This is a genomic window from Pseudomonas sp. 05N433 (genome assembly GCF_056396925.1).
On the sequence record NZ_JBFTML010000023.1, the window covers coordinates 1 to 56,359 of the forward strand.

The 56,359-nt window shown below is 60.9% G+C and carries 54 protein-coding genes (1 of these 54 cut by a window edge); 30 read left to right on the forward strand and 24 right to left on the reverse strand.

What is annotated here, in order from left to right:
• The first annotated feature begins 211 nt into the window (after window positions 1–211).
• The 13 genes from AC1DIS_RS14165 to AC1DIS_RS14225 all read left to right on the forward strand — a co-directional run bounded on the left by AC1DIS_RS14165 (window position 212) and on the right by AC1DIS_RS14225 (window position 12,790).
• On the forward strand, window positions 212–1,483 hold the full coding sequence (locus AC1DIS_RS14165; protein WP_064620611.1) for a glutamate-5-semialdehyde dehydrogenase: 1,272 nt from the start codon (window positions 212–214) through the stop codon (window positions 1,481–1,483).
• 1 nt (window position 1,484) lies between these two features.
• Window positions 1,485–2,174, forward strand: coding sequence for a nicotinate-nucleotide adenylyltransferase (gene nadD, locus AC1DIS_RS14170; protein ID WP_018925751.1), 690 nt, complete (start codon window positions 1,485–1,487; stop codon window positions 2,172–2,174).
• A gap of 72 nt (window positions 2,175–2,246) precedes the next feature.
• Window positions 2,247–2,741, forward strand: coding sequence for a ribosome silencing factor (gene rsfS, locus AC1DIS_RS14175; RefSeq protein ID WP_019581345.1), 495 nt, complete (start codon window positions 2,247–2,249; stop codon window positions 2,739–2,741).
• Window positions 2,742–2,750: 9 nt separating this feature from the next.
• A complete protein-coding gene (rlmH, locus tag AC1DIS_RS14180) occupies window positions 2,751–3,218 on the forward strand; it encodes a 23S rRNA (pseudouridine(1915)-N(3))-methyltransferase RlmH (protein WP_007937439.1) in 468 nt (155 codons plus the stop codon).
• A 10-nt stretch (window positions 3,219–3,228) separates the two neighbouring features.
• Entirely contained in the window at window positions 3,229–5,124 is a 1,896-nt protein-coding gene (mrdA, locus tag AC1DIS_RS14185; protein ID WP_111454207.1) for a penicillin-binding protein 2, read from the forward strand.
• Window positions 5,125–5,155: 31 nt separating this feature from the next.
• Complete coding sequence (gene rodA / locus AC1DIS_RS14190) at window positions 5,156–6,259, forward strand: rod shape-determining protein RodA (protein ID WP_019650887.1); 1,104 nt, start codon at window positions 5,156–5,158, stop codon at window positions 6,257–6,259.
• Between the two features lie 17 nt (window positions 6,260–6,276).
• On the forward strand, window positions 6,277–7,287 hold the full coding sequence (gene mltB / locus AC1DIS_RS14195) for a lytic murein transglycosylase B (RefSeq protein ID WP_086945938.1): 1,011 nt from the start codon (window positions 6,277–6,279) through the stop codon (window positions 7,285–7,287).
• Entirely contained in the window at window positions 7,287–8,297 is a 1,011-nt protein-coding gene (locus tag AC1DIS_RS14200; protein ID WP_064620605.1) for a septal ring lytic transglycosylase RlpA family protein, read from the forward strand. Before mltB ends, AC1DIS_RS14200 begins: the two co-directional genes overlap by 1 nt.
• Before the next feature lie 183 nt (window positions 8,298–8,480).
• The gene (locus tag AC1DIS_RS14205; RefSeq protein WP_018925757.1) at window positions 8,481–9,638 is read left to right on the forward strand and encodes a D-alanyl-D-alanine carboxypeptidase family protein; all 1,158 of its coding nucleotides are present in this window, start codon (window positions 8,481–8,483) and stop codon (window positions 9,636–9,638) included.
• An 83-nt stretch (window positions 9,639–9,721) separates the two neighbouring features.
• On the forward strand, window positions 9,722–9,997 hold the full coding sequence (locus AC1DIS_RS14210; RefSeq protein ID WP_003215438.1) for a DUF493 domain-containing protein: 276 nt from the start codon (window positions 9,722–9,724) through the stop codon (window positions 9,995–9,997).
• Window positions 9,997–10,644, forward strand: a complete 648-nt coding sequence (gene lipB / locus AC1DIS_RS14215) for a lipoyl(octanoyl) transferase LipB (protein WP_007937425.1) — start codon at window positions 9,997–9,999, stop codon at window positions 10,642–10,644. The genes AC1DIS_RS14210 and lipB overlap by 1 nt, the downstream gene beginning before the upstream one ends.
• A 1-nt stretch (window position 10,645) precedes the next feature.
• Window positions 10,646–11,668: a lipoyl synthase gene (gene lipA, locus AC1DIS_RS14220; protein WP_007946663.1), complete on the forward strand. Its 1,023-nt coding sequence runs from the start codon at window positions 10,646–10,648 to the stop codon at window positions 11,666–11,668.
• 174 nt (window positions 11,669–11,842) lie between these two features.
• Window positions 11,843–12,790 carry a S66 peptidase family protein gene (locus AC1DIS_RS14225; RefSeq protein WP_477743846.1) on the forward strand — a complete coding sequence of 316 codons (948 nt, stop codon included), beginning with the start codon at window positions 11,843–11,845 and terminating at the stop codon, window positions 12,788–12,790.
• A 93-nt stretch (window positions 12,791–12,883) separates the two neighbouring features.
• Here AC1DIS_RS14225 and AC1DIS_RS14230 read toward each other — a convergent pair whose 3' ends face one another.
• From AC1DIS_RS14230 to leuS, 5 genes are all read right to left on the reverse strand, one after another.
• Window positions 12,884–14,206 (reverse strand): lytic murein transglycosylase, encoded by a 1,323-nt coding sequence (locus AC1DIS_RS14230; RefSeq protein ID WP_019650890.1) that lies wholly within the window; start codon window positions 14,204–14,206, stop codon window positions 12,884–12,886.
• Between the two features lie 62 nt (window positions 14,207–14,268).
• The gene (gene arfA / locus AC1DIS_RS14235) at window positions 14,269–14,433 is read right to left on the reverse strand and encodes an alternative ribosome rescue factor ArfA (RefSeq protein WP_003176285.1); all 165 of its coding nucleotides are present in this window, start codon (window positions 14,431–14,433) and stop codon (window positions 14,269–14,271) included.
• A gap of 218 nt (window positions 14,434–14,651) precedes the next feature.
• Window positions 14,652–15,689: a DNA polymerase III subunit delta gene (gene holA, locus AC1DIS_RS14240; protein ID WP_477743847.1), complete on the reverse strand. Its 1,038-nt coding sequence runs from the start codon at window positions 15,687–15,689 to the stop codon at window positions 14,652–14,654.
• A 39-nt stretch (window positions 15,690–15,728) separates the two neighbouring features.
• On the reverse strand, window positions 15,729–16,334 hold the full coding sequence (locus tag AC1DIS_RS14245; protein ID WP_064620598.1) for an LPS-assembly lipoprotein LptE: 606 nt from the start codon (window positions 16,332–16,334) through the stop codon (window positions 15,729–15,731).
• Between the two features lie 90 nt (window positions 16,335–16,424).
• Window positions 16,425–19,031 carry a leucine--tRNA ligase gene (gene leuS, locus AC1DIS_RS14250; RefSeq protein WP_019581340.1) on the reverse strand — a complete coding sequence of 869 codons (2,607 nt, stop codon included), beginning with the start codon at window positions 19,029–19,031 and terminating at the stop codon, window positions 16,425–16,427.
• Window positions 19,032–19,311: 280 nt separating this feature from the next.
• On the opposite strand from leuS, the gene AC1DIS_RS14255 reads away from it, so the two are divergent.
• Together AC1DIS_RS14255 and AC1DIS_RS14260 are read left to right on the forward strand one after the other, a co-directional pair.
• On the forward strand, window positions 19,312–19,632 hold the full coding sequence (locus tag AC1DIS_RS14255; RefSeq protein WP_019650894.1) for a hypothetical protein: 321 nt from the start codon (window positions 19,312–19,314) through the stop codon (window positions 19,630–19,632).
• Between the two features lie 106 nt (window positions 19,633–19,738).
• Window positions 19,739–20,518, forward strand: coding sequence for a YdcF family protein (locus AC1DIS_RS14260; RefSeq protein ID WP_019581338.1), 780 nt, complete (start codon window positions 19,739–19,741; stop codon window positions 20,516–20,518).
• 38 nt (window positions 20,519–20,556) lie between these two features.
• Here the strand turns inward: AC1DIS_RS14260 and lnt are convergent, their stop codons facing one another.
• The 5 genes from lnt to miaB form a co-directional block, all read right to left on the reverse strand.
• On the reverse strand, window positions 20,557–22,080 hold the full coding sequence (gene lnt / locus AC1DIS_RS14265; RefSeq protein WP_477743848.1) for an apolipoprotein N-acyltransferase: 1,524 nt from the start codon (window positions 22,078–22,080) through the stop codon (window positions 20,557–20,559).
• Between the two features lie 14 nt (window positions 22,081–22,094).
• A complete protein-coding gene (locus AC1DIS_RS14270; RefSeq protein ID WP_477780934.1) occupies window positions 22,095–22,934 on the reverse strand; it encodes an HlyC/CorC family transporter in 840 nt (279 codons plus the stop codon).
• 5 nt (window positions 22,935–22,939) lie between these two features.
• Window positions 22,940–23,434 (reverse strand): rRNA maturation RNase YbeY, encoded by a 495-nt coding sequence (ybeY, locus tag AC1DIS_RS14275; RefSeq protein WP_018925765.1) that lies wholly within the window; start codon window positions 23,432–23,434, stop codon window positions 22,940–22,942.
• Window positions 23,427–24,431 carry a PhoH family protein gene (locus AC1DIS_RS14280; RefSeq protein WP_019020889.1) on the reverse strand — a complete coding sequence of 335 codons (1,005 nt, stop codon included), beginning with the start codon at window positions 24,429–24,431 and terminating at the stop codon, window positions 23,427–23,429. Before AC1DIS_RS14280 ends, ybeY begins: the two co-directional genes overlap by 8 nt.
• Before the next feature lie 244 nt (window positions 24,432–24,675).
• Window positions 24,676–26,004: a tRNA (N6-isopentenyl adenosine(37)-C2)-methylthiotransferase MiaB gene (gene miaB, locus AC1DIS_RS14285; protein ID WP_018925767.1), complete on the reverse strand. Its 1,329-nt coding sequence runs from the start codon at window positions 26,002–26,004 to the stop codon at window positions 24,676–24,678.
• A gap of 134 nt (window positions 26,005–26,138) precedes the next feature.
• On the opposite strand from miaB, the gene AC1DIS_RS14290 reads away from it, so the two are divergent.
• Window positions 26,139–26,468 (forward strand): DUF1820 family protein, encoded by a 330-nt coding sequence (locus tag AC1DIS_RS14290; protein WP_003185742.1) that lies wholly within the window; start codon window positions 26,139–26,141, stop codon window positions 26,466–26,468.
• Between the two features lie 183 nt (window positions 26,469–26,651).
• Here the strand turns inward: AC1DIS_RS14290 and AC1DIS_RS14295 are convergent, their stop codons facing one another.
• The 4 genes from AC1DIS_RS14295 to AC1DIS_RS14310 form a co-directional block, all read right to left on the reverse strand.
• Window positions 26,652–27,206 (reverse strand): tetratricopeptide repeat protein, encoded by a 555-nt coding sequence (locus tag AC1DIS_RS14295; protein ID WP_018925768.1) that lies wholly within the window; start codon window positions 27,204–27,206, stop codon window positions 26,652–26,654.
• Window positions 27,207–27,430: 224 nt separating this feature from the next.
• Window positions 27,431–28,714 (reverse strand): glutamate-1-semialdehyde 2,1-aminomutase, encoded by a 1,284-nt coding sequence (gene hemL / locus AC1DIS_RS14300; protein WP_018925769.1) that lies wholly within the window; start codon window positions 28,712–28,714, stop codon window positions 27,431–27,433.
• A 16-nt stretch (window positions 28,715–28,730) separates the two neighbouring features.
• Window positions 28,731–29,354: a thiamine phosphate synthase gene (gene thiE, locus AC1DIS_RS14305; protein ID WP_018925770.1), complete on the reverse strand. Its 624-nt coding sequence runs from the start codon at window positions 29,352–29,354 to the stop codon at window positions 28,731–28,733.
• A gap of 32 nt (window positions 29,355–29,386) precedes the next feature.
• A complete protein-coding gene (locus AC1DIS_RS14310; RefSeq protein WP_019581334.1) occupies window positions 29,387–30,184 on the reverse strand; it encodes a hydroxymethylpyrimidine/phosphomethylpyrimidine kinase in 798 nt (265 codons plus the stop codon).
• Window positions 30,185–30,612: 428 nt separating this feature from the next.
• Here AC1DIS_RS14310 and AC1DIS_RS14315 point away from each other — a divergent pair, with 428 nt between their 5' ends.
• From AC1DIS_RS14315 to AC1DIS_RS14330, 4 genes are all read left to right on the forward strand, one after another.
• Window positions 30,613–32,994 carry a hybrid sensor histidine kinase/response regulator gene (locus AC1DIS_RS14315; RefSeq protein ID WP_477743850.1) on the forward strand — a complete coding sequence of 794 codons (2,382 nt, stop codon included), beginning with the start codon at window positions 30,613–30,615 and terminating at the stop codon, window positions 32,992–32,994.
• 73 nt (window positions 32,995–33,067) lie between these two features.
• Window positions 33,068–34,717, forward strand: coding sequence for an acyl-CoA dehydrogenase family protein (locus AC1DIS_RS14320; protein WP_477780935.1), 1,650 nt, complete (start codon window positions 33,068–33,070; stop codon window positions 34,715–34,717).
• A gap of 118 nt (window positions 34,718–34,835) precedes the next feature.
• The gene (gene amn, locus AC1DIS_RS14325) at window positions 34,836–36,335 is read left to right on the forward strand and encodes an AMP nucleosidase (RefSeq protein WP_018925774.1); all 1,500 of its coding nucleotides are present in this window, start codon (window positions 34,836–34,838) and stop codon (window positions 36,333–36,335) included.
• A 146-nt stretch (window positions 36,336–36,481) separates the two neighbouring features.
• Window positions 36,482–37,048 carry a pseudouridine synthase gene (locus AC1DIS_RS14330; RefSeq protein WP_477743889.1) on the forward strand — a complete coding sequence of 189 codons (567 nt, stop codon included), beginning with the start codon at window positions 36,482–36,484 and terminating at the stop codon, window positions 37,046–37,048.
• Here the strand turns inward: AC1DIS_RS14330 and AC1DIS_RS14335 are convergent.
• Window positions 37,043–37,252 carry a DUF2788 domain-containing protein gene (locus AC1DIS_RS14335; protein ID WP_007937369.1) on the reverse strand — a complete coding sequence of 70 codons (210 nt, stop codon included), beginning with the start codon at window positions 37,250–37,252 and terminating at the stop codon, window positions 37,043–37,045. The genes AC1DIS_RS14330 and AC1DIS_RS14335 overlap by 6 nt on opposite strands.
• Before the next feature lie 226 nt (window positions 37,253–37,478).
• Complete coding sequence (locus AC1DIS_RS14340; RefSeq protein ID WP_007937367.1) at window positions 37,479–37,958, reverse strand: Lrp/AsnC family transcriptional regulator; 480 nt, start codon at window positions 37,956–37,958, stop codon at window positions 37,479–37,481.
• A 448-nt stretch (window positions 37,959–38,406) separates the two neighbouring features.
• Between AC1DIS_RS14340 and AC1DIS_RS14345 the strand changes: the two genes are divergently transcribed.
• Entirely contained in the window at window positions 38,407–39,504 is a 1,098-nt protein-coding gene (locus AC1DIS_RS14345; RefSeq protein ID WP_064620580.1) for a DUF6515 family protein, read from the forward strand.
• On the opposite strand, the gene AC1DIS_RS14350 is transcribed toward AC1DIS_RS14345, so the two are convergent.
• Together AC1DIS_RS14350 and AC1DIS_RS14355 are read right to left on the reverse strand one after the other, a co-directional pair.
• Window positions 39,498–40,394: a cation diffusion facilitator family transporter gene (locus AC1DIS_RS14350; protein WP_064620576.1), complete on the reverse strand. Its 897-nt coding sequence runs from the start codon at window positions 40,392–40,394 to the stop codon at window positions 39,498–39,500. The two genes, AC1DIS_RS14345 and AC1DIS_RS14350, sit on opposite strands and share 7 nt — an antisense overlap.
• Before the next feature lie 29 nt (window positions 40,395–40,423).
• Window positions 40,424–40,843, reverse strand: coding sequence for a hypothetical protein (locus AC1DIS_RS14355; RefSeq protein WP_018925778.1), 420 nt, complete (start codon window positions 40,841–40,843; stop codon window positions 40,424–40,426).
• Window positions 40,844–40,940: 97 nt separating this feature from the next.
• Here AC1DIS_RS14355 and hrpB point away from each other — a divergent pair, with 97 nt between their 5' ends.
• Window positions 40,941–43,457 (forward strand): ATP-dependent helicase HrpB, encoded by a 2,517-nt coding sequence (hrpB, locus tag AC1DIS_RS14360; RefSeq protein WP_477780936.1) that lies wholly within the window; start codon window positions 40,941–40,943, stop codon window positions 43,455–43,457.
• Between the two features lie 149 nt (window positions 43,458–43,606).
• On the opposite strand, the gene AC1DIS_RS14365 is transcribed toward hrpB, so the two are convergent.
• A complete protein-coding gene (locus AC1DIS_RS14365; RefSeq protein WP_477743852.1) occupies window positions 43,607–44,686 on the reverse strand; it encodes an endonuclease/exonuclease/phosphatase family protein in 1,080 nt (359 codons plus the stop codon).
• 74 nt (window positions 44,687–44,760) lie between these two features.
• Window positions 44,761–45,435 carry a YciC family protein gene (locus tag AC1DIS_RS14370; protein WP_019581325.1) on the reverse strand — a complete coding sequence of 225 codons (675 nt, stop codon included), beginning with the start codon at window positions 45,433–45,435 and terminating at the stop codon, window positions 44,761–44,763.
• A gap of 177 nt (window positions 45,436–45,612) precedes the next feature.
• On the opposite strand from AC1DIS_RS14370, the gene AC1DIS_RS14375 reads away from it, so the two are divergent.
• From AC1DIS_RS14375 to AC1DIS_RS14385, 3 genes are all read left to right on the forward strand, one after another.
• Window positions 45,613–46,386, forward strand: a complete 774-nt coding sequence (locus tag AC1DIS_RS14375; RefSeq protein ID WP_028938848.1) for a DUF2076 domain-containing protein — start codon at window positions 45,613–45,615, stop codon at window positions 46,384–46,386.
• Window positions 46,387–46,638: 252 nt separating this feature from the next.
• On the forward strand, window positions 46,639–47,118 hold the full coding sequence (locus AC1DIS_RS14380) for a LabA-like NYN domain-containing protein (protein ID WP_018925783.1): 480 nt from the start codon (window positions 46,639–46,641) through the stop codon (window positions 47,116–47,118).
• A 22-nt stretch (window positions 47,119–47,140) separates the two neighbouring features.
• Window positions 47,141–47,752 (forward strand): 3'-5' exonuclease, encoded by a 612-nt coding sequence (locus AC1DIS_RS14385; RefSeq protein WP_018925784.1) that lies wholly within the window; start codon window positions 47,141–47,143, stop codon window positions 47,750–47,752.
• A gap of 131 nt (window positions 47,753–47,883) precedes the next feature.
• Here AC1DIS_RS14385 and AC1DIS_RS14390 read toward each other — a convergent pair whose 3' ends face one another.
• Window positions 47,884–48,330: an Lrp/AsnC family transcriptional regulator gene (locus AC1DIS_RS14390; protein WP_018925785.1), complete on the reverse strand. Its 447-nt coding sequence runs from the start codon at window positions 48,328–48,330 to the stop codon at window positions 47,884–47,886.
• A gap of 164 nt (window positions 48,331–48,494) precedes the next feature.
• On the opposite strand from AC1DIS_RS14390, the gene yedA reads away from it, so the two are divergent.
• Together yedA and AC1DIS_RS14400 are read left to right on the forward strand one after the other, a co-directional pair.
• The gene (yedA, locus tag AC1DIS_RS14395) at window positions 48,495–49,427 is read left to right on the forward strand and encodes a drug/metabolite exporter YedA (RefSeq protein ID WP_086945928.1); all 933 of its coding nucleotides are present in this window, start codon (window positions 48,495–48,497) and stop codon (window positions 49,425–49,427) included.
• 65 nt (window positions 49,428–49,492) lie between these two features.
• Window positions 49,493–50,827 (forward strand): RNA helicase RhlE1, encoded by a 1,335-nt coding sequence (locus AC1DIS_RS14400; RefSeq protein WP_086945927.1) that lies wholly within the window; start codon window positions 49,493–49,495, stop codon window positions 50,825–50,827.
• 36 nt (window positions 50,828–50,863) lie between these two features.
• On the opposite strand, the gene AC1DIS_RS14405 is transcribed toward AC1DIS_RS14400, so the two are convergent.
• Window positions 50,864–52,105: a TIGR03862 family flavoprotein gene (locus AC1DIS_RS14405; RefSeq protein WP_477780937.1), complete on the reverse strand. Its 1,242-nt coding sequence runs from the start codon at window positions 52,103–52,105 to the stop codon at window positions 50,864–50,866.
• A gap of 185 nt (window positions 52,106–52,290) precedes the next feature.
• Complete coding sequence (locus AC1DIS_RS14410; protein WP_018925789.1) at window positions 52,291–53,211, reverse strand: histone deacetylase family protein; 921 nt, start codon at window positions 53,209–53,211, stop codon at window positions 52,291–52,293.
• Window positions 53,212–53,301: 90 nt separating this feature from the next.
• On the opposite strand from AC1DIS_RS14410, the gene AC1DIS_RS14415 reads away from it, so the two are divergent.
• From AC1DIS_RS14415 to AC1DIS_RS14425, 3 genes are all read left to right on the forward strand, one after another.
• On the forward strand, window positions 53,302–53,871 hold the full coding sequence (locus tag AC1DIS_RS14415) for a GNAT family N-acetyltransferase (protein WP_019581317.1): 570 nt from the start codon (window positions 53,302–53,304) through the stop codon (window positions 53,869–53,871).
• A gap of 109 nt (window positions 53,872–53,980) precedes the next feature.
• Entirely contained in the window at window positions 53,981–54,850 is an 870-nt protein-coding gene (gene tesB, locus AC1DIS_RS14420) for an acyl-CoA thioesterase II (protein ID WP_019650913.1), read from the forward strand.
• Window positions 54,847–55,440 carry an HAD family hydrolase gene (locus AC1DIS_RS14425; protein WP_028938856.1) on the forward strand — a complete coding sequence of 198 codons (594 nt, stop codon included), beginning with the start codon at window positions 54,847–54,849 and terminating at the stop codon, window positions 55,438–55,440. Before tesB ends, AC1DIS_RS14425 begins: the two co-directional genes overlap by 4 nt.
• Window positions 55,441–55,472: 32 nt before the next feature.
• Here AC1DIS_RS14425 and AC1DIS_RS14430 read toward each other — a convergent pair whose 3' ends face one another.
• On the reverse strand, window positions 55,473–56,359 hold the 3' portion of the coding sequence (locus AC1DIS_RS14430; RefSeq protein ID WP_086945923.1) for an alpha/beta fold hydrolase. It continues 76 nt past the right edge of the window; the window shows 887 of its 963 coding nt (coding positions 77–963); the start codon falls outside the window, past its right edge; it ends in the stop codon at window positions 55,473–55,475.

The window sequence follows — 56,359 nt, forward strand, 5'->3', positions numbered from 1 at the left end:
CGCACGAACAGTCAGGTTAGTCATGATGAACAGCGATTATCAGGGCTGATTGAGTCGTGATGATAACAATATGCAACTTAATCACGGCTGAACGTCGGCAAATTGCCCTCCATTTCGACCATCCGCCCGTCACCGCTGTTAGTCGGGGGGCGCGACAGCTATAATCTGCCGCTTTATTCTTTACCAAGCCTAGCAAAGACCATTACAGACCATGACTGAGTCCGTTCTTGACTACATGACCCGTTTGGGTCGCGCCGCCCGCGAAGCTTCCCGCGTGATCGGCCGTGCCAGCACCGCGCAGAAAAACCGCGCCTTGCAGGCGGCCGCCAATGCGCTGGATGCTGCGCGCGCCGAGCTGACCGCAGCCAATGAACTGGATTTGGCCGCTGGCCGCACCAATGGTCTTGAGCCGGCCCTGCTGGAACGCCTGGCGCTGACCCCGGCGCGCATCGACGGCATGATCGTCGGTTTGCGTCAGGTCGCGGCCTTGCCGGACCCGGTCGGCGCGATCCGCGACATGAGTTACCGGCCGTCGGGCATTCAGGTCGGCAAGATGCGCGTGCCGTTGGGCGTGATCGGGATCATCTACGAATCCCGGCCTAACGTGACCATCGATGCTGCCAGCCTGTGCCTGAAGTCCGGCAACGCGACCATCCTGCGTGGCGGCTCCGAAGCGATTCACTCCAACCGCGCCATTGCCGCCTGCATCCAGCGCGGCCTGGCCGAGGCCGATCTGCCGGCCGCGGTGGTGCAAGTGGTCGAAACCACCGACCGTGCCGCCGTCGGCGCGCTGATCACCATGCCCGAATACGTCGACGTCATCGTGCCCCGCGGCGGCCGTGGCCTGATCGAACGGGTCAGCCGCGATGCCCGCGTGCCCGTCATCAAGCACCTGGACGGCATCTGTCACGTCTACGTCAGTGCCCACGCCGATCTGCCGAAAGCCCAGCGCATCGCATTCAACGCCAAGACTTACCGTTACGGCATCTGCGGCGCGATGGAAACCCTGTTGGTCGATCAGGCCGTCGCCAAAGAGTTTCTGCCGGCGATGGCTGCCCAGTTCCGCGAAAAAGGCGTCGAGCTGCGCGGTTGTGAGCGCACCCGGGCGATCATCGAGGCCGTCGCGGCCACTGAAGAAGACTGGACTACCGAATACCTGGCGCCGATCCTCTCGATCCGCGTGGTCGACGGGCTGGACCAGGCCATCGAGCACATCAACCAGTACGGCTCCCATCACACCGACTCGATCGTCAGCGAAAACCTGGCTGACACCCGGCGTTTCGTGGCTGAAGTCGATTCGTCCTCGGTGATGATCAACACCCCGACCTGCTTCGCCGATGGCTTCGAATACGGATTGGGTGCCGAGATTGGCATTTCTACTGATAAGCTGCACGCCCGCGGCCCGGTGGGCCTCGAAGGTCTGACCTGCGAGAAGTACATCGTGGTCGGTGACGGTCAGCTGCGCGGCCAGGAGTCGCTCTGACTTGGGCGACCTCGACCCGTCAGCCCCAGTGACCGCCAGCGAGCCCCGGCCTCGACGCATTGGCGTACTGGGCGGGACCTTCGACCCGGTGCACATCGGCCATTTGCGCGGTGCGCTGGAAGTCGCCGAATCGCTGGCTCTCGATGAGTTGCGTCTGACACCCAGTGCCAGGCCGCCCCATCGGGACAAGCCGCAGGTATCGGCGAAGGACCGTCTGGCGATGGTCAAGTGCGCGGTGGCCGGTGTGGCACCGTTGGTGGTGGATGCCCGCGAATTGCAGCGGGACAAGCCGTCCTACACCATCGACACCCTGGAACTGATGCGCGCCGAACTTGCCGCTTCAGACCAGGTTTTTCTACTTTTGGGCTGGGACGCATTTTGCGGCCTGCCCACTTGGCACCGCTGGGAAGAGTTGCTCCAGCATTGCCACATCCTGGTGCTGCAACGCCCGGATGCCGACAGCGAACCGCCGGATGCCTTGCGCAACCTGCTGGCAGCACGTTCGGTGAGCGACCCGCTGGCCCTCAAAGGGCCGAGCGGACAGATTGCATTCGTCTGGCAGACACCGCTCGCGGTATCCGCCACCCAGATCCGTCAACTGCTGGCCAGCGGTAAGTCGGTACGTTTCCTGGTGCCCGACGCGGTCCTGGCCTACATCGATGCGCACGGACTTTACCGTGCGTCGAACTGAAAAAGGGCGCGCTTCAAGGCACGTGAATGCGTGTATCGAAGCGCCCGAACATACGAGCAAAACGAGTTTTATATGACTGACAAAGACGTAAACAAAGTAAAGCGCAAGGGCACATTCAAGAGCGCACCGCTGCCAGTAGAAGCACCAACTGGCGCGCCACTGGCCGGCGAAGAGCTGGTCAAGGTTGCCGTAGCGGCCCTGGAAGACGTCAAGGCCCAGGACATCCAGGTGATCGACGTTCGTGAAAAGCAGAGCATCACTGACTACATGATCATCGCCACCGGTACGTCCAACCGCCAGATCGGCGCGATGCTGGACAAGGTCCGCGAAGCCGTCAAAGCCCAAGGCGTCAAGCCGCTGGGTGAAGAAGGCAAGGGCGACAGCGACTGGGTGCTGCTGGATATGGACGACGTCATCGTGCACATGATGACTGCCTCGGCGCGCCAGTTCTATGACCTGGAACGCCTGTGGGCCGGTGCCGAGCAAAGCCGTTCTGCCAGCGCTGCACACCACAGCCCTGAGAACACCCATGAGCATTTCACCAAGCTCAACAAAGACCAGCAATAAGGGAACGCTGTGCGACTGCGACTGATCGCCGTCGGTTCACGCATGCCCAAGTGGGTGGAAGAAGGCTGGCATGAATATGCCAAGCGTCTTCCTTCCGAGCTGGCGCTGGAACTGGTGGAAATTCCGCTCAACACCCGCGGCAAGAACGCCGACGTGGCGCGCTTTATCCGTCAGGAAGGCGAAGCCATGCTGGCCAAGGTCGGGCCGAACGAGCGCGTTGTCACCCTCGAAGTCCACGGCAAGCCCTGGAGCACCGAGCAACTGGCGGTCGAACTCGATCGCTGGCGGCTGGACTCGCGCACGGTGAATTTCATGGTCGGCGGCCCCGAGGGGCTGGCGCCGGAAGTCTGTGCCCGGGCGGATCAACGCTGGTCGTTGTCGCCGTTGACGTTGCCGCACCCGTTGGTGCGGATTCTGATCGGTGAACAGCTGTATCGTGCCTGGACAGTGCTGTCCGGCCACCCTTACCACAAGTAGTTCTGCCCTCATGTCCCAGCCGATCCGCATCAAGGACCACGAAAAAGACGCCCGTCTGGTGCGTGGCCGCGTCGTGTTCGGGGCTATTACGGTGGTGACGCTGATCGGCGTGCTGATCGCGCGGCTGTATTTCCTTCAGGTGATCCAGTACGAGTACCACTCGACCCTGTCGGAAAACAACCGCGTCCATGTGCAGCCGATTCCGCCGACTCGCGGGCTGATCTACGACCGCAATGGCGTGGTGGTGGCCGACAACCGGCCCAGCTTCAGCCTGAGCATGACCCGTGAACGCTCCGGCGACTGGCAGCAAGTGCTCGACGTGATCGTCGAAGTGCTGGAGCTGACGCCCGAGGACCGGGTGATCTTCGAGAAGCGTATGCGTCAGGGGCGTCGGCCGTTCGAGCCGGTGCCGATCCTGTTCGAGTTGACCGAAGAGCAGATCGCCCGCATCGCGGTGAACCAGTTCCGTCTACCCGGTGTGGAAGTGGTCGCGCAGCTGGTTCGTCACTATCCGCAGGGCGCGCACTTTGCGCACTCGGTGGGATATATGGGGCGGATCAACGAGAAAGAGCTCAAGTCTCTGGACCCGGTGAGTTACAGCGGTACCCATCAAATTGGCAAAACCGGCATCGAGCGCTTCTACGAGCCCGAATTGCACGGTCAGGTCGGTTACGAAGAAGTCGAGACCAACGCCCGTGGCCGTGTGCTGCGGGTACTCAAACGTACCGAGCCGATTTCCGGCAAGGACATCGTCCTGAGCCTGGACATCAAATTGCAGGAAGCTGCCGAAGCCGCGCTTGGCGGTCGCCGTGGTGCGGTGGTAGCGCTGGACCCGAAAACCGGTGAGGTGCTGGCGATGGTCAGCCAGCCGAGTTTCGATCCGAACCTGTTCGTCACCGGCATCAGTTTCAAGGCCTACTCCGAGCTGCGTGACTCCATCGACCGGCCACTGTTCAACCGCGTGCTGCGCGGTCTGTACCCGCCCGGTTCGACCATCAAGCCAGCGGTGGCGATTGCCGGCCTGGATGCGGGCGTGGTCACGGCGTCGACCCGGGTGTTCGACCCGGGCTACTACATGCTGCCCAACTACGATCACAAGTACCGCAACTGGAACCGTACCGGTGACGGCTTCGTCGATCTCGACACGGCGATCATGCGTTCCAACGACACCTACTTCTATGACCTGGCGCACAAGCTGGGGATTGATCGGTTGTCGTCCTACCTGAGCAAATTCGGCATTGGCCAGAAGGTCTCCCTGGATATGTTCGAAGAGTCGCCGGGGCTGATGCCGACACGGGAATGGAAGCGCGTGACCCGTCGTCAGGCCTGGTTCCCGGGCGAGACGCTGATTCTGGGGATCGGTCAGGGCTACATGCAGTCCACTCCGTTGCAACTGGCGCAGGCCACGGCACTGGTGGCCAACAAGGGTGTCTGGAATCGTCCGCACCTGGCCAAGACCATCGAGGGCGAGAAGCCGAAGGATGAACATCCGATGCCGGACATTATCCTGCGCGACCCGTCGGACTGGACCAAGGTCAATCACGGTATGCAGCAGGTAATGCACGGTGCCCGGGGTACGGCGCGCAAGGCGTCGATCGGCGCGCAATACCGGATTGCCGGCAAAAGTGGTACGGCCCAGGTGGTTGCGATCAAGCAGGGCGAGAAGTACGACCGCTCCAAGGTGCAGGAGCGCCACCGCGACCACGCCTTGTTCGTCGGCTTCGCGCCGGCCGACAACCCGCAAATCGTGGTGTCGGTGATGGTCGAGAACGGCGAGTCCGGCTCCGGCGTCGCCGCGCCGGTGGTGCGTCAAGTGATGGACGCCTGGCTCCTCGACCAGGACGGACGACTGAAAGCCGAATACGCCAGCCCTATCAGTGCGGAGGCTACGGCCCGTGAAGAATAATTTCGATCGCATGCTCTCCAGCGAGGATGTGATGCGTCGCCGTGCGACGCTGTTGCAACGCCTGCACATCGACGGCCCGCTGCTGATCCTGCTGCTGACCCTCGCCGCCGGCAGCTTGTTCGTGCTGTATTCGGCCAGCGGCAAGAGCTGGGATCTGCTGGCCAAGCAAGCCACTTCCTTCGGCATCGGTCTGATATCGATGATCGTCATCGCCCAGTTCGAACCGCGCTTCATGGCCCGCTGGGTGCCGCTCGGCTATGTGGTCGGCGTGATCTTGCTGGTGGTGGTGGACGTCATGGGCCATAACGCCATGGGGGCCACCCGCTGGATCAATATCCCCGGGGTGATCCGCTTCCAGCCCTCGGAATTCATGAAGATCCTGATGCCGGCGACCATCGCCTGGTATTTGGCCAAGCGTTCCTTGCCACCCCAGCTCAAGCACGTGGGGATCAGTCTGGTGCTGATCGGTGTCCCGTTCATTCTGATCGTGCGTCAGCCCGACCTCGGCACTTCGTTGCTGATCCTCGCCGGTGGCGCATTCGTGCTGTTCATGGGTGGCCTGCGCTGGCGCTGGATCCTCAGCGTGATCGCCGCCGCCGTGCCGGTGGCCGTGGCGATGTGGTTCTTCATCATGCACGACTATCAAAAGCAGCGAATCCTGACCTTCCTCGACCCCGAGAGTGATCCGCTGGGCACGGGCTGGAACATCATTCAGTCGAAAGCGGCCATCGGTTCCGGTGGCGTGTTCGGCAAGGGCTGGTTGCTCGGTACCCAGTCGCACCTGGATTTCCTGCCAGAAAGCCACACCGACTTCATTATTGCGGTCCTGGGTGAAGAGTTCGGCCTGGTCGGTATCTGCGCGCTGTTGCTGATTTACCTGCTGTTGATCGGTCGCGGGCTGGTGATTACCGCCCAGGCCCAGACGTTGTTTGGCAAATTGCTTGCGGGCAGCCTGACCATGACGTTTTTTGTTTACGTTTTCGTCAACATCGGTATGGTCAGTGGCCTGTTGCCGGTGGTGGGGGTGCCGTTGCCGTTCATTAGCTACGGAGGAACTTCGCTGGTGACGCTACTGTCAGCGTTTGGGGTTTTGATGTCGATCCATACCCATCGCAAGTGGATCGCGCAGGTTTGAATAAGGTGAAGATTTCAATGCAAGTAATGCGTGGCTGGGCGACTCGATACGCACCGTGGGTCGGCCTGGTGAGCATCCTTGGTTCCGTGCAGGAAGCATTGGCCGGCGATTACGAAGGCTCACCCCAGGTGGCCGAGTTCGTTGGTGAAATGACCCGTGACTACGGCTTTGCCGGTGAACAGCTGATGGGCGTGTTCCGCGAAGCCGAGCGCAAACAGTCGATTCTGGACGCGATCTCCAAACCCGCCGAACGCGTCAAGCAGTGGAAAGAATATCGCCCGATGTTCATCACCGACGCGCGCATCGCCCGTGGCGTGGACTTCTGGCGTCAGCACGAGGCGGTGCTGGCTCGCGCCGAGCAGGAATACGGTGTGCCGGCGCAGGTGATCGTCTCGATCATCGGCGTCGAAACCTTTTTTGGTCGCAATACTGGCAATTATCGGGTGATCGACGCCTTGTCGACCCTGGGTTTCGACTATCCTCCCCGTGCTGATTTCTTTCGCAAGGAGTTGCGTGAATTCCTGCTGCTGGCCCGTGAAGAGCAGGTCGACCCGTTGACCCTCAAAGGCTCCTATGCCGGAGCCATGGGCTTGCCGCAATTCATGCCGAGCAGCTTTCGCGCCTATGCGGTGGATTTCGACGGTGACGGCCACATTAATATCTGGAACAACCCCGATGATGCCATCGGCAGCGTCGCCAGTTATTTCAAGCAACACGGCTGGGTCGCCGGCGAACCTGTGGTCAGCCGTGCCGATGTGCGCGGCGATCAGGTGGACGAGGGGCTGACCGACGGCATCGAACCGACGAAAACCGTCGGGGAGTTGCGGGCGCTGGGCTGGTCGAGTCATGATGCGCTGCGCGATGATATGCCGGTCACGGCTTTCCGCCTGGAAGGTGACAATGGCCCTGAATACTGGATGGGCCTGACGAATTTTTACGCGATCACGCGTTATAACCGCAGCGTGATGTACGCCATGGCCGTACATCAACTGTCTGAACAGCTGGTCCAAGCACGGGGCGTCAAGTAATGCGGGCATTGCCTATGAATAAACCCCTGAAGCTCATGGCATTCGCCGCGTTGGCGGTGCTGGTCGCCAGTTGTTCGACCAGCCGCTCACCGACTCAGAAGTCTTCCACCGCCGTTCGTTCGGCCCCCGGCCTGGACATCAACCGGGCGCACAAGGATGGCGCACCCTGGTGGGACGTCGACGTATCGCGCATCCCGGATGCCACGCCGACCCTGCACAGCGGTCCTTATAAAGCCAACCCGTACACCGTGCTGGGCAAGACCTACTTCCCGCTGCAGGAATCCAAGACCTACGTCGCGTCGGGCACGGCGTCCTGGTATGGCACCAAGTTCCACGGCCAGAACACCGCCAACGGCGAGGTGTATGACCTGTATGGCATGAGCGCCGCCCACAAGACCTTGCCACTGCCAAGTTACGTTCGGGTGACCAACCTGGACAACAACAAGACGGTGATTCTGCGGGTCAATGACCGTGGGCCGTTCTATTCAGACCGGATCATCGACTTGTCCTACGCGGCCGCCAAGAAGCTTGGCTACGCTGAAATCGGCACGGCGCGGGTCAAGGTCGAAGGCATCGACCCGCAGGAATGGTGGGCGCAGAGAGGTCGTCCGGCGCCGTTGATGCTCAACGAGCCGCAAGTGGCGCAAAATGCCGCGCCGACCATGACCGCTTCCACTGGCACCGTCGAGCAATGGACGCCACCGCCGCAGCAACACGCCGCGGCCGTTGTGCCCGTGCAGATCGATGCAAAAAAAAACGCTTCTGTACCAGCCTCTGGCCAGTATCTGCAGGTGGGCGCGTTCGCCAACCCGGACGCTGCAGAGCTCCTGAGATCGAAGCTCAGCGGGATGGTGAGCGCTCCGGTGTTCATCAGCTCGATCGTGCGTAACCAGCAGACTCTGCATCGGGTGCGCATGGGGCCGATCGGCTCTGCGGGTGAAATCCAGCAGGTGCAGAACAGCGTGCGGCTGGCCAATCTCGGTTCACCGAGCCTGGTCAGCGCCGAGTAACACGTAGTACTTGATTGACGGTTCGCTTGCAGTTTTGGGGGGCGAACCGGGTTGTTGGCTCGTTGAAGAACAAAAGCCCGGCAAGGGTTACAGAGTGAGCAACTGAACACGTGACAGCTTTTTGAAAAGTTGTCTGATTAGTTTTGCCCTAGGGCAGTTTCCATTAGCGATTTCGAGAGACGGATGAACATCACCACCTTTGCCAAACGCCTGTGCCTGCTAGTCCCGCTGCTTCTCTCTCCCGCGGCTTTCGCGGTCGAGATGATGCCGTCGCCACCGCAATTGGCCGCCAAAGCCTACGTACTCATGGACGCCAGCAGCGGCAACGTGCTGGTAGAGAACAACGGTGACCAGCGTCTGCCGCCGGCCAGCCTGACCAAGCTGATGACCGCGTATATCGCGACCCTGGAAATCCGTCGTGGCCAGATCGGCGAAAACGATCCGGTGACCGTCAGCGAGAACGCCTGGCGTACCGGTGGTTCGCGGATGTTCATCAAGGTCGGCTCGCAAGTTACCGTCAGCGACCTGCTGCACGGCATCATCATTCAATCGGGCAACGACGCCAGTGTTGCGCTCTCCGAGCACATCGCCGGCAGCGAAGACGCATTCGCCGACCTGATGAACAAAACCGTTGCTGATCTGGGCATGACCAACACCCACTTCATGAACCCGACCGGTCTGCCGAACCCGGAGCACTACTCGTCGGCTCACGACATGGCCGTGCTGGCTCGCGCGATCATCCACGAAGACCCGGCTCACTACGCGATCTACTCGCAGAAAGAGTTCTTCTGGAACGGTATCAAGCAGCCTAACCGCAACCTGCTGCTGTGGCGCGACAAGACTGTCGACGGTCTGAAAACCGGTCACACCGACGAAGCCGGCTACTGCATGGTGTCTTCGGCCGTACGTGATGGCATGCGTCTGATCGCCGTGGTGTTCGGCACCAACAGCGAAGTGGCTCGTGCTGCCGAAACCCAGAAGTTGCTGACTTACGGTTTCCGCTTCTTCGAAACCCAGACCTTCTATCAGAAAGGCGCCGAGCTGGCTCAGGCACCTGTCTGGAAAGGCACCACCAATCAAGTCAAGGCCGGCCTGGCTGAAGACCTGACTATGACCTTGCCAAAAGGCCAGCTGAAGAAGCTTGCTGCCAGCATGACCATGAACCCGCAACTGGTTGCACCCATCGCCAAGGGCGACGTGATCGGTAAAGTCGAAGTGAAACTGGACGACAAAGTGGTGCACAGCGCCGACCTGATCGCTCTGGACGCAGTCGACGAGGGTGGTATCTTCCGCCGCATGTGGGATAGCATCCGTCTATTCTTCTACGGCTTGTTCAACTGATAGTGTGCACCTGCATGGCCCCACGCTGATCCGGCGTGGGGCCTTGCTGTCGCCACGGCTTACGCTTACGAGGCCGTTACGCCATGACCGATACCGAAGTAAAGGCGCCTAAGATCGAATTCCCCAACGTTGATTACCCGGTTAAGGTGATCAGCGATACGGGTGTGGGCAACAAAGACAAGATCATCGAGATCGTCAAGAAACACGCGACGATCAACCATGACCGCGTTGATGAGCGCCAAAGCACCAACGGCAAGTACACCACGATTCAGTTGCACATCGTCGCCACCGACCAGGACCAGCTGTACAACATCAACAGCGAACTGCGGGCTACCGGCTTCGTGCACATGGTGCTGTGATGCCTGGCACGCTGGGCTTTCGCGAACTTGGCCAGATGGCTTACGAGCCAGTCTGGCATGCCATGCAACGCTTCACCAACGAACGCGGCAGCGATGCCGCCGACGAGATCTGGCTGGTCGAGCACCCTCCGGTGTTCACCCAGGGCCAGGCCGGCAAGGCTGAACACCTGTTGCTGCCAGGCGATATTCCGGTGGTGCAGGTCGACCGCGGTGGGCAGGTGACCTACCACGGTCCGGGCCAGTTGGTGGCCTACCTGTTGCTGGATGTGCGCAAGCTGGGGTTCGGCGTGCGTGACCTGGTCAGCCGCATGGAGCAGTGCCTGATCGAGTTGCTGGCCAGTTACGGCGTGACCGCATCCGCCAAGCCGGATGCACCGGGTGTCTATGTCGATGGCGCGAAAATCGCGTCCTTGGGTCTGCGGATCCGCCACGGTTGTTCCTTTCATGGCCTGGCCCTGAACGTGGATATGAACCTGGAACCGTTTCGACGGATTAATCCCTGCGGCTATGCCGGGCTGGCGATGACCCAGCTGCGCGATCACGCAGGACCGATTGAATTTGCCGAGGTAAGTGCCCGGCTGCGCGCGCAGCTCGTCAAACACCTCGACTATGCTGAGCAGACGACCCTAACGGGCGGAATCGATTGATATGACTACTGATGCAGTGCAAACCATGATCCCGACGCTCGATGTCACCGAGCGTCCGGCCCCGCGTGCCAAGGTTGAAGCCGGCGTCAAGCTGCGCGGCGCCGAGAAGGTTGCACGCATCCCGGTGAAGATCATCCCGACCACCGAACTGCCGAAGAAACCTGACTGGATTCGCGTGCGCATCCCGGTTTCCCCGGAAGTCGACCGCATCAAGGCCTTGCTGCGCAAACACAAGCTGCACAGCGTTTGCGAAGAAGCATCCTGCCCGAACCTGGGCGAGTGCTTCTCCGGCGGCACCGCGACCTTCATGATCATGGGCGATATCTGCACCCGTCGTTGCCCGTTCTGCGACGTTGGCCATGGTCGTCCGAAGCCACTGGACGTGAACGAGCCGGAAAGCCTGGCCATTGCCATCGCCGACCTGAAACTGAAATACGTGGTCATCACCTCGGTAGACCGTGACGACCTGCGTGACGGTGGTGCCCAGCACTTTGCCGACTGCATCCGTGAAATCCGCAAACTGTCGCCGAACGTACAGCTCGAAACCCTGGTCCCGGACTACCGTGGCCGCATGGACGTCGCACTGGAAATCACCGCCGCCGAGCCGCCAGATGTGTTCAACCACAACCTGGAAACCGTGCCGCGCCTGTACAAGGCTGCGCGTCCGGGGTCGGATTACCAGTGGTCGCTGACCCTACTGCAACGCTTCAAGCAGATGATGCCGCACATTCCGACCAAGTCCGGCCTGATGCTGGGTCTGGGCGAAACCGACGAAGAAGTCATCGAAGTCATGAAACGCATGCGCGAACACGACATCGACATGCTGACCCTGGGCCAGTACCTGCAACCGTCCCGCAGCCACTTGCCGGTCCAGCGCTTCGTGCACCCGGACACCTTCGCCTGGTTTGCCGAGGAAGGCTACAAGATGGGCTTCAAGAACGTCGCTTCCGGCCCGCTGGTACGCTCCTCGTACCACGCCGACGAGCAGGCGAAGCTGGTCAAGGCCGAATTGATGTCGTCCTGATTCCGCGCTGAGAAAAGAGCACGCCCGCAAGGTTAGTCCTTGCGGGCGTTTTCATTGGCGGTGCCCACATCCTCTGCAGGCTTTTCCTGCAAGCCGTGGTGCGACTGACCCTCTTTTGTTTATTCCCGTTCCTGACTACTGTGTGCTGAAGCATTCACACAGGGAGAATCATGGATGACTGCTCGACCGACCCACACCCTTTGTCCTCACGTCCCTGTTCCGGCCTTGCCGCCTGCAGGGCTGATCGGCGTCATTGCGCCTGCCGGCCCCGCTGCCCTGGACACCGGTAAAGCGATTGCCTGGATGCGCGCTCGCGGCTATTCGCTGCGAGTGTTCCCCGGTGTTTACGAGAAAGACGCCTACCTGGCCGGCAGCGACGATGTGCGGCTCAATGACTTGCACGCGGCATTTACCGACAGCGAGGTCGACGCCATCATCTGTTTGCGTGGCGGTTACGGTACGCCGCGTTTGCTCGATCGGATCGATTTCGAGTTACTGCGCAACAATGCCAAACCGTTCATCGGCTATAGCGATATCACTGCACTGCATCTGGCAATCAGCCGTTATGCGGGTTTCGTGACGTTTCACGGCCCGATGCTCAATGCTGACCTGCTGGGTGACAAGCAGAAACCCACCGAGTCCTCGTTTTTCAACATGTTGCGCGGGCAAGTGACGGCGGACAGCGTGCTGGCGCACCCTGTGGCCTACCCGTTGACGACCGTCTCGCCAGGCATTGCTCACGGGCGTTTGCTGGGGGGCAATCTGTCGATGATCGCCGCGACCATGGGCACGCCTTACGAGATCGACGCCGAGGGCGCCATCCTGTTCATCGAAGACATCAACGAGCCGCTTTATCGCATTGATCGGCTGCTGACCCACTTGCGTCTGGCCGGCACGCTGCACAAGTTGCGCGGGGTTCTGGTGGGGGATGTGGCGGGCGTGGACACCATCGCGCTGGAGGGCTTGCTCAAGCAGACCTTCGCGTCGTTGCGCATACCCGTGCTGGCGGGGTGGCGCAGCGGGCATTGCGATCCGAACCTGACGTTGCCGATGGGGGCACTGGTCAGGCTGGATGCGGGGAGCAAGACGTTGGTGTTGGAGCAGGATGTGGTGATCAAGTAACAACACATCGCAAAAAAGATCGCAGCCTTCGGCAGTTCCTGCAGGTGTACACAAAACCCTGTAGGAGCTGTCGAAGGCTGCGATCTTTTGCTTTTAGCGGTTACGCAAACCTTCGAGCAACTTGTGCGTAGGGTACCCATCCGCCGGCCAGCCAAACGACTGCTGCGCGCTGCGGATTGCTTTACGGGTATTGGCGCCGATGATGCCGTCGGGGGTGCCGGCGTCATAGTTCCGGGCGCTCAGCAGGGTTTGCAGCTCGATTCGCTCGGTACGGCTCAGCGGCAAGTCATCTTTTGGCCATAGACCGTTGATCAGGCCACCGCCATTGAAGCGCTCAGACAACAAGCTCACGCCCAAGGCGTAGGACGAAGAGTTGTTGTACTTGAGGATTGCGCGGAAGTTATCGAAGATCAGGAATGCCGGGCCGCGATAGCCTGCCGGCAGGAGCAGGGCGGCCGACAGGTGTTCGGAACCGGCCGGAACCTGGACACCATTGGGCAGGGTGACCCCCAGTTGCTGCCACTCGGCGACGCTTTTGCGAATCGCGCCATCGGCCAGGACGTAATTGAAGCTGCTCGGCAGTTGGACTTCGAAGCCCCACGGCTGGCCTTTCTGCCAGCCAGAGCTTTGCAGGTAGTGCGCGGTCGAGGCCAGTGCATCAGCGGCGCTGTTCCAGATGTCACGGCGGCCATCGCCGTCGAAGTCTACGGCGTGGGTGTTGTAGGTGGTCGGGATGAACTGGGTCTGGCCCATGGCGCCCGCCCAGGAGCCGAGCATTTTCTCGGGTTCAATATCACCCTGTTGCAGGATTTGCAGGGCAGCGATCAGCTGCGCATGAGCAAAGCCTGGGCGTCGACCTTCATAGGCCAGGGTTGCCAGGGAGTTGATCACAGACTTGTTACCCTGGAACTGACCGAAGTTACTCTCCATGCCCCACACCGCGACCAATGCCTGACGGTCGACGCCATAGCGCTGTTCGATGCTTTGCAGGATATCGGCGTACTGGCTGACCAGTGCCTGACCTTTGCGTACCCGCAGCGGCGACAGCGCGCCATCGAGGTATTCCCACACCGGACGAGTAAATTCCGGTTGGCTGCGGTCGGCACGGATCACGCTGGCGTCCAAGCTGACATTGGCAAAGGCACGGTCGAACAGGTCGGCGCGAATGCCGGCGGCGAGGGCGTCTTTGCGAAAGCCCGCCTGCCATTCGGCAAAGGTCTGGGTGGGCTGGATGTCGAGATCCTCACCAGTCGGAACCACTGGCGGAACGACCGCAGGGGCCGTGGCAACGGCTTGGGTTTGAAGCGGCTGGGCGTCGGCGGCGGTGGGTTTTTCCGCGCAGGCGACAAGCAGAACGAGGCTGGAGGCAGCTATCAATTGGCGAAGGTGCCAACGACGGGAAAGACAAAGGGGCATGCACAGGTCCAGAGGATACGAATCAGGTGCAGACCTTAACATGTTGAGCGATGGCTTGCCTTTCAGGCTGCCAGAAAGTAAGAAGCCTCCCAGCTATTAGACTGGAAGGCTTCGCGGCGGTAGCTGCCTTTGCCCTTGCCGGCTCGTTCCTGACGGCTGCGGAACAGTGGCTGGGCGATGATGGATTTGGCCTTGTTGGGGCCATGCTTGGATGGCTTTTTACTCATGATGATCTCTCGCAAGTGAGTGGATTTTGCGGGACAAATCATCGGCCGAAGTTGGGGTTCTGTCTAGTCCCTGGGATATGTAGGAAATGATGGCTTGTGGCGAGGGAGCTTGCTCTCGTTCGGCTGCGGAGCAGTCGTAAAACCGTTTCGGGGTCGCTTCGCAACCCAGCGGGAGCAAGCTCCCTCGCCACAGAGGTTGGTGCAGGCTGGAAAACAGGTTATTCGGCAGGCAACGACAATCTCTGCCCAGCCATCAACAACGTCAACCGGCTCAAACTCATCCAGGGTGAACCCGCCGCCTGGCCTTTGATCTGCGCGTCGATGCGCTGTGCTTCAAGCAGCAATTGCGCCCAGCGTTGTGCCGAGTAGCGTTGCAGTGCCTTGCTAATCAGTGGTTTGCGCTTGTCCCAGACCGGCGGTCGGGCCTGGCTGAAGGCTTTGTCCAGCGGCACGCCCTGGCTGTATTGCAGCGACAGGTTGGCCAGCAGGCGCAGTTCACGGGCCAGCGCCCAGAGAATCACCGGCGGTTCGACGCCTTCGCCGCGCAGCCCTTCGAGCATGCGCAGGGCATGAGCGGCTTCGCCGTTGAGGATCGCGTCGGTCAAGCCGAAGACGTCGAAGCGCGCGCTGTCGGCCACCGCCGCTTGCACGGTTTCGACGGTGATCTGACCACCTTCGGCCATCAGCTTGAGCTTTTCGATTTCCTGGGCGGCAGCCAGCAAGTTGCCTTCGACCCGAGCGGCGATCAGTTCGACGGCGTCCTGGCTGGCGGAAAGCCCGGCCTGGGACAGTCGTTGACGAATCCAGCTCGGCAACTGGTTGGTGTCCACGGGCCAGATTTGCACGAACTGAGTCTGCGGACCTTCGACCAGCGCCTTGCCCCACTTGGTTTTCTGCGCACTGCCATCAAGCTTGGGCAGGCTGATCAGCAGTAGCGTGTCTTCTGCCGGGCGCGAGCAGTACTCGATGAGCGCGGCGGCGCCTTTGTCACCAGGTTTGCCGGAGGGCAGGCGCAGTTCCAGAAGACGTTTTTCGGCGAACAGCGACATGCTTGCACCAGCCTGCAGCAGCGTACCCCAGTCGAAACTGGCGTCGGCGGCGAAGACCTGGCGTTCATCGAAACCTTGTTGGCGAGCAGCGGCGCGAATGGCGTCGGCGGCTTCCTGGCACAGCAGTGGGTCATCGCCACTGATGATGTAGACCGGCGCAAGAGCGCCTTGCAGGTGTTTACCGAGTTGGGCGGGGGCGAGTTTCATAAGAGGAGGCGAACGGGGCGCCTGAGCGCCCCGTAAGTCTTATTGCTGCGGCAGTTCGACAGGCGACTGACGCGGAGTCTCCGCTTCAGCCTTCTGCGCTGCTTCCAGCGCGGCGGCTTCAGCCTTGGCCCGGGCGTCGGCGGTCTGTTGCAGCTGCTCCAACTGAGTCGGAGTGAGCTGTTGCAGACGCAGCATCATGCGTTGAACCAGTTCACGACGAGTCTCGCGGCGGGCATCGTTGGCTTCCTGGTCGGAACCTACCAGGTTGTTGCCATCGTGGATGAACACCTTCTGCACTTCAAGCTTGTCGCTCAGCAGTGGCAGGCCACCTTGACCACGGATGTCGTAATTGAGCACGGTGTTCACCTGGTACTCGCCAGTACGGCCGGCACCGGCATAGCTGAGGATGCGCTGGCTTTCCTGCTCATCGGTCAGCACCAGTTTGTAAGGTGCGCCGCTGTAGACCCGGACGCCGCTGCTTTCCAGTACCTGACGCAATTGTGTCACGGTTTCGCCGTAGGCATTGCGGGCACTCAGGTCGAGTTCCTTGATCGCCAGTTCGGTGGTTTCGGTGCCACGCAGGTGGAAACCGCAGGCGCTCAGCAGGACTGCAAGGCCCATCACCAGCAAATTGCGTTTGATCATCTTGTTGCTCCCCTTGAAACCATGTGGGCCGGTCAAGCGGCCCGAAAGGTTTTACTCGGCGCCAGGCTCACCTGGCGCCCGATCCAATTTTTAGCTGGCGACGATATTGACCAGTTTCCCGGGCACTACGATCACTTTGCGAATAGTCAGGCCATCGACGAAGCGGAGGACGTTTTCGTTGGCCCGTGCGGCGGCTTCGACTTCTTCGCGGCTGGCGCTGGCTGGCATTTCGATGTGGCCGCGCAGCTTGCCATTCACTTGAATGACCAGTTGCAGGCTGTCCTGTACCAGGGCGCTTTCGTCCAGCACCGGCCAACCGGCGTCGATCACCGGGTCGGCGTGGCCCAGGCGATGCCACAGCTCGTGGCTGATGTGCGGGGTGATCGGGGCCAGCAGCAGAGTCACGGTTTCCAGGCCTTCGTGAATCAGCGCGCGATCCTGTTCGGTGCCTTGCGGGGCTTTTTCCAGCACGTTCATCAGCGTCATCACCTGGGCGATGGCGGTGTTGAATTTGTGATTCTGGCCGACGTCGTGGCTGGCCTGCTTGATGGCCTGGTGGATCGAACGGCGAATGGCTTTCTGCTCGTCATTCAGGCTGGCGACATCCAGTTTTCCCGGCAGGCCCTGAGTGACGTGCGCTTGAGCCAGGCGCCAGACGCGCTTGAGGAAGCGGTGCGAACCTTCTACTCCGGAGTCGGACCATTCCGCGCTCATGTCAGGTGGCGAGGCGAACATCATGAACAGGCGGCAGGTGTCTGCACCGAACTGGTCAATCATCGACTGTGGATCGACGCCGTTGTTCTTCGACTTGGCCATCTTCTCGGTGCCGCCGATTTCCACCGGCAGGCCATCTGCGATCAGCTTGGCGCTAATAACCTTGGCCTTGCTGTCGCGTTCGAGTTCGACGTCCGCCGGGTTGAACCAGGTGTAGGCACCGTTGGCTTCGCGACGGTAGTAAGTCTCGGCGATCACCATGCCCTGGGTCAGCAGGTTCTTGAATGGCTCGTTGGAGCTCACCAGGCCTTCATCGCGCATCAGCTTGTGGAAGAAGCGCGCGTAGAGCAGGTGAAGAATCGCGTGTTCGATACCGCCGATGTACTGATCCACCGGCAACCAGTGGTCGGCCGCCGATTTTTCTACCAGGCCACCTTCAAAGTGCGGCGAGGCGTAACGGGCGTAGTACCACGAGGACTCGACGAAGGTGTCCATGGTGTCGGTTTCACGCTTGGCCGGTGCACCGCATTTCGGGCAAGCGCACTCGTAGAACTCGGGCATGCGTGCCAGCGGCGAACCAGCGCCGTCCGGTACCACGTCTTCCGGCAGCACCACGGGCAGTTGATCTTCCGGGACCGGTACATCACCGCAAGTATCGCAGTGGATGATCGGGATCGGGCAGCCCCAGTAGCGTTGACGGCTGATGCCCCAGTCGCGCAGGCGGAACTGGGTGCGCGAGGCGCCGAGGTTTTTCTTGATCAGTGCGACTTCGATAGCGTCGAAAGCGCCTGCGAAGTCGAGGCCGTCGAACTCGCCGGAGTTGATCAGCGTGCCGTACTCGCCGTAAGCGTCCTGCCACGGGGCAGGATTAGTGTCACCGGCACTTGTGCGCACCACCGATTTGATCGGCAGGTTGTACTTGTGGGCGAACTCGAAATCACGCTCGTCGTGCGCCGGAACTGCCATGACCGCGCCATCGCCGTAGTGCATCAGCACGTAGTTGGCGACCCATACCGGGAGTTTCTCACCGGTCAGCGGGTGCTCGACGAACAGCGAGGTCGGCAGGCCTTTTTTCTCTTGAGTGGCGACGTCGGCTTCAGCAACGCTGCCGCCCTTGCATTCAGCGATGAACGCTTGCAATTCAGGGTTGTTCTGCGCCGCCAGGGCAGCCAGAGGGTGTTCGGCGGCCACGGCAACGTAGGTTGCGCCCATCAGGGTATCCGGACGGGTGGTGAAGACTTTCAACGCGCCGGCTTCACCGATGGAAGCGACGTCGTACGGGAACTGCACTTCCATGCCGCGGGATTTGCCGATCCAGTTGCGCTGCATGGTCTTGACCTGTTCAGGCCAGCCAGTCAGTTCGTCGAGGCTCTCCAGCAGCTCATCCGCGTAAGCGGTGATCTTGAAGTAGTACATCGGGATTTCGCGCTTTTCAATCAGCGCGCCGGAACGCCAGCCGCGACCGTCGATCACTTGCTCGTTGGCCAGAACAGTCTGGTCGACCGGGTCCCAGTTCACAGTGCCGCTTTTTTTGTAAATCACGCCTTTTTCGAACAGGCGAGTGAACAGCCATTGTTCCCAGCGGTAGTAATCGGGCTTGCAGGTGGTCACTTCGCGCGACCAGTCCACCGCCAGGCCCAGGCTGCGCAGTTGGCTTTTCATGTAAGCGATGTTTTCGTAGGTCCACTTGGCGGGCGCTACGTTGTTCTTCATCGCGGCGTTTTCTGCCGGCATGCCGAACGCGTCCCAACCCATGGGTTGCAGGACGTTCTTGCCTTGCATGCGCTGGTAGCGGGAGATCACGTCGCCGATGGTGTAGTTGCGCACGTGCCCCATGTGTAGCTTGCCGCTGGGGTAAGGGAACATCGACAGGCAGTAGAAAGTCTCCTTGCCTGGCTGTTCACTGACTTCAAAGGACTTTTGCTCGTCCCAGAACGACTGGGCGGCGGCTTCGATTTCACGGGGCTGATATTGTTCGTGCATGGCTACTTTTGAACTGAATAGGGGTGGCCTAATCCTCTTCAATGCAACGCTGGACGGTGATGACGCCAAATCGGCGTTTCGCTGCCCAGCCGAGCTGGAAGTGGAGTTACAGGAAGCGCCGTAGCATACATGACGGCACTCTACCGAGGGAAACCCTGATTACACGCAAGGGCGCGGCCAATTCCCACCCCGAGGGCCGTTGGTCGCGGCGCTCAGCCGGTTTTTTCAGCGAAGCTAAGCTCTAAAAGGGGAGTGAGTCTTATCTTCAATGAGGTGATGGATGGTTGATTCACAGCAAAAAGCTACGAAACCGGAGTTGTACGAAAGACTGATCGACCGTCTCGCAATGGCCCTGGACGCGGCCAAAACCGCTGGACGGCTTCGCGACGAGCGTCCCCTGGAGCTGGAACTGCGTGGTTTGACCCCCGCAGAGTTTGAGCTGGTCAAGGCCTATCTGGACCGCAGTGAACGTGAAACGCACGGATGCTTGTCAGCAGCAATGAAGCAACTCGAGGCACCACGTACGGCCAAGATCCTCTGGCTCAAGGATAAGACACCCGGCGGAGGCGCGGTAAAGGTCCGGTCTCTGCAGTTCAAGTAAGGGCACTTGAAACCATCGCATATGGTTTTTTGAAATAAAGTCCTTCCGCATTTGTTGTCGCATTGCGTTAACCCACTTAGGCTTCGGGCATCTATGGAGATGCCCGATGCCTTTTCGTTATTTCATTAAACAACTTCTATTGCCGCCCGGCGTTCTTTTGCTGTTACTGGTACTCGCCTGGTGGTGGCGCCGCTCAAGGCCGAGGCTGGCGGGAGCGTGCTTCGTTATGGGGGTGGGTGGCTTCTGGTTGATGAGCCTGCCAGTCATGGTGGAGTGGACTGCCAGGGTTCTGGAGCGCGAGCCGCCGCTCGTGCGCGAGGAATGGGCCACCCTGGGCCAGCGCGCCGACGCGATCGTGGTGCTGGGTTCCGGGCGTGAGCGTGGCGACCTGGCCTGGGGTGTCGACCAGCCCACCGGCGTAGGACTTGGGCGCGAGCGTTATGCCGCGCGTCTGGCCAAGGCCTCCGGCTTGCCGATTCTGGCCAGCGGCGGCCTGCATTACGGGACACCGCCGACTGAAGCGCAGCTGATGGCAGATTCGTTGCTCGATGATTTTGGCGTGACGGTACGCTGGCAGGAAGGGCGCAGCCGCACAACCTGGGAAAACGCGCAGTTCAGCGCCCAGGTATTGTTGCCGCAGGGGATCAAACGGGTGGTGGTCGTGACTCAGGCGTGGCATATGCCGCGGGCGGTCTGGAGCTTTGAGCAGGCCGGATTTGAGGTGGTGCCGGCGCCGGTGGGGTTTTTAGGCGTGGACAATGCGCGGCCACTGGGTGGCTGGATGCCGGAATTCAAATCGATCTGGCAATCGGGGCAGTTGATGAATGAGCTCGTGGGGCAGGTCGGGTATTGGATGTTCTATCGAGGCGAGCCTGTTGAGGAGTGATCATTCCCACGCCTGTGGATGGGAATGATCCTGCCGGGTTAAACGGTCTTCGCCATCCGGTTGGCCATCAACGCCCAGCCAAACAACAGCAAGCAAATGATGATCAACGGCCACGAACGCCATTGCAGATACGGCGTCAGGTTATGCATTGGCACTACTTCGCCGTACAGAATACCGCGTTCGAACTGCGGGATCCGGGCAGTGATCTGACCAAACGGGTTGATCAGGCCGGTCACACCGTTGTTGGTGGCGCGGATCATCCAGCGGCCGGCCTCAAGGGCGCGCATCTGCGCCATCTGCAAGTGTTGCAATGGGCCGATCGAGGTGCCGAACCAGGTGTCGTTGCTGATGGTCAGCAGCAAATCGCTGCGGGCGGCGAGGCCGGCGGCGAATTCCGGGTAGACCACTTCGTAGCAGATGTACGGCGCAATCTGGTAGCCCTTGGCCTGTAGCAGCGGTTGATCGGCCGGTCCACGGGCAAAGTCGGACATCGGCAGGTCGAAGAACGCGATCAGGCCGCGCAAGACTTCCTGCAACGGAACGTATTCGCCGAATGGCACCAGTTTCTGCTTCAGGTAAGTGCCATCGCCTTCACCGACAACGGTAATGCCGTTGAAGTAGCGCTTTTCGTGATGGACTTCCTGTCGAATCGGTACACCGGTAATCAGCGCGGATTTACGCTCTGCAGCGAAGCTGCCCATCATGTCCAGATAGCCCTCGACGGACTCCTTGAGTACCGGGACCGCCGTTTCCGGCCAGATCAGCAGGTCGACGGGTTTGGAGCTGAAACTCATGTCGCGGTACAGCGCCAACTGCGCGTTGATCTGCGACGGGTCCCATTTCATGCTTTGTTCGATGTTTCCCTGAATTGCCGCGACGCTCAGCGGCGCACCCGAAGGGCTGGTCCAGGCGTGTTCCTTGAGCGCCAGGCCGATCACCCACGGGCCGGCCAGCAGCAACACGCCAGCGGCAATAAAGCCCTTGCGAGCGGTGCGAATCAGGCGCGGTGCGTTATAGACCAGTGCGGCGGTCAGGGCCAGCGCGAAGGAAATCAGCCACATCCCGCCGACCGGCGCGAGCCCGGCCAATGGGCCGTCGAGCTGGCTGTAACCGGAATACAGCCACGGGAAACCGGTGAGGAACCAGCCGCGAAAGGCTTCCTGACCCACCCACAGCGCCGCAAACGCCAGGGCATCGGCCAGCGGCGCTTCGTTACGGCGCAGCCAGCGCGCCCAAATCCAGGCGGGCAAGGCGAAGAACCAGGCAATCGCTGCGGTGAAGAGCAGCATCAAGAACCCGGCCAGCAGTACAGATGCGCCGCCGAAGTTGTGAATGCTGTAGTAGATCCAGCTGGTTCCGCCGGCAAACAGGCCGAAACCGAAACACCAGCCACGGCCCAGGGCCTGACGGGGGCTCAGTTCGCGCAAACCGGCGTAAAAGAAACCGACCGCCAGCAATGCCAGCGGCCAGATATCGAATGGCGCCAAGGCCAGGGTGGTGAGTGCACCGGCCGCCACGGCCAGCAGGTTACCGGGCCAGCCGGGGCGGGTCATCCAGCGCATTTCAATCCTTAGAGTTACCGAGCTATAGGTGTCAGACGCAGCAAATGAATCCGACGGCTGTCGGCGTTCAGGATGCGGAAGCGATAGGCGCCGATTTCGGTGATTTCGTTGCGTTTTGGCAAGTGCCCGAACGCGCTCATCACCAGTCCGCCGACGGTGTCGAATTCGTCGTCGGAGAATTCGCTGTCAAAGAACTCGTTGAAGTTCTCGATCGGCGTCAGGGCCTTGATCAGGAAGTCACCGCTGGGCAGCGGCTTGATGTAGCTGTCTTCTTCGACGTCATGCTCGTCTTCGATGTCGCCGAYGATCTGTTCGAGCACGTCTTCGATGGTCACCAGACCGGCCACGCCGCCGTATTCGTCAATGACGATGGCCATGTGGTTATGGTTGGCGCGGAATTCGCGCAGCAGCACGTTCAGTCGCTTGGACTCGGGCACGAAGGTGGCCGGGCGCAGCAGGTCCTTGATGTTGAAGCTGTCGCCGTTCTCCTTGAGGATCAACGGCAGCAAGTCCTTGGCCAGCAACACGCCCATCACGTCATCATGGCTTTCGCCGATCACCGGGTAGCGGGAGTGGGCCGAGTCGACCACGGCGGGCAGGAACTCGCGAGGTGTCTGGGTCGCCTTGATGCTGATCATCTGCGAGCGCGGGACCATGATGTCCCGTACTTGCAGGTCTGCAACCTGGATGGCGCCTTCGACGATGGCCAGCGCTTCGCTGTCCAGCAACTTGTTTTGGTGTGCATCGCGCAGCARCTCCAGCAGCTCCTGGCGGTTTTTCGGCTCGTGGGCAAAAGCCTGGGTGAGCTTACCCAGCCAAGACTTCTGCCCGTTGCTCGATCGATCTTCGCTCATAGCGATTACTCTGAATCCTTTGTTGTAACGATAGGGGATGTGTCTGTTTCGTCGTCCGCATAAGGGTCCGGATGACCCAGTTCTGCAAGCAACGTTCGTTCCAGTGCTTCCATTTCTTCGGCTTCGTCGTCATCTATATGGTCGTAACCAAGCAGATGCAAGCAGCCGTGAATGACCAGATGCGCCCAATGGGCGTTGAGTGCCTTGCCTTGTTCGGCGGCTTCGCGCTCGACCACGGCCACGCAGATCACCAGATCGCCCAGTAACGGGATATCCAGCAACTCGTCCGGCACATCGGCAGGAAATGACAGCACGTTGGTGGCGTAATCCTTCTGCCGCCAGGTGTGATTCAGTTCGCGGCCTTCTTCTTCGTCGACCAGACGAATGGTCAGCTCGGAGTCGGCGGTGCGCTGGCGCAAGGCCAGTTCGCACCATTTCCGGAACTCGGCTTCACTCGGGGCAGGTGCGTCGCTGGCCAGTTGCAGATCAAGCTCAAGCATCGTGCGGGGTGTCCTTTGGCGCGGCATCGGCAGCGCGATTTTCGAAGCGCTCGTACGCCTCGACGATGCGTTGCACCAGCGGATGGCGCACCACGTCCTTGGGCTGGAAGTGGGTGAAGCTGATGCCCGGAACGTCCTTGAGCACTTCGATCACATGATGCAGCCCGGACTTGGTGCCGCGTGGCAGGTCGACCTGGGTGATGTCACCGGTGATGACCGCCGTGGAGCCAAAGCCGATCCGGGTCAGGAACATCTTCATCTGTTCGACGGTGGTGTTCTGGCTTTCGTCGAGGATGATGAAGCTGTTGTTCAGCGTGCGGCCGCGCATGTAGGCCAGTGGCGCGACTTCAATCACCTGACGCTCGATTAGCTTGGCGACATATTCGAAGCCGAGCATTTCGTAGAGCGCGTCGTAGAGCGGGCGCAGGTACGGGTCGATTTTTTGCGACAGGTCGCCGGGCAGGAAGCCGAGTTTTTCACCCGCTTCAACCGCCGGACGCACCAACAGAATGCGACGAATCTGCTCGCGTTCCAGTGCGTCTACCGCGCAGGCAACAGCCAGATAGGTCTTGCCGGTACCGGCCGGGCCGATGCCGAAATTGATGTCGTTACCGAGGATTTCTTTCACGTAGCGCAGTTGATTCAAGCCGCGAGGGCGAATCATGCCTTTTTTGGTGCGCAAGGCGACGGACGGTTCGGCGGGGGAGTGGTTGTCCAGTTCCTCGACGGCCGATTCCTGCAGGAACAGGTGAACCATGTCCGGCGACAGCTCGGTACCCTTGGTTTCCCGGTACAAGCGACGCAGGAGGTTTTCCGCGGAGGTGGTGTGCTTGGGCTCGCCGATCAGTTCGAACTGGTTTCCGCGGTTGCGGATCTCGATGGTCAGGCGCTGTTCGATCAAGCGCAGATGCTCATCGAATTGCCCGCACAAATTGGCGAAGCGGCGAGCTTCAAAAGGCTCGAGGATGAAACGATGTGGTTCTATGGGTGCGTTCAAGGTCGTATTTAGCCGCCCTGGGGCAATATTGATGAAATAAAGGATAACGCCAGTCGCCTGGGTGCGAAAGCTCTTAAAGCAGTCTCACTGGATAACTGTGGCGAGGGAGCTTGCTCCCGCTGGAGTGCGAAGCGCTCCCAAATCATCCAGCCTCAATCTTTCAGGATCGAGGTGTCTGGTTTGCGGCTGCTTCGCAACCGAGCGGGAGCAAGCTCCCTCGCCACAAAGGCTCTATGGCCTGCTGTTATTGGATCAACGAGCCCCGCAGCGAGTGCGGTTGCGCGGCGTCGATGTGCACGTCGGCGAACTGGCCGATCAGGGTCGGATTGTCGCAGCGGAAGTTGACGATACGGTTATTCTCGGTGCGCCCCTGCAGTTCGCCAGGGTCTTTTTTCGAATAATCGGTAACCAGAATCCGCTGAATGGAGCCCACCATTTGTCGGCTGATCTCGAACCCTTGCTGGTTCAGGCGATGTTGCAGGGCATTCAGGCGTTCTTTTTTCAGTTCTTCCGGCGTTTCGTCGGCCAGGTCGGCGGCCGGGGTGCCCGGGCGCTGGCTGTAGACGAAAGAGTAGGAGAAGTCGAAACCGACGTCTTCGATCAGCTTCATGGTCTGTTCGAAGTCTTTTTCGGTCTCGCCCGGGAAGCCGACGATAAAGTCCGAACTGATGCAGATCCCCGGCACGGCGGCCCGCAGTTTGCGCAGTTTGGACTTGTACTCCAGCGCGGTGTGGTTGCGCTTCATCGCCGCGAGGATTCGGTCGGAGCCCGATTGCACCGGCAAGTGCAGGTGTTTCACCAGTTCCGGCACGTCGGCGTGGGCCTGGATCAGGCTGTCGGAGAACTCCAGCGGGTGCGAAGTGGTGTAGCGAATCCGGTCGATGCCATCGACGGCGGCGACCACCCGGATCAATTCCGCCAGGTCGGCCAGACGACCATCGTGAGTGGTCCCGCGATAGCCGTTGACGTTTTGCCCCAGCAGGGTCACTTCGCGCACGCCGTTTTCGGCCAGGTGGATGATCTCGGCAATCACATCGTCGAACGGCCGGCTGACTTCTTCACCGCGGGTATAAGGCACCACGCAGAAGGTGCAGTACTTGCTGCAGCCTTCCATGACCGACACGTAAGCGCTCGGCCCATCGATGCGCGGTTCGGGCAAGTGGTCGAATTTTTCGATTTCCGGGAACGAGACGTCGACTTGCGGCAGTTTGGTAGCGCGCGCGGCGTCGATCATTTCCGGCAGGCGGTGCAGGGTCTGCGGGCCGAACACCACGTCGACATACGGAGCGCGATCACGGATGGCCGCGCCTTCCTGGCTGGCCACGCAACCGCCGACGGCGATGACCATTTCCGGATTGGCCAGTTTCAGTTCGCGCCAGCGGCCGAGCTGGGAATACACCCGGTCCTGGGCGCGTTCACGGATCGAGCAGGTATTGAGCAGGATCACGTCGGCGTCTTCAGCGCGGGCGGTGACTTCCAGGGCCTGATGTTCACCCAACAGATCGACCATGCGCGAGCTGTCGTACTCGTTCATCTGGCAACCGTGGGTTTCGATGTAAAGCTTCTTGGCCATGGAAAGATTCATCACGTGATTCAAAGAACCGCGCATTATAGGGAACATGTCCCAAGGTTCCTACCGCTGCGCGTCCGGTGGCTATGCTATAGTTCGCGCCCTCATTTTTATCCCCGATGTGTTACCCGCCCACCATGACCAAACGTGAAGCTCCAATCTACAAGGTGATTTTCCTCAATCAGGGCCAGGTGTTCGAAATGTACGCCAAGCAGATCTATCAAAGTGATCTGTGGGGCTTCCTGGAAGTGGAAGAGTTCGTCTTTGGCGAGCGCACGCAAGTGGTCGTCGATCCGAGCGAAGAAAAGCTCAAGGCTCAGTTCGAAGGCGTTGTGCGCAGTTTTGTGCCGATGCATTCGATCGTGCGCATCGACGAGGTCGAACGCCTTGGCACGCCGAAAATCAGCGAAGCCCGCGGCGCGGTCGGTAATGTCATGCCGTTTCCGATGCCGATGCCTGAGAAGTAAGCAGCAGGTTTTTCTAAGGTGAGAATGGCTTTTTGTGGCGAGGGAGCTTGCTCCCGCCAGGGCGCGAAGCGACCCCGAGATCTGCAATCACGATAAGTCTGGCACACCGCGTTCTTGGGTTTTACGACTGCTGCGCAGCCGAGCGGGGAGCAAGCTCCCTCGCCACAGGGGGGCGTGTTCAATTCAGGGAAGTGGCGAAAACGGCGTACGCCCGTCGGCGCTCTGCAATTCCATCAGGTATTTACGGAAAATTTGCCCCAGCACCTGGGTAGCAACTTCCAGGTCTTCGCGGGGCATTTTTTCGGCGACTTCGTCGGCGGTGTCCAGCGCGTCTTCGGCGCCGTTGACCGCAGCCATTTTCAGCACGATATACGCCTGAATGTTATTGGCCGGTACACCTTCGCCATGGAAGAACATGGTGCCGAGTTTGAATTGCGCCTGGGCATGACCTTGCAGCGAGGCCTTTTCGAAGTAGCTCAGGGCTTTATTGAGGTCGCGCGGCACGTTCTTGCCTTCGTAGTAGAACTCACCCAACTCGTATTGCGCTTGCGCATCCCCTTCATCCGACGCTTTCTGGCAGGCGGCGAGCGCTTGCGTCAGGTCTTGCGGCTGAGTATTGAGGGTGCAGCGACCCATCGCCGGGATCAACAACGAGTTGCCGCCTGCTTGTGCGAGCGCGAGCAGGGGCTGAAGGAGCAACAGGCAGCCCAATGCAAGGGTGCGGCCGGTGCGGTTCATGGGAATCGACTTACCTCTGAGGGGCGCGCGGACCCGTCGAGGGATCCAATAAGCGCGCATTATGAAATAAGCAGGGCCAACCTTACAAAGTCTTTACTCGTTTTTCTGCTGCGCGGGGACTATATCACCCACTTTGCGGGGGATTATTGGCAGCTGAGCAGGAAAAAGGGAGCGGATGTAGGTGAAAGCTGACGCTGGCAATCGCCAACGTCAGCGTCGCAGATTTACTTCAGTGCGGCGAAGGCACGTTCGGCGGCGTCCAGCGTCAGTTTCAACTCGGTTTCGCCGTGGGCGATCGAGGTGAAGCCGGCTTCGAAGGCGCTCGGCGCCAGGTACACGCCGCCTTCGAGCATCAGGTGGAAGAAGCGCCCGAACAGGTTCGCATCGCTGGCCATCACGTCATCGAAGGTGACGATGTCGTCGGCGCCGCTGAAGTACAGACCGAACATGCCGCCGGCCTGAGTGGTCACGAACGGAATGCCAGCGGCATCGGCGCGCTGTTGCAGGCCATCGAGCAGGCGGCTGGTGTAGTCGCTCAGCTCGGCGTGGAAGCCCGGACGACTGATCAGACGCAGCGTGGTCAGGCCAGCCGCCATCGCCAGCGGGTTACCCGATAACGTACCGGCCTGGTAGACCGGGCCCAGTGGCGCGATGTGTTCCATGATTTTGCGTTTGCCGCCGAAGCAGCCCACGGGCATGCCGCCACCGATGATCTTGCCGAAGGTGCTCAGGTCCGGTGTTACGCCGTAATAGGCTTGGGCACCGCCGAGGGCGACACGGAAACCGGTCATCACTTCGTCGAAAATCAGCACCACGCCGTGCTTGTCGCACAGGGTCCGCAGGCCTTCGAGGAAACCCGGTGCCGGCGGTACGCAGTTCATGTTGCCGGCCACCGGTTCGACGATGATGCACGCCACGTCCTGGCCGACTTCGGCGAGCATGGCTTCTACTGCGTCGATGTCGTTGAACGGCAGGGTCAGGGTGTGTTTGGCGAACGCCGCCGGTACACCGGCCGAGCTCGGTACGCCTTGGGTCAGGGCGCCGGAACCGGCCTTGACCAGCAGGCTGTCGGAGTGACCGTGGTAGCAGCCTTCGAATTTGATGATGCTGTCGCGACCGGTGAAACCACGGGCCAGACGGATCGCACTCATGGTCGCTTCGGTGCCGGAGCTGACCATGCGCACCATTTCCATCGACGGCACGATCGAGCAGACCAGGTCGGCCATCTCGGTTTCCATCGCGGTCGGGGCGCCGTAGGACAAGCCGTGCTCAAGCTGTTTGCGCACCGCATCCAGCACGTCCGGGTGGCTGTGGCCGAGAATCATCGGGCCCCAGGAACCGACGTAATCCACATAGCGCTTGTCGTCTTCGTCGGTGACGTAGGCGCCTTCGGCGTGTTTGAAGAACAACGGCGTGCCGCCAACGCTCTTGAACGCACGAACAGGCGAGTTCACGCCTCCGGGGATGTGTTTCTGGGCATTGGCAAACAGGGTTTCGGAACGAGACATTATTTGGCTCTCAAAATCAGGATTTGAACAATTCGTTAAAGGCGCGGGCGCGACGCGTCACTTCAGCCGTGCTCTCGGCGCCGAACAGGCCATGCACCACCGCCAGCAGATCGACGCCGTGGGCCACCAGCGGGGCAGCGTTGTCCAGGGTGATGCCGCCGATCGCACAGATCGGCAGGTGCAGTTTGCTGCGGGCCTGATCAAGCAAGTCGAGGCTGCATGTCGGGGCGCCAGGCTTGGTGTTGGAATTGAAGAAGCGGCCGAAGGCGACGTAACTGGCGCCTTCCTTGGCGGCTTGTTCGGCGAGTTCGAGTTGCGCGTGGCAGGTCGAGCCGATGATCGCCTGACGCCCGAGCAGTGCTCGCACCGGCATCAGTGGGCCATCAGTCTGGCCCAGGTGCACGCCGACATTCAGTCGCGCGGCCAGTTCGGCGTCGTCGTTGATGATCAGCTGGGTCTTGTAGCGATCGCACAGATCGCGCAGGGCTTCGGCCTCGCGCAGGCGGCGGGCCTCGTCGCTGCTTTTGTCGCGGTATTGCAGCAGGGTGACGCCGCCTTCGAGCGCCGCCTCCACGTACGAAAGAAATTTACCGGCCAGTAGCTGGCTGTCGGTAATGGCGTACAGGCCACGTAGTTTCATCGGACAAGCCTCTGCGCTTTACGCATCGAAAGTTACGAACAGAAATCCAGCGGCAGGCGGCGGGGCACGAACTGGCCTTTGCCCAGCTGTTCCGCATCTCGCAGGGTGCGCCAAGTGTAGTCAAGCGCGCTCTGTACGGCACTGGCGAGGTGTTCACCCTGGGCCAGGCGACCGGCGAGGGCGCTGGCCAGCGTGCAACCGGAACCGTGATAACTGCCGGGCAGGCGCTGGCAGGTAAAGGTTTCGCGGCGACCGTCGCGGCTGTACAGGCGGTTGTGGATTTCGTGTTCGTCGCCATGGCCGCCGGTGATCAGCAGGTGTTTGACGAATGGCAGGAGTTTTTCCGCGCACTCGTCGGCGGTGCCTTCGGGCAGTTCGGCGAGGATGCGGGCTTCGGGAAGGTTAGGGGTGGCGATGATCGACAACGGCAGCAAGCGTTCGCGCATGGCGTAGCCGACTTCGTCCTTGCCCAGTCGTCCGCCACCGCCGGCACGCAGCACCGGGTCGCAGACCACTGGCAAATGCGGGTGCGCTGAAAGCAGTTCGACCACGGTGTCGACCATTTCCAGGGAACCGAGCATGCCCAGTTTGACGGCGGCGACTTCGGAGTCGTTGAGCACGGCATTGGCCTGGGCCAGTACCCACTCGCGATCGAGCACGCGGAAGTCAGTGACGTTGACTGTGTCTTGCACGGTCAGGGCGGTGACGGCCGGAGCCGCATGGCAACCCTGGGCAAGCAGGGCTTCGATATCTGCCTGCAAGCCGGCGCCACCACTAGGGTCGTGGCCGGAGAGACAGAGGACAACGGGGCGAGAGCTGTAGATATTCATGGTGCGCGAGCTTACCACCAAACATGTTTTTCGGGTGTTGCGACGTCCAGTCCGGCCGATACATTGTGGGCGAGGGGGCTTGCCCCCGTTGGGGTGCGAAGCGCCCCCTTTGCCTTCTGTCTGGAACACCGCGTCGGCAGATTTACGACTGCTTCGCAGCCGAACGGGGGCAAGCCCCCTCGCCACAGGTGTTCATCACTCGCCGGGACATTGTCACATCCTGATCAAGCCAACAGCTCTAGCTCAATACATAGCGCTGGAACGCCCGTGCTAGAGCCTTTTTAGGAAAAAATTCAATGGTGTTCAATGGCCACTAACGGCTATGCTAGAGTGGATCCAAACCAATAACAGGTAATACCGGTTTTACGTCTACTCAAAAGGAATGGGGGGCTTCCTGACAGAACCGGACAGGCCACGCTGGGGCTTAAATGCGCTATTTGCTGATGTTGCTGTTGTGCTTGCCCCTCCTGGCGAGCGCCGTCGAGTTCGACGAGTTCACCCAGAGCCTTCCCCTGGGCCGAACGATGCAGGTTTATGAAGACCCGGGCGGTCAAGCGACCATTGCCGATGTCCGTGCGCAAGCCGCGGCCGGGCACTTCAAACCCCACGATAAAGCCACCCTCAACGCCGGCTATTCGCGTTCGGCGTTCTGGCTGAAAATCGACCTGCAATACCGTCCGACCAATCCGTCGGCGCAACGGACCTGGCTGCTGGAATTGGCCTATCCACCCCTCGATCACCTTGATTTGTACTTGCCCGATGCTGGCGGCGACTATCAATTGGTCCGACAGACGGGCGATGCGTTGCCGTTCGCCACTCGCGAAATTCGTCAGAACAACTATCTGTTCGGTCTGAGCTTTGCGCCCGGGCAGGCGCAAACCGTGTACCTGCGTCTGCAAAGCGAAGGCTCGATCCAGGCGCCCGTCACCTTGTGGTCGAGCACTGCTTACCTTGAAGAGCAGCCGGTGCGGCTTTATGTGCTGGGGCTGATTTACGGCGTGTTGCTGGGGATGCTGGTCTACAACCTGTTCATCTTCCTCAGTGTGCGCGATACCAGTTACCTCTATTACATCGTCTACATCGCCTCGTTCGGCTTGTATCAGCTGTCGGTGAACGGCGCGGCCGTGGAGTATTTCTGGCCGAACAATCCGTGGTGGGCCAATGCCGCGACGCCGTTCTTCATCGGCTGTTCAGGGTTGTTCGGCAGCCAGTTCGCCCGCAGCTTCCTGCGGACGGCCACCCACAGCCGCTGGCTGGACCGTGTGCTATTGGCGCTGATCGCGTTCAGTACGCTGGTGGTCGGGTTATCTCTGATGACCAGTTACGCCCTGGCCCTGCGTCTGGCGACGGCGTTGGCACTGGTCTTTACCGTAGTAATTTTCGCTGCCGGGGTTTTCGCCTGGTGGCGTGGCTTGAGGGTGGCGCGCTACTTCATCATTGCCTGGTCGGCATTTTTGCTCGGTGGCGTCGTCAACACGATGATGGTGTTGGGGTATTTGCCCAACGTGTTCCTCACCATGTACGCCAGCCAGATCGGCTCGGCGCTTGAAGTGGCGTTGCTGTCCCTGGCCCTGGCCGATCGTATCAACGCCATGCGCGAGCATCAGGCACAGACGTTGTTCGACGCCGGCCAGAAGCTTGAGGTGCTGAACCAGCAACTGGCTCACAGCAATAGGCTCAAGGACGAATTCCTCGCCACGTTGACCCACGAACTGCGCACGCCCATGAACGGTGTGATCGGTTCGCTGGAGCTGATGCAGACCGTCGAGATGAACCCAGAGCTGGAGCAGTATCAGCAAACGGCGGCAGGTTCGGCGCGGGACATGATGCGCATGGTCAACGGCATCCTCACCCTGACCGAATTGCAGGCCGGCAAGCTCAAGGTCTATCCGGACACGTTCAGCTTGCGCAGTATGGTCGAGTCTTTGCGCGGGCAGTTCGATGGCAATGCGTCGAGCAAGTCGCTGGACTTCAAGGTCGAGGTAGCACCCGGGTTGCCGGATCGTTTGTTCGGCGACAGCGGCAAGCTGGTGCAATGCCTGGAATGCTTGCTGGACAACGCAATCAAATTCACCCGAGTCGGTGGTCTGGCGCTGCGGGTGACGGGTAAACCGGCGGCGGAGCCCGGTCGGCTGGCGCTGTCTTTTGCGGTGATCGACACCGGCATCGGTTTTACCGATCTGGGGGAGGCGACGCTGTACCAGCGCTTCTTCCAGCTCGACGGCTCGATGACCCGTGAATATGGCGGTCTTGGCGTTGGCCTGGCGATCTGTCGGCAGTTGGTCGAATTGCTCGGGGGGCGCCTGAGCCACCGTTCCGAACCAGGCCGTGGAAGCCGCTTCCAGCTGGACGTCGAATTCGAGCTGTCGTTGGTGGAGCCTGCTCCCTCGATCACCCGGCAGACCACCGGCCTGCGCTTGCCCCAGGAGTGCACGGTATTGCTGGTCGATGACAACAGCATCAATCAATTGGTGATGCGCGGCATGTTGCTCAAGCTCGGGTTCCGGGTACGCACCGCTGACAATGGCCTTGCTGCGCTCGATCAATTGCAATGTGAAGCCGTTGACGCTGTATTGCTCGATTGCCAGTTGCCGCCAGTGGACAGCGCCTCCATCTGCCGCCGGATCCGTGCGTTGCCGGGTTGCGCCGAATTACCCGTGTTCATGATTGCCCTGAGTGCGGACCGAGTGCACTGCCCGAGCGACACCGTGGTCGACTACCTGAACAAACCGGTGAAATTCGAGGACTTGCAGGCCGCGCTCTATCGACGGGTGCTCTGTTCTGGACAAGGCGAAAGCGCCGACATTTAGGCAGATATGCCACTTTGTTCAGCCTCGGGGCGGTGCTTAACTGAAGCCCTTGGCTGACCAAAGGAGTCCCGTCATGAACCTGCATCAGTTCGCCGAAACCCACGAAGTCACCAACCAGCCACCGTCGCTGGATGGCATCAACCTCTATCGCATCGACCTGCCTTTGCAGGAATGGTCGCGACGGTTCGATGCCGGTTGGGCCGAGTCGCGGATCGACGCTTACGGCGCATTGGCCGGCGGGCCGCTGATGGAGGCCGGGTTTGCGGCCAATCAAAACAAACCCGTGTTCGTCAGCCATGACCGTTACGGCCATCGCATCGACCTGGTGGAGTTTCACCCGGCTTATCACCAGTTGATGCACACGGCGGTGGAGCATGGCCTGACAGGGTTGCCCTGGACCGATCCGCAACCGGGCGCTCATGTGGCTCGCGCGTCCATGACGTATTTGCACAGTCAGGCAGAGGCCGGTAGCGGTTGCCCGTTGACCATGACTTTCGCCAGCGTCCCGGCGATGCGCCTGCAGCCGGATCTGGCCCGGCAATGGCTGCCGAAAATCCTCGCCACCGAGTACGACCCGCGCAATGTCGGCATGGCCCATAAGGCCGGAGTCACCATCGGCATGGCGATGACCGAGAAACAGGGCGGCACCGATGTGCGGGCCAACACCACCAAGGCGTTTCCGGTGGGGGGCGGTGGGCCGGGCCAGGCGTATGAACTGGTGGGCCACAAGTGGTTCTGCTCGGCGCCAATGTGTGACGCCTTCCTGACCCTGGCCCAGACCGACAAAGGGCTGACCTGTTTCCTGCTGCCGCGTCATCGTCCGGATGACACGCGCAATCAGTTCTACATACAGCGGCTGAAAAACAAACTCGGCAACTGGTCCAACGCCTCCAGCGAGGTGGAGTTCCGTGGCGCCCTGGCCTGGATGGTCGGCGAAGAGGGCCGGGGCGTTCCAACCATTATCGAAATGGTCGCCATGACCCGTTTCGATTGCATGGTCGGCTCCAGCGCGCTGATGCGCCAGGCCCTGACCCAGGCCAGCCATCACTGCGCCCACCGCAAGGTCGGTGGCAAGTTGCTCAGCGAACAACCCTTGATGCAAAACGTGCTGGCCGACCTGGCCCTGGAAAGCGAAGCCGCCCTGGCGTTGAGCCTGCGCATGGGGCRAGCGCTGGATCATCTGGATGACGACCACGAAGCGAAATTCGCTCGATTGGTGACGGCAGTGGGCAAGTACTGGATCTGCAAACGCGCGCCCGCGATGATCAACGAAGCGGCCGAATGCATGGGCGGTGCCGGTTACGTCGAAGAAAGCATCTTGCCGCGACTGTACCGTGAGGCACCGGTCAACTCGACGTGGGAAGGTTCCGGCAACGTGCAATGTCTCGACGTGTTGCGCGCGTTGTCGAAAGAACCGGGCGTGCTCGATGTGCTGTTCAACGAGTTGGGCGATGGCCATGGCGACAAACGCCTGGCCACACACATCGGCCAGTTGCAGAAGGCGTTCAAGGACACCGACGACATTCAATACCGCGCCCGCCAGCTCACCGAAGACATCGCTTTGGGGCTTCAGGCCAGGCTGTTGCTGGAGGCGGGTAATGCGGCGGTCAGTGATGCGTTCATCGCCAGCCGCCTCGGTTCGGCCGGTCGGGTGTATGGAACGTTGCCACGTGGGCTGGATGTGGAAGCGATTGTGGCCCGCTCGACACCGCAGGGCTTCTGAAGGGCGAAAAGATCGCAGCCTTCGGCAGCCTCTTACAGGTGTACGACGACCCTCTGTAGGAGTTGCCGAAGGCTACGATCTTTTTTCACTGTTCCCGTGAAGCGATGATGCAGGCAAGATGAAGGTCTGCAAGTCAGAACACAGGAAGCTGATCGTGACCGAAGCGTTTATTGTCGTTCAAACCGCCGAGCAAGCCGTTGATCGGCTTGCTGTCTTGCACGAGCGTGCAACCACAGCGCTGAATCAAGCGCTCAAGCGTTATCTCAAGGATCGCGTCGAGCCGGACGCTGAACAGCGTGCCCTGTTTCGTTATCCCGAGTTGCGTCTGACCTACCTCTGCCAGGGCGAAGTCCCACAGACCACTCGCGCCTATGCCAAGGTTCAATTGCCGGGGACCTACAGCGTCACCGTCACTCATCCGGCAGCCTTTCGCAAATACCTGCTGGAGCAACTCGTTCCGTTGATGCACGACTTCACCGTGACCGTGGAAGTCGGCGTCAGCCAGCAAAACATTCCTTATCCGTATGTGGTCGAGCAGGGCGATGAACTGGCCGGCTCTGGCGTTACGGCGGCGGTACTGGCGCGGGTGTTCCCGAGTACGGATCTGTCGGCCGCCACCGATGGCATCGCTGATGGCTTGTACGATTGGGAAAACACCGATCCGCTGCCATTGGCCCTGTTCGATGCCGCGCGGGTGGACTTCTCCCTGCGCCGACTGGTGCACTACACCGGCAGCGACTGGCGGCATGTGCAGCCGTGGATTCTGCTGACCAACTACCACCGTTACGTCGACCAGTTCATCGTTCATGGCCTGGAACAACTGCGCAAAGACCCGCGTTTTGTACGCATGGTGTTGCCGGGCAACGTGATCATCGAAAAGGGCATGGACCACGGCGAAGCCTCGGCGATTGCCGCTGGCGTGGTCTGGCATCGTTACCAGATGCCGGCCTATCACCTGATCGCCAGCGACGGCCATGGCGTGACCTTGGTGAACATCGGCGTCGGCCCGTCCAACGCCAAGAACATCACCGACCATTTGGCCGTGCTGCGTCCGCATTGCTGGCTGATGATCGGCCACTGCGGCGGCTTGCGTCAGTCGCAGACCATTGGCGATTACGTGCTGGCACACGCTTACATGCGTCGCGACGGGATTCTCGACCGGGTGGTGCCACCGAACATTCCGATTCCGGCCTTGGCCGAAGTGCAGTTGGCGTTGCAGCAAGCGGCGGCCAACATCACCGGTGAGAAGGGCGACGAACTGAAGAAACGCCTGCGTACCGGCACCGTGTTGACCTACGACGACCGTAACTGGGAGCTGCGCTGGGCGCAGGAGCGTCCGCTGATCAACCTGTCCCGCGCCGTGGCGGTGGACATGGAAAGCGGCACGATTGCGGCCCAGGGTTATCGCTTGCGGGTGCCCTATGGCACGTTGCTCTGTGTGTCGGATAAACCGCTGCACAGCGAAATCAAACTGCCGGGGTCGGCCAACGCGTTCTATGAGCGCGCGGTCAGCCAGCACTTGAAGATCGGCATCGAGGCGGTGGATCTGTTGCGCACCGAGCTCAACTCGCTGCACTCACGCAAACTGCGCAGCTTCGACGAGCCGCCGTTCCGCTGATTGTTCTCATGGTCATTTGACGGTTGGGGCACTAGCATTAGCAGCCCTGACCGTTAGATGTTCTTCTCGCCATGTCCCGTCCTCAACGTCCCGTTTCCCGCCGCCCTGGCGTGAAGCCTGTGTCATCTTCTTCCGCCCCGCGCCGTATCGCCAAAGCGCCCCCGGCCGAGCCGAAGCTGATTCTGTTCAACAAACCTTTCGATGTGCTGACGCAATTCAGCGACGGCGAAGGGCGGGCGACGCTCAAGGACTTTATCGATATTCCGGGGATTTACCCGGCAGGACGGCTGGACCGTGACAGCGAAGGATTGCTGCTGCTGACTAACGACGGCCAGCTTCAGGCGCGGATTGCCGACCCGAAACACAAACTGGCCAAGACTTACTGGGTGCAAGTGGAAGGCGAGCCAACCGCCGAGCAGTTGCAGCGCTTGCGCGAGGGCGTTGAATTGAACGACGGTATGACCTTGCCGGCCGAAGCGCGAAAACTGGATGAGCCGCAACTGTGGCCACGCAACCCGCCGGTGCGCTTTCGCAAAAGCGTGCCGACGAGTTGGCTGGAATTGGTGATTCGCGAGGGGCGCAACCGTCAGGTGCGACGCATGACCGCAGCGGTCGGCTTGCCGACGTTGCGCCTGGTGCGGGTCAAAATCGGTGACTGGTCGATCGAAGGGCTCGATCAGGGCCAGTGGAAGGAAGTGCCGGCGCGTTTATAGTGTGCCGGATTCGATCAGGCCGATGACCACGCTTTTGATCACGAATGCGGCCACACCCAACCCCAGCACAAAGAACAGAATGAACGAGCCGAAGCGTCCGGCTTTGGATTTTTTTGCCAGATCCCAGACGATGAAACCCATGAAAATGATCAGGATGCTGACCAGGCCAGTCATCATCCACTCTTCGAAAACTGCAGGATCCATCGAATATCTCCAGCGCGGGCGGGGCTAAAAAGGCCGGAGGAGTATACGCCAAGGGGGATTGGCGGGGTATTGACCTGCGTCGGATTGTGGCGAGGGAGCTTGCTCCCGCTGGGGCGCGAAGCGGCCCCAAAATCAGCGACCGGGTTTAATCTGGCACACTGCGTTCACTGGTTTTGCGACTGCTTCGCAGCCGAACGGGAGCAAGCTCCCTCGCCACAAAGCATTCTCAGCTGCGCAAATGAGTTAAAGGCAACTCCGTGCTGTTGAGCACCTGGTTCAACACGAAACTCGACCGTACACTCGTCACCCCTTCAATCCGGGTCAGATGCCCCAGCAGCAGCTTCTGATAGTGATCCATGTCCGGCACCACCACCTTGAGCTGATAATCCGCGTCCATCCCGGTCACCAGGCTGCATTCCAGCACTTGCGGTAATGTGCGAATGGCGGCTTCGAAGTTCTCGAAACGCTCGGGTGTATGGCGGTCCATGCCGATCAGCACGTAGGCGGTCAGGCTCAGGCCGAGCATCTTGCGGTCCAGCAAGGCGACCTGGCGGGAGATGTAGCCGTCGTCTTCCAGTTGCTTGACCCGCCGCGAGCAAGGCGAAGGCGACAGGCCGATGCGTTCGGCCAGCTCCTGATTGGAGATGCGCGCGTCGCGCTGTAATTCCGCCAAAATACTCAGGTCGTATCGGTCGAGTTTGCTCATCAATCAGGCCTTTGTCATAACTATTGCGGCAGATTATCTATCCTGAGTTAAAAATTGCGCAAGTGATGTTTATTTGAGCAATATTCGCAATCCTCTGTCGGTGCTCCGGGCCTATTCTTATCACCAGAATCACTGCTCGGACAAACAGTCCAGTGCGGCTCGCCCAATCAGGCCAGCTGCGGTCGCCACCCCCACCGGGGATGCGTCGGCCCCCGAGCTACACACTGTCCAGAAGACGGCGTGAGGTGAGCCGACGTCATAAGCGTCGAGCACGGACGAAGTTCTCAAAGGGAGGCCGACGGGTCTCCCTTTTTTCTTGCCCGCAATTTGGCATGCCCTTAATAAAAAGCCGCTCAATAAAAAAGTTACGTGACTGATAACCTGTTGCAGAACCGGCCTGCGCTTTCCCAGTCTTACGTACAGGCCCTAACCCGCCGTGAGGAAAAGCATGAAATCGCGCATCTGGCGTTTGGCCGGTGTTGGTTTGCTGTGTGTAAGTGTCACTGCACAATCGCTTGCCGATGAACCACAGAACCGCGGCCCCGATGGCGGGCAGCGTGGGCCTGATCATCGGGGCAATGAACAGGGCCAGGGCCGTGGCGGCAGCAATCAGCCACGCCCGCAGAGCACCGAAATCATTCGTGGCGACAACAGCCGCCAATTCGAGCGCCACGACCAGAATCAGGGTGGCCAGTGGCAGAACCGGGCGCCGCACGAGTCCAACAATCAGGGCGGCCAGTGGCAGAACCGTACGCCGCACGACTCCAGCGTTCAGGGTGGCCAGTGGCAGAACCGTCCGCTACACGATCCAAACGTTCAGGAGCGAGCGCCGCAACAACCGAGTAATAATCTGCCAATCCAGAGTCGGCCCGATACCGTGCGCCAGACCCAGGAACCGCGGCGTGGCTACTATCAGGACGAACCGTGGCGTAACAATCACAACCAGCCATGGCAGACCGGGGGGCGGGAGCCGCGTCACGATGACCGTCGCTGGCCCGGTCGTCCGGAGGGGCACGGCACAGGCTGGGGCCCCGGCCCGCAGTATCGTCCTGGGTACGTGATCGACCGCTTCCCGGAGGAGCGTCACTTCCGCGTGCCGTATCGTGGCCAGGATTATTTCTATTCCGGTGGCTACTGGTATCGCCCGCAAGGCCCGCGTTATGTGGTGGTTCAGCCGCCTCGCGGGATTCGCGTCAGCTACTTGCCCGATTACGCCCGTGAAGTGTGGATCGGCGGCACGCTGTTGTTCCTGGCGGCCGGCGCATATTACGCCTATCAGGAGAGCACTCAGGATTACGTCGTGGTCGACCCTCCTGTGCAGCCGCCACCGGTGAGCAATGGTTATGACGTGGTGGCGTACCCAGCCAACGGCCAGTCGCCGGAGGAAGTCAGCCGGGACGCTTATGAATGTTATCGCTGGGCCGTGCAACAGAGCGGTTTCGATCCACGTACTGCCACCTACCGACCGGATCCGTCGGTGGTGCAAGTTTACCGACAGGCCCAGGGCAACTGCCTGAGCAGTCGCGGTTATCAGGTGAGTTACTGAGCCCTGGCGGCCTTCACCACTTCCTGCGGGTCGGCGTGCACCAGCACTTCGGCTCGCGGGTAGACGGCATGAATCGCATCGGCGGCTTGATCGCTGATGCCGTGGGCGACTGACAGGGTCAAGTCTCCCGGCAATTCCAGATGCAATTGCACGAACCACTGGTTGCCGGAAATCCGCGTGCGCAAGTCGTGGGCACCCAGAACGCCGGGTACGCTGCAGGCCAGTTCGAGCATGTGCTGGCTGACATCGGTCGGCAATTCTTCATCCATCAGCACTGCAAAACTTTCCCGGGCGATCTGGATCGCGCTCCAGAGGATGTAAGCAGCGATCCCCAGGCCGAACCACGGGTCGACTTGCTGCCAGCCAAACCCTGCCAGCACCAGCGCTACGAGAATGCCGCCATTGAGCAGCAGGTCCGAACGGTAATGCAAGGAGTCGGCGCTCACCGCGTTGGAGCCGGTAGCCTTGATTACCCGGTGCTGCAACATCAGCAGGGCCACGGTCAGGACGAGGGAGAACACAATCACCCCGATACTGAGCCACGCTGCGCCTATCGGTTCCGGATGTTTCAACCGTTCGATCGCCTGCAGGGAAATCAGCACGGCACTGCCACCAATGAACAGCGCCTGAGCCATGCCCGCCAGTGATTCGGCTTTGCCGTGCCCATATCGATGATCATCGTCGGCCGGGCGCAAGGCGTAATGCACGGCCATCAGGTTGAGCAGCGAGCTAATGCCGTCGAGTGCCGAGTCGGTTAACCCGGCGAGCATGCTCACCGAGCCGCTCAGCCACCAGGCGATGGCTTTGGCGATGATCAATATGCACGCGACCGCCACCGAGGCGCGCGTCGCCAGCCGCAGCAGGCGGGCGTGGTCGGTAGGGGTCGTCATCAGTGCTGTGGTTCCTTCAAATGCACGAATTATGCAGCCGGTTGCAGGCCGAACATAGCCAGTTGCTGGGCGCTGCCCTTGTGCTGGATCAGACGCGGATCGTCCAGCGGGAAGCTGCGGCCCAGTTCACTTTCGAGAATAGTCTGCAACTTGTGGTTATCGACCTTGCCGTCGGCGCCGATGGCTTCCTTGAGTTTTTCCGGCGCCACCTGGGCGGTCCGGCCGGGCTCGAAGTAAATGGCACCCGTGGTGAAGTCCACTGCAAAGGCGATCAGGCCGGGGATGATATAGAACAGCAGGCCCACTGCATCCAGCGCGGCAATGGCCGGGTCAATCTTGCCGTCAATCTGGCCGCGACGATCCGGGTAGAAAATCGAACCGCAGGCGGTCATTTGGGTCAGCAAGGACGCGATCAATACACCGCCGATCAAGCGAAAGGGAGCACGCATATGAAATCTCCTGGGTTATCTGGAAACGAAGCATCGTCGATATGAATTAGGACCGCGCTGAACGCCGTTATACTCGGCCCTCTGTTTGGGAGCCAGCATGATTTCTTTGCCAATTGATGAAGTTTTACCCGCCCTGCGTGAAGCCCTCGCTACACGCCACGAAGCCGTGCTCGAAGCACCGCCCGGTGCCGGTAAAACCACCCGGGTGCCGTTGGCCTTGCTCGATGAGCCGTGGCTGGCCGGGCAGACCATTCTAATGCTCGAACCGCGCCGGTTGGCAGCGCGGGCGGCGGCGGAGCGCTTGGCCAGTGAATTGGGCGAGAAGGTCGGCGAAACCGTGGGTTATCGCATTCGTCTTGACAGCAAGGTCGGCCCCAATACCCGCATCGAAGTGGTCACCGAAGGCATCCTCACCCGGCGCCTGCAGGATGACCCGGCGCTGGAAGGCGTGGGGTTGCTGATTTTCGATGAATTCCACGAGCGCAGCCTCGATGCCGACCTGGCGCTGGCCCTGAGCCTGAATGGCCGGGAGCTGTTCCGCGACGATCAACCGCTGAAGATCCTCTTGATGTCGGCAACCCTGGAAGGCGAACGCCTGGCCGGGTTGCTGGATGACGCGCCAATCCTGCGCAGCGAAGGTCGCATGTACCCGGTGGCGATGCGCTGGGGCCGGCCGTTTCAGCCCGGTGAGTTCATCGAGCCAAAGGTGGTGCAGACCATCCTCGACGCGCTGAACGATGAAACCGGCAGCCTGCTGGTGTTCCTGCCAGGGCAGGCGGAGATTCGGCGGGTGCATCAACAATTGGCCGATGCCTTGGGCGAGGGCACGCCGGTGTTGCTGTGCCCGCTGCACGGCGAACTGGACCTGGCGGCGCAGCGGGCGGCGATTGACCCGGCGCCTGCGGGCAAGCGCAAAGTGGTGCTGGCCACCAACATCGCCGAAACCAGCCTGACCATCAATGGCGTGCGTGTGGTGATCGATGCCGGGTTGGCGCGCGTGCCGCGCTTCGACCCCGGCAGCGGCATGACTCGCCTGGATACCCAACGGATTTCCAAAGCCAGTGCCACGCAGCGCGCAGGCCGGGCCGGGCGTTTGGAGCCCGGCGTGTGTTATCGCTTGTGGTCGCAGGATCAACACGAGCAACTGGCGGCTTACGCCAGTGCGGAAATCCYCTCGGCGGACCTTGCCGGGCTGGCCTTGCAACTCGGTCGTTGGGGCGTGACGCCGGGGCAGTTGGTCTGGCTGGATGTTCCTCCGGCGGCGGCTTATGCACAGGCCCAGGATCTGCTTGAGCGCTTGGGCGCGCTGGAGGGCGAAGCGCTGACCCGTCACGGTCAGGCCATGGCCGAACTGCCGGCCCATCCACGAATCGCCCATTTGCTGTTGCGTGGCCAGGCGCTCGGCCTGGCCGACATGGCCTGCGATGTCGCGGCGCTGCTTGGTGAGCGCGATATCTTGCGTGGTGCTGGCGCGGACCTGCACAGCCGACTGGTGCTGTTATCCGGTGAAGAACGGGCCGCTCGCGGTGCGCAGGGCGGTGTTCAACGAGCTCGGCAGCTGGCGCGACAGTATCGCGGTTATTTGCGCGGCAAAGCGTCGGAGCCGGTCAGCGACCCCGAACATCCGCGTTGGCTCGGTGCGCTGCTGGCATTGGCTTATCCCGATCGGGTCGCCCAACAGCGGCGGGCCGGTGGCGCGGAGTATCGCCTGGCCAACGGTCGTGCGGCGCTATTTGCCGAGGCGGACAGCCTGATGAAGCAACCGTGGCTGGTGATCGCCGATCTGGGCAGTCGTCAGGGCCAGCGTGAAGAACGGATTTATCTGGCGACGGATTTTGATCCGGCGCTGTTTGATTCGGTGCTGGCCGAACAGGTGCGGTGTGTCGATCAATTGGATTGGGATGAGCGCGAAGGTGTGCTGCGGGCCGAGCGTCAGCGCAAGGTCGGCGAGTTGATCCTCAGCCGCGAACCGCTGACCGGGCTCGATGAAAGTGCTCGCAGTCAGGCGTTGGTGAATCTGGTGCGGCGCAAAGGTCTGGAGCTGTTGCCCTGGACGCCAGAGCTGCGTCAGTGGCAGGCGCGGGTGGCGTTGTTGCGGCAGTTGGATCTCGCGGGTAAAGGCGAGAGCGAATGGCCGGATGTCAGCGACGCAACATTGCTCAAAAGCCTCGAACACTGGCTGATGCCCTATCTGGGGAAAGTCTCGCGGCTCAGTCACTTCGCCAATCTGGACCTGTCGAGCATCGTTCACAACCTGCTGCCGTGGCCGTTGCCGCAACGGCTGGATGAGCTGGCGCCGCATCATTTGAGTGTGCCGTCGGGTTCATCGATTCGTCTGGATTACAGTGAACAGCCACCGATTCTGGCGGTGCGGTTGCAGGAGTTGTTCGGCTTGGCCGAGACTCCGCGGATTGCCGGCGGCCGGCAAGTGGTGAAACTGCATCTGTTGTCCCCGGCGCGGCGGCCAGTGCAGGTGACGCAGGACCTGGCGAACTTCTGGCGCAGTACGTATGCCGAGGTGAAGAAGGATTTGAAGGGGCGGTATCCGAAGCACTACTGGCCGGATGATCCGCTGGTGGCCGAGGCGACGGCGCGGGTTAAGCCTCGTAAGTAGGGCACGGATTTTTGTGGCGAGGGAGCTTGCTCCCGTTGGGCTGCAAAGCAGCCCCAAATTCTGTCACATCATTTTTCAGGTGCGTGGTGTCAATCGGTTTACGACTGCTGCGCAGTCGAGCGGGAGCAAGCTCCCTCGCCACAGGTGTTTTATGGCGCGGCCGGCAACAGAAACCGCGCAATCACCGGCAAATGATCGGAAATGCGCAACGTATCGTCCTGCCGCACCCGCGCTTCGACCCGTTTGATGCGCGGGCTGTAAAACAGGTAGTCGACGGTCCGGTCCGGCCCGTTCAAGCCGGGATCATTCGGGTAATGGGTCAACCATTGCGCCCGGTCGATACCGCTGGCTTCGTTGTTGGTGGGGATCATCGGGTATTTGTCCCACAGCACATGCAGCGCGCTGTCGGCAGAGTAGGGCGTGCGTTGCTCGGCGGGCAGGCGTTGATACTGGCCCAGCGGCAACAGGTTGAAATCTCCACCGATCAACCACGGCGTGCCTTGGCTTTCGAACTTGTCGAGCACCTTGGCCACGGCGGTCACCTGGGATTGCAAGGTATCGTCGAGCTGGCTGGTGCGGTCCAGATGGGTGTTGAGCACGGCCATCTGGCCACCGTCGTTCAATGCCAGGTACGTGACCAGCAAGGCGTCTTTCGGCTTGAACTGACGGCTGATGACATTGGCCGGCGCGACCGGCAATTGCAGGCGTTCGGCGTGTTCGATCCGGTAGCGGCTCAGGGTCGCCAATTGCCGGCCAACGCTGCCGAAAATATGCGGTTCAGGTACGAAGTCGGCTTTCCAGTCGAAGGCCTGAGTGGTGCACGGATACAGGTCGGTGACCCGATCCTGAAGTAATTTGAACTGGTTCTGGTAGTCGCTGGCCTTGGCGCCGTCATCGAGTTCCTGCAACAGCACGATGTCCGGTTGCTCGTCGCGAATCACCCGCGCCACTTCGTCGAGGCTGAAGGCCATGTCTTCAGGTGTAGGGGATTCGTCGTCTCCTGCGGCCAGGTCGTTCCAGAACACGTAGCGCTTGCCGGCCAGATACTGGACGTTCCAGGTCATCACCTTCAACGCCTGACCGGGCACCAGCGTCGGCGCCTGGGCGTTGCAACTGACCGGCAGCGCTTCCTTGGCGTCGGGGCGCCAGGTCAGGCTGTAGATCAGCAATGCAATCAGGCTGATGGCGATCAGCAGGCACAGCAGGGTGTAGCGCAGTAGACGGGGCATCGCTCGGCTTATCGCGTTACRAGATTGACCCCGAGCATAACCGAGAGCAGCGCCAAAGCCCAAGGGTAGAGCGGTCAGAGCCGCTCATCAGATTTCTCGGGTGCATCGGCGATCAGCATGAACAAACGGAACAGCACCACGCTGGTGAACAACTGCAGGAAGCTGTGGGCGCTGTCGATCAGCAGGGAGATCACCGGGTTCTGCGGGTCAGGGTAAACCGCCAGCGTCGCTCCCTTGAGCACCCACAGCGGGCCCATCACGCACAGAATGCACACCAGAATGCGTATGAAATGCCCGCGGGTCAGGCGCAGGCTTTCCTTCATCGCCGCCAGCGGTGCCAGGCCGCGCAGCACCAACAGGTACTCGCCGAACGCCAGCGTCACCATCAGCCAGATGCCCGGCAGGAAATACAGCGACAGGCCGATCAGGATCAGCAGGGTATTAAGGGCGGTCAGTACGGCGAAGCGCGGCCACAGGGTCGCAGCGGCTGCCAACAGGTCGCGGGTACGCGGCGATTCGCCGCGGCTACGGGCATCGAGAAACAGGATCAGCGCGGCGGTGTACAGCGGATACACCAGCAAGCCGACAATCACACTGATGCCGGCGAAACTGTCTGGCCCGGTGGAGCGGTCGACCACTTGTTGCAGCAGCGCCTCGACAATCACCAGCGGCAGGCATAGCTGCACGATCTGGCTCAGATTGCGCTTGAAGAAATACAGAGAGTCACGCAGTACATCGAACGAATTCATCAGTCGGTATCGCAGGTTGAAAGCAGTGCCTCACTTTAACCGATCAACCCCTTCGGGGCACAAACGTAAACGTTCGGTAAAGGTCATTGAAACATCCTGTATCAGCCCCATTACTGGTGAGCACCTTATCCACTGTGGGTGAGGGCACTGATATTCCCGGCAATCTACGAGGTCGCCATGAACAGCGAAGAACAAACCCTGATCGATGGACTGTTTTCCCGGCTGCAACAGGCCGAAACGGACTCAGCCCCGCGCGACGCCCAGGCCGAGACGCGGATCAAGGAACACCTGACTCGCCAGCCAGCGGCGGGCTATTTCATGACCCAGGCGATTCTGGTGCAAGAGGCAGCCATCAAGAGCCTCGACGAACAGAACAAGCAACTCACCCAGCAAGTGCAGCAATTGCAGGCCGAACTGCAACAGGCCAAGGCGCAGACAGCGGCGCCGGCGCCAAGCGGCGGCTTTTTGTCGAGCATTTTCGGCGGCGCTTCCCGTGATCCGCAGCCTGCGCCGACTCAAAGCGCAGCCCCCTCGAATGGCGGCTGGCGTGAACCAGGACGGCCGTCGTTCAACTCGCAGCCGCAGCAAAACTTCGGTGCACCGCCTGCTCAGCAGAGTTTCGGAGCGCCGCCTCAGCAGAATTACGCACCGCAACAGCCTGTCGGCAGCGGTTTCCTCGGCGGTGCATTGAAAACGGCAGCGGGTGTGGCCGGTGGCGTGATGCTGGCGCAAGGCATCAGCAGCCTGTTCCATCACAATCAGCAGCCGGAAGTGGTTGAAGTCATCAAGGAAGAACCGGCCAAGGTCAACGATCAGAGCGATAGCAGCGGTTGGGGCAATGATCAGCGCGTGGCTGACAACTCCAGCGATCAGGGCGGTTTCACCGACGCGGATTACGATGATGACAGTTCATCGTTCTTCGGCGGCGATGACGACGACTCCTTCATCTGACACATCTGTGGCGAGGGAGCTTGCTCCCGCTGGACTGCGTAGCAGGCCCCTTGGGTTTCAAAGCAAGGGGGCCGCTTCGCACCCTAGCGGGACGCTGCGGCGTTCCGACAAGCTCCCTCGCCACACGGCCGATTATTCGCGGAACAATCCTTCTGGCTGGCATACTGGGCGACTTTTCGGGCCTGGAGCCTGATCCAGCCCGCGCGCCTATGCGCCACGACCCCGCGCGCCAACGCGCAGAGAGGATGTACGGTGAAAAAAATCGCAGTGTTCGCCGATGTCCAGAACCTCTACTACACCGTGCGTCAGGCCTATGGTTGCCACTTCAACTACGCCGCTTTGTGGGCTGACGTCAGCAAGCAGGGGCAGATCGTCGAGGCCTATGCCTATGCGATCGATCGTGGCGACAGCAAACAGCAGCAGTTCCAGCAGATCCTGCGCAACCTCGGCTTCGTCGTGAAGCTCAAGCCCTACATCCAGCGCAGCGACGGTTCGGCCAAAGGCGACTGGGACGTGGGCATCACCCTCGACATCATGGACGCCGCCGATCATGTCGACGAAGTGGTGCTGGCCTCTGGCGACGGTGATTTCGACATGCTGCTGGAGCGCATCATCGCCAAGCACGGTGTGCAGGCGGTGGCCTACGGCGTGCCGGGCCTGACGGCCAACTCGCTGATCCGCGCCGCCAGTCGTTACGTACCGATCGAAGGCGCGTTGCTGCTCAAGAATTGATTTTTACGGAGTTGAAACAGGTTTGGAACGCATAGCAGTCATCGACTTTGAAACCACCGGGATCTCCCCGAGCAGCAGCTGCCGGGCCACGGAAATTGCCGTGGTGATTCTTGAACAGGGGCGTATCGTCGAGCGTTACCAAAGCCTGATGAATGCCGGCGTGCGGGTGCCGGCGTTCATCGAACAACTGACCGGCATCAGCAACGCCATGCTGCGCACCGCCCCCTCGGCCGAGCAGGTGATGAACGAGGTCAATGAATTCGTCGGCATCACGCCGCTGCTGGCGCACAACGCTGCGTTCGACCAGAAGTTCTGGGACTACGAGCTCGGGCGAATCAAACGTACACGTCTGCAGAACTTTGCCTGCTCGCTGTTACTCGCCCGCCGCCTGATGCCCGCTGCGCCGAACCACAAACTCGGCACCCTCACCACCTTCGCCAGCCTGCCCAATACCGGCAAGGCTCACCGGGCCATGGCCGATGCGGAAATGGCCGCCAACCTGACGGCGCATCTGGCGCAAGAGCTGCGGCAAAAGCACGGGTTGCGCGAGTTGTCCCATGATCTGTTGTGCAGCCTGCAGAAAGTACCGGCGGCGAAGATCAATGAGCATTTGAAGCGGTATCGCGGGTTTTAAGGTCTTGTAGTGTTTCTACTGGCCTCTTCGCGGGCAAGCCTCGCTCCTACGGATTTATGGGCGCCCCGACATTGGGGGCGCCTCAAAAACCGTAGGAGCGAGGCTTGCCCGCGAAGGCGTCAGTCGCCTCACTATTTCCCCTCCAGTTGACCCAACGGCACGCGCTTTTCGATGGCACTCGACAACACAATCGAGGTCTTGCTGAACCCGAACGTGGCGATCCGGTTGATCAACTCTTCCAGCTCCGGCATCGAGCCCACCGCCGCTTGCATGATCACGCACGGATCGCCGGTGACGCGATGGCACTCGGTCAGCTGTGGGATTTTGATCAGTTCGTCGTAGGTTTTCTGGTTACCGTGCTGGTTCAGGCGCAGTTCGATGACGCACTGGATCGGCAGGCCGATTTTGGACAGGTCGACTTTCGCCTGGTAACCAGTGATCACTCCGCAGGCTTCAAGTTTGGCAACGCGTTCGGCCACCGCCGGAGCGGACAGGTTCACCTTTCGCGCCAGATCGGCGTAGGACGCACGACCGTTTTCCAGCAGGGCGCTGAGGAGCATGCGGTCGTATTTGTCCATCGTGGCCTACCTGAAAAATGACTGACTTTCGAAAGCACGGTTTATAGCGTCGAACTCCGTGTTTTGAAAAGTGTACCGGCGCTATAAACAGGTTTTGTAGCTTATTTTCCGCTGTTGGCCTTTCTAGAATAGCGGCTCTCCTTGTCTTGTTCCTCGAGCTGCCCATGTCTGGTCTACGCCGTTTTTCCTTACCGCTGATCGCTGCTTTTTTCGCGTTGTACGTGATTTGGGGGTCGACTTATCTGGTGATTCGCATCGGCGTGCAGTACTGGCCGCCGTTGCTGCTCGCCGGTATCCGCTTCGTGCTCGCCGGGACGTTGATGTACGCGTACCTGCGCTGGCGCGGGGCGCCGGCGCCGACCTGGGCGCAGTGGAAAGCGGCGGGGATCATCGGGATTTTGCTGCTGACGTGCGGTAACGGTGCGGTGAGCGTCGCCGAACACACGGGCGTGGCCTCTGGCGTGGCCGCGTTGGCGGTGGCGACGGTGCCGCTGTTTACCTTGTTGTGCGGATATTTCTGGGGCGCGCGTAATACCCGTCTCGAATGGGCCGGGATTGTGCTTGGGCTGATCGGTATTGCCATGCTCAACCTCGGCTCCAACCTGCAATCGAGCCCGTTGGGCGCAGCGTTGCTGGTGTTCGCGGCGGCGTCCTGGGCCTTCGGCTCGGTGTGGAGCAAACACTTGCCGTTGCCTCAGGGCGCGATGGCCAGTGCCGTGGAAATGCTGGTGGGCGGCGTGGTGTTGCTGATCGGCAGTGCGGTGAGTGGCGAGCGTCTGGAAAGTCTGCCGCCGATCGAAGGCTGGGCGGCGCTGGCGTACCTGACCCTCTTCGGTTCGATCATCGCCTTCAACGCCTACATGTACCTGTTGAAACACGTGCGGCCGGCCGCAGCCACCAGTTATGCCTACGTCAACCCGGCGGTGGCGGTGTTGCTGGGGATCGTATTCGTTGGCGAGACCATCGGTGTCGAGGAAGCGCTGGCCATGGCGGTGATCATCAGTGCCGTGGTGTTGATCGGGATGCCGCAGTGGCGCCGTGGCACGGATCGGTCGGCCCCTGCCGTAGTGGTGCCGACAGAATCCCGAGCGAATTAGGGTAAACTGCGCGCCATTGCACACTTGTTTCGCACAATCGCGCTGAATTTTCCTACGGTACTCCCATGACTTTCGCCACCCTTGGCCTGATCGAACCCTTGCTGCGCGCCCTCGAGACGCTCGGCTACCAGACCCCGACGCCGGTTCAGGCGCAAGCGATTCCGGCGGTGCTGGCCGGTCGCGACCTGATGGCCGCGGCCCAGACCGGCACCGGCAAAACCGCCGGTTTCGCCTTGCCGCTGCTGCAATTGCTGGCCATGGAAGGGCCGAAAGTCAGCGCCAACTCCGTGCGCGCGCTGATTCTGGTGCCGACCCGCGAACTGGCCGAACAGGTTCACGAAGCCGTGCGCCAGTATGCCGAGAACCTGCCGTTGAGCACCTACGCGGTGTACGGCGGCGTCAGCATCAACCCGCAAATGATGAAACTGCGCAAAGGCGTCGACCTGTTGGTGGCGACCCCGGGCCGTTTGCTCGACCTGTTCCGTCAGAACGCGCTCAAGTTCAACCAGCTGCAAACCCTGGTGCTGGACGAAGCCGATCGCATGCTCGATCTGGGCTTTTCCGAGGAGCTGGGGAATATCTATAAAGCCCTGCCTTCGAGACGTCAGACGCTGCTGTTCTCCGCGACCTTCTCCGATGCGATCCGCATGCTGGCCGGGCAAATGCTCAACGACCCGCTGAGCATCGAAGTCAGCCCGCGTAACGTGGCCGCCAACACCGTCAAGCAATGGGTGGTGACGGTGGATAAAAAGCGCAAGCCGGAGCTGTTCATTCACTTGATGCGCAAGGGCAAGTGGAAGCAGGTGCTGGTGTTCGCCAAGACCCGTAACGGCGTAGACGCGTTGGTGGAAAAACTCCAGGGCCTGGGCGTCAATGCCGACGGCATCCACGGCGACAAACCCCAGGCAACTCGCCAGCGGGCGCTGGATCGCTTCAAGGCCAGCGAAGTGCAGATCCTCGTGGCCACCGACGTGGCTGCCCGTGGCCTGGATATCGAAGATTTGCCATTGGTGGTCAACTTTGACCTGCCGATCGTGGCAGAAGACTACATCCACCGCATCGGTCGTACCGGCCGTGCGGGCGCAACCGGGCAGGCTATTTCGCTGGTCTGCGCTGATGAAGTGAATCAACTGTCAGCCATCGAGATGCTGACCCGTCAGACGTTGACTCGCCAGATGGAGCCGGACTTCGAACCTGAACACCGCGTGCCGGATACCGATGCCAGCGGTCAGGTGATCAAGAAGCCGAAAAAACCGAAGAAGCCCAAAACCTCTGGTGGCGGCAAGCGCAACCTGGGTAAATGGGTCGAGAGCGGTGAGGCGTCGGCGCCGGAGCCTTCGATCAAGCCGGTGCGTAAAGTGCCGGTGTTCAATACCGGGCCGCGTAAGCGTAAGCCTTGATCCTCTGAAGATCGTTCCCACGCAGTGTGGGAACGATCAGTGTCGGTGCTTCAACCACTCCACCATCCCCAACCCCGCCGCTCGCCCACTGGCGAAACACGCGGTCAGTAGATAGCCGCCGGTCGGCGCTTCCCAATCGAGCATTTCCCCTGCGCAGAACACGCCGGGTAGTTGCTTGAGCATCAAACGTTCATCCATCGCCTCGAACATCACGCCACCGGCACTGCTGATGGCTTCGTCCAATGGCCGGGTTTTCACCAGCGTCAGCGGCAATGCCTTGATTGCTTTGGCCAGCAGGGCCGGATCGGCAAAACAGTCAGCCGGTGTCAATTCCCGCAACAATGCTGCTTTCACGCCATCTAGCCCAAGCTGACTGTGCAGGTGTTTGGCCATGGAGCGTGAGCCGCGCGGTTTGCTCAGCGCCGCCTGGATTTTATCCACAGGCTTGCCCGGCAACAGATCGAGGTGAACGGTTGCCGAGCCATGTTGATTGATCGCTTCGCGGATCGCTGCCGACAGGGCGTAGATCAAACTGCCCTCAATTCCCGTGGCAGTGATCACACACTCGCCGAGTCGCGGCACGTCGTCATTGAGGCCGATGGCGATGTTTTTCAGCGGGCTGCCGGCGAATTTGCTGACCATCAATTCGCTCCAGGCCTGCACCTCGAAGCCGCAATTGCTCGGTTGCAATGGCGCCAGCCCTACACCGCGCTGTTCCAGCGGCAGCATCCAGRCACCGTCCGAGCCGAGACGCGACCAACTGCCGCCGCCGAGTGCCAGCAGGCTCGCATCCGCGTGAACGGTTTTTTCGCCTTCGGGGCTGTCGATTAGCAAATCACCGTTGTTATCCCAACCGAGCCAGCGATGGCGGGTGTGGATAACTACGCCGGCATCGCGCAGGCGTTTGAGCCAGGCACGCAACAGGGGCGCGGCTTTCATGTCGGTGGGAAACACCCGGCCGGAGCTGCCGACAAAAGTTTCGATGCCCAGGTCATGAATCCATTGGCACAAGGCTTCGGCGCCGAACGAGCGTAACAGCGGGGCGATCTGCGGCGCCCGTTCGGCATAGCGTGAGAGAAATGCCGGGTAGGCCTCGGAGTGGGTGATGTTCATGCCGCCGACCCCGGCGAGCAGGAATTTTCGCCCCACTGAAGGCATGCCGTCGTACAGATCGACCTTGATCCCGGCCTGGCTCAACACTTCAGCCGCCATCAAGCCGGCGGGGCCGCCGCCGATGATGGCGACGTGAGGGGGGAGGGAAGTGGAGGGCTGGGTCATGGCGAGAGCTGCGGCGTGGCGGAATAAGCCGCGCATTCTACCAGCCCTGCTCCCTGTGGGAGGATTCGAGGGCTGGTTAAAAAACAACCACCGCTCTGTAACCTATACCCCGCATGGGCTGCCGGCCCTTTCACTCAGGTTATCCACAGGCGGTTCCACAGGCATTGTGGGTAAAGACTCACACATCAATGACAACCTGATGACTGCCACACCCGTTGGGCGCTGTGATGGAGGATGCCATGACGGCGCGCCAGGGCCTTGCGGTCCTTGCTGTAGCCGCCGCCGATCACGCCGACCACCGGAATATCCCGGCCCAGGCAATGGCGCATCACGCTTTCATCACGAGCGGCGACGCCTTCGTCGGTCAGCTTCAGATAACCCAGGGCGTCGTCCTTGTGCACATCGACACCGGCGTCGTACAGCACCAGATCCGGTTGATAGAGCGGCAGCAAATAGTTGAGCGCATCGTCCACCACCTTCAGGTAATCGGCGTCGCCCATGCCCATCGGCAACGGGATGTCCCAGTCGCTTTCGGCTTTGCGTGCAGGAAAATTCTTTTCGCAGTGTAGGGAAACGGTCACCGCTTCCGGGGTGTTGTGCAGGATTCGTGCAGTCCCGTCGCCCTGATGCACATCGCAATCGAAGATCAACACCCGATTCACCCGGCCACTTTCCAGCAGGTAATGGCTGATCACCGCCAGGTCATTGAAGATGCAGAACCCGGCAGGGTGATCGTAATGCGCGTGGTGCGTGCCGCCGGCCAGGTGACAAGCCAAGCCATGTTCCAGCGCCTGTTCGGCCGCCAGCAGCGAACCGCCGACCGCCCGCACGGTGCGCCGGGCCAGTGCTTCGCTCCAGGGCAGGCCGAGGCGCCGCTGGTCTTCGCGGGACAACTCGCCACCCATGTAGCGTTCGATGTACGCAGGGTCATGAGCGAGGGCGAGAATATCCGCCGGGCACAGGTCCGGGCGCAGCAGATCGGCGTCGCGGGTCAGGCCACTGTCCACCAGGTGATCGCGCAGCAGGCGAAACTTGTCCATGGGGAAGCGGTGATCCGCCGGGAACTCGGGACTGTAGTCTTCGTGGTAGATCAGGGGCAGGGGCATGGCTGATTTATCGGGGAAGCATGTAGGAATGAGTGAACGATCCTACCAGCGATGTAGACTTGCGGCATGGAAACCGAGGGGAGGGGCACGATGGAGCCGATACTGGAACTCGAAAGCGCACGACTGTCATTACGGCAGTGGCGCGATGAGGATTTGCCGGCGTTTGCGGCGATGTGCGCCGATCCACAGGTGATGCGTTATTTTCCGGCGCCCTTGAGTCGGCTGGAAAGTGCCTCGCTGATAGGGCGGGTTCGCGGGCATTTTGCCGAGTATGGCTTCGGCCTCTGGGCACTGGAGCGCAAGGACACCGGAGCGTTCATCGGGTTTACCGGGCTGAGTGTGGTCGGCTTTGACGCACCGTTCACGCCAGCCATCGAAATCGGCTGGCGCCTGGCGCGCGAGCACTGGGGCCTGGGTTATGCCAGCGAGGCGGCTTGGACCGCTCTGCGTTGCGGGTTTGATCGCTTGGCGCTGCAAGAGGTCGTGGCGTTCACCACCGAAACCAACCTGCCTTCGCAAAAAGTCATGCAGGCGATCGGCATGCACCATGCCCCCGCCGATGACTTCGAGCACCCGCGGCTTGCAGAGGATCATCCGCTGCGCCCGCACGTGTTGTACCGCATCACCCGTGAGCAATGGCTGCAAACCTTGCATGGATAAGCAGGCACGGACGTTTACAATGGCCCTCATGTTGAACCGGGCCATAAACTGAATCGACCGCCGCAGCCAAGACTGCGCGGCATTATTGCTCTGTGTGAGGAGAGTCTGAATGAGCCAAGTGTTGGAAGATCTGGTAGACCTGCTGACCCTGGAACCGATTGAAGAAAACCTGTTCCGTGGCCGCAGCCAGGACCTGGGTTTCCGTCAGTTGTTCGGCGGCCAGGTGCTCGGCCAGTCCCTGTCGGCGGCCAGTCAGACAGTCGAAGAGACACGCCATGTGCACTCGATGCACGGTTACTTCCTGCGTCCGGGCGATGCGAAGTTGCCGGTGGTGTATCAGGTCGATCGGGTGCGCGATGGCGGCAGTTTCAGCACGCGCCGGGTGACGGCGATCCAGAAGGGCAACCCGATTTTCACCTGCAGCGCCTCGTTCCAGTACGACGAAGAGGGCTTCCAGCATCAGAGCCAAATGCCGCAAGTGGTCGGCCCGGAGAACCTGCCGTCGGAGCTGGAACTCACTCAGCAGCGCGCACACCTGATCCCGGAGCACATGCGCGAAAAACTGCTGTGCCCGAAACCGATCGAATTCCGGCCGGTGACCGAAAAAGACCCCTACAACCCGCAGCCTGCCGATCCGGTCAAATACGTCTGGTTCCGCGCCGATGGTGCGTTGGCTGACACTCCAGCGCTGCACAAATACCTGCTGGCCTATGCGTCGGACTTCGGCTTGTTGACCACCTCGATGCTGCCCCACGGCAAATCGGTCTGGCAGAAAGACATGCAGGTCGCCAGCCTTGATCATGCGTTGTGGTTCCACGCCGACCTGCGCGCCGATGACTGGTTGCTGTACGCCATGGACAGCCCGTGGGCCGGTAACTCGCGTGGATTCTCCCGTGGCAGCGTGTTCAACCGTGCCGGGCAACTGGTGGCCTCGGTCACTCAGGAAGGCCTGATTCGTCATCGCAAGGATTGGGCATGAGCCTGGCCGAGGTGCGGCACTGGGTGTTCGACATGGACGGCACCCTGACCGTGGCCGTGCATGACTTCGCGGCGATTCGCGTGGCATTGGCGATTCCTGCAGAACACGACATCCTCACTCACCTCGCTGGGCTGCCGGCCGAAGAAGCGGCGGCCAAACATGCGTGGCTGCTGGAACACGAGCGGGATCTGGCACTGGGTTCGAAACCGGCTCCGGGCGCGGTGGAACTGGTGCGTGAGTTGGCCGGGCGTGGTTATCGCCTGGGCATTCTCACGCGCAATGCCCGTGAGCTGGCCCATGTCACGCTGGAGGCGATTGGCCTGGCCGATTGCTTTGCGGTGGAGGATGTATTGGGCCGCGATGAAGCGCCGCCCAAACCGCATCCCGGTGGTTTACTGAAACTGGCCGAGGCCTGGAAGGTGCCGGCGAGTGAAATGGTGATGGTCGGTGATTACCGCTTCGACCTGGATTGCGGCCGGGCGGCGGGGACGCGGACGGTGTTGGTGAACCTGCCGGATAATCCGTGGCCGGAATTGACTGATTGGCATGCGCGCGATTGCGTGGAATTGCGGCAGCTGCTTTCGGCTTGAGAGATTGGGCGTCCGATCAGACGCCCCAAAACTCACTGCCCGAACAACGCCTTCTGCCCCTCGGGCGAGGTAAACATCCCGTCCCCATTGTGCCCGACGCCGGGCACTTCGATCAGCTGCTGACTCAACCCTTGAGGATGGCGCCGTTTCAGATAATTGAAATAATTGCGCCCGCGAATCAAACGAGAAGCGCCCTGGGCTTTGGCTTCGCAACTTTTATCCAGCGCCGGGTGATTCGGGTCGATGTCCTGCTGCCCGAGCAAATAAACGATGTCGCGTTTGACGTAGTTTTCTTCCATCTGCGCAGGCGTTTGCCCATTGGCATAGGCGGGCAAGTCCGCCAGCCCATACTTCCAGCGATTGAAGTTCGGACACCCCGCGTGACTGAACGCCACTGGCCGTTGCTCATTGAAATAGGCATACGATGAAGGATTGGCGATCACATAACGCACCTTCACCCCCGCTGTGTCGAGGGCTGGCTGAGGGTGGCTCAACATGGCGTAACGCTGAACTACCTGAGCGCCGCCCGAGTGACCGGCAATGACAATTTGCTTCACGTCCGGAAACTGTCGCCGATCACCCAGGCGAGCGATGATTTCGTCGAGCGCCGCGTAGGAGCTCAGCGTAAACGGCGCGGTGGATAACCCGCCGGCCATCCAGTCATTGCCGTGCCAGCGTAAAACGCTGTCAGGCACCGGGTGGCTCGCGATGTCGGTTTCATTGAGAAACTGTGGGGCGAGCACCAGGGTGTTATCGCTTTGCCCGGCTTGCTGGGCCGCGTGCTCGGCGCTCTGGCGGTAGGTTTCAGCGTTGCGCAAACGACCATGAATGATGATCAGCACTCGTTCGATATTCTTCGCCGGTGTCGGGCCGATGCCCACCGCGATTTCGCCGGCGCTCAACAGCAGGCGCCCGGAAC

Coding starts and splice junctions, on each gene's coding strand:
- AC1DIS_RS14165 (WP_064620611.1), top strand. CDS start 212: ATGACTGAGTCCGTTCTTGACTACATGACCCGTTTGGGTCGCGCCGCC.
- rsfS (WP_019581345.1), top strand. CDS start 2,247: ATGACTGACAAAGACGTAAACAAAGTAAAGCGCAAGGGCACATTCAAG.
- mrdA (WP_111454207.1), top strand. CDS start 3,229: ATGTCCCAGCCGATCCGCATCAAGGACCACGAAAAAGACGCCCGTCTG.
- rodA (WP_019650887.1), top strand. CDS start 5,156: ATGCGTCGCCGTGCGACGCTGTTGCAACGCCTGCACATCGACGGCCCG.
- mltB (WP_086945938.1), top strand. CDS start 6,277: ATGCAAGTAATGCGTGGCTGGGCGACTCGATACGCACCGTGGGTCGGC.
- AC1DIS_RS14200 (WP_064620605.1), top strand. CDS start 7,287: ATGCGGGCATTGCCTATGAATAAACCCCTGAAGCTCATGGCATTCGCC.
- AC1DIS_RS14205 (WP_018925757.1), top strand. CDS start 8,481: ATGAACATCACCACCTTTGCCAAACGCCTGTGCCTGCTAGTCCCGCTG.
- AC1DIS_RS14210 (WP_003215438.1), top strand. CDS start 9,722: ATGACCGATACCGAAGTAAAGGCGCCTAAGATCGAATTCCCCAACGTT.
- lipB (WP_007937425.1), top strand. CDS start 9,997: ATGCCTGGCACGCTGGGCTTTCGCGAACTTGGCCAGATGGCTTACGAG.
- lipA (WP_007946663.1), top strand. CDS start 10,646: ATGACTACTGATGCAGTGCAAACCATGATCCCGACGCTCGATGTCACC.
- AC1DIS_RS14225 (WP_477743846.1), top strand. CDS start 11,843: ATGACTGCTCGACCGACCCACACCCTTTGTCCTCACGTCCCTGTTCCG.
- AC1DIS_RS14230 (WP_019650890.1), bottom strand. CDS start 14,206: ATGCCCCTTTGTCTTTCCCGTCGTTGGCACCTTCGCCAATTGATAGCT.
- arfA (WP_003176285.1), bottom strand. CDS start 14,433: ATGAGTAAAAAGCCATCCAAGCATGGCCCCAACAAGGCCAAATCCATC.
- holA (WP_477743847.1), bottom strand. CDS start 15,689: ATGAAACTCGCCCCCGCCCAACTCGGTAAACACCTGCAAGGCGCTCTT.
- AC1DIS_RS14245 (WP_064620598.1), bottom strand. CDS start 16,334: ATGATCAAACGCAATTTGCTGGTGATGGGCCTTGCAGTCCTGCTGAGC.
- leuS (WP_019581340.1), bottom strand. CDS start 19,031: ATGCACGAACAATATCAGCCCCGTGAAATCGAAGCCGCCGCCCAGTCG.
- AC1DIS_RS14255 (WP_019650894.1), top strand. CDS start 19,312: ATGGTTGATTCACAGCAAAAAGCTACGAAACCGGAGTTGTACGAAAGA.
- AC1DIS_RS14260 (WP_019581338.1), top strand. CDS start 19,739: ATGCCTTTTCGTTATTTCATTAAACAACTTCTATTGCCGCCCGGCGTT.
- lnt (WP_477743848.1), bottom strand. CDS start 22,080: ATGCGCTGGATGACCCGCCCCGGCTGGCCCGGTAACCTGCTGGCCGTG.
- ybeY (WP_018925765.1), bottom strand. CDS start 23,434: ATGCTTGAGCTTGATCTGCAACTGGCCAGCGACGCACCTGCCCCGAGT.
- miaB (WP_018925767.1), bottom strand. CDS start 26,004: ATGGCCAAGAAGCTTTACATCGAAACCCACGGTTGCCAGATGAACGAG.
- AC1DIS_RS14290 (WP_003185742.1), top strand. CDS start 26,139: ATGACCAAACGTGAAGCTCCAATCTACAAGGTGATTTTCCTCAATCAG.
- AC1DIS_RS14295 (WP_018925768.1), bottom strand. CDS start 27,206: ATGAACCGCACCGGCCGCACCCTTGCATTGGGCTGCCTGTTGCTCCTT.
- hemL (WP_018925769.1), bottom strand. CDS start 28,714: ATGTCTCGTTCCGAAACCCTGTTTGCCAATGCCCAGAAACACATCCCC.
- thiE (WP_018925770.1), bottom strand. CDS start 29,354: ATGAAACTACGTGGCCTGTACGCCATTACCGACAGCCAGCTACTGGCC.
- AC1DIS_RS14310 (WP_019581334.1), bottom strand. CDS start 30,184: ATGAATATCTACAGCTCTCGCCCCGTTGTCCTCTGTCTCTCCGGCCAC.
- AC1DIS_RS14315 (WP_477743850.1), top strand. CDS start 30,613: ATGCGCTATTTGCTGATGTTGCTGTTGTGCTTGCCCCTCCTGGCGAGC.
- amn (WP_018925774.1), top strand. CDS start 34,836: ATGAAGGTCTGCAAGTCAGAACACAGGAAGCTGATCGTGACCGAAGCG.
- AC1DIS_RS14335 (WP_007937369.1), bottom strand. CDS start 37,252: ATGGATCCTGCAGTTTTCGAAGAGTGGATGATGACTGGCCTGGTCAGC.
- AC1DIS_RS14340 (WP_007937367.1), bottom strand. CDS start 37,958: ATGAGCAAACTCGACCGATACGACCTGAGTATTTTGGCGGAATTACAG.
- AC1DIS_RS14345 (WP_064620580.1), top strand. CDS start 38,407: ATGAAATCGCGCATCTGGCGTTTGGCCGGTGTTGGTTTGCTGTGTGTA.
- AC1DIS_RS14350 (WP_064620576.1), bottom strand. CDS start 40,394: ATGACGACCCCTACCGACCACGCCCGCCTGCTGCGGCTGGCGACGCGC.
- AC1DIS_RS14355 (WP_018925778.1), bottom strand. CDS start 40,843: ATGCGTGCTCCCTTTCGCTTGATCGGCGGTGTATTGATCGCGTCCTTG.
- AC1DIS_RS14365 (WP_477743852.1), bottom strand. CDS start 44,686: ATGCCCCGTCTACTGCGCTACACCCTGCTGTGCCTGCTGATCGCCATC.
- AC1DIS_RS14370 (WP_019581325.1), bottom strand. CDS start 45,435: ATGAATTCGTTCGATGTACTGCGTGACTCTCTGTATTTCTTCAAGCGC.
- AC1DIS_RS14375 (WP_028938848.1), top strand. CDS start 45,613: ATGAACAGCGAAGAACAAACCCTGATCGATGGACTGTTTTCCCGGCTG.
- AC1DIS_RS14390 (WP_018925785.1), bottom strand. CDS start 48,330: ATGGACAAATACGACCGCATGCTCCTCAGCGCCCTGCTGGAAAACGGT.
- yedA (WP_086945928.1), top strand. CDS start 48,495: ATGTCTGGTCTACGCCGTTTTTCCTTACCGCTGATCGCTGCTTTTTTC.
- AC1DIS_RS14400 (WP_086945927.1), top strand. CDS start 49,493: ATGACTTTCGCCACCCTTGGCCTGATCGAACCCTTGCTGCGCGCCCTC.
- AC1DIS_RS14410 (WP_018925789.1), bottom strand. CDS start 53,211: ATGCCCCTGCCCCTGATCTACCACGAAGACTACAGTCCCGAGTTCCCG.
- AC1DIS_RS14415 (WP_019581317.1), top strand. CDS start 53,302: ATGGAGCCGATACTGGAACTCGAAAGCGCACGACTGTCATTACGGCAG.
- tesB (WP_019650913.1), top strand. CDS start 53,981: ATGAGCCAAGTGTTGGAAGATCTGGTAGACCTGCTGACCCTGGAACCG.
- AC1DIS_RS14425 (WP_028938856.1), top strand. CDS start 54,847: ATGAGCCTGGCCGAGGTGCGGCACTGGGTGTTCGACATGGACGGCACC.